The 57,671-nt window shown below is 54.8% G+C and carries 45 protein-coding genes and 1 tRNA gene (2 of these 46 running past the window's edge); 13 read left to right on the top strand and 33 right to left on the bottom strand.

The annotated features are described in order from the left end of the window. From OO730_RS04960 to OO730_RS04940, 5 genes are all read right to left on the bottom strand, one after another. A protein-coding gene (locus OO730_RS04960) for a VCBS domain-containing protein (protein WP_264983476.1) crosses the window boundary here: on the bottom strand, window positions 1–2,532 show its start. The gene continues 4,020 nt to the left of window position 1, outside the view; the window shows 2,532 of its 6,552 coding nt (coding positions 1–2,532); it begins with the start codon at window positions 2,530–2,532; its stop codon lies beyond the left edge, outside the window. A 392-nt stretch (window positions 2,533–2,924) separates the two neighbouring features. Continuing rightward, window positions 2,925–5,027, bottom strand: a complete 2,103-nt coding sequence (locus OO730_RS04955; RefSeq protein ID WP_264983475.1) for a CHASE2 domain-containing protein — start codon at window positions 5,025–5,027, stop codon at window positions 2,925–2,927. Then, entirely contained in the window at window positions 5,028–5,927 is a 900-nt protein-coding gene (locus OO730_RS04950; protein WP_264983474.1) for a M48 family metalloprotease, read from the bottom strand. It abuts the gene before it with no gap. Continuing rightward, a complete protein-coding gene (locus OO730_RS04945) occupies window positions 5,924–6,406 on the bottom strand; it encodes an SH3 domain-containing protein (RefSeq protein WP_264983473.1) in 483 nt (160 codons plus the stop codon). Before OO730_RS04945 ends, OO730_RS04950 begins: the two co-directional genes overlap by 4 nt. 101 nt (window positions 6,407–6,507) lie before the next feature. Further along, the gene (locus tag OO730_RS04940) at window positions 6,508–6,912 is read right to left on the bottom strand and encodes a GNAT family N-acetyltransferase (RefSeq protein ID WP_264983472.1); all 405 of its coding nucleotides are present in this window, start codon (window positions 6,910–6,912) and stop codon (window positions 6,508–6,510) included. A gap of 169 nt (window positions 6,913–7,081) precedes the next feature. On the opposite strand from OO730_RS04940, the gene OO730_RS04935 reads away from it, so the two are divergent. Next, a tRNA-Ala gene (locus tag OO730_RS04935) sits at window positions 7,082–7,157 on the top strand. Between the two features lie 77 nt (window positions 7,158–7,234). Here OO730_RS04935 and OO730_RS04930 read toward each other — a convergent pair. Next, the gene (locus tag OO730_RS04930) at window positions 7,235–8,422 is read right to left on the bottom strand and encodes a site-specific integrase (protein ID WP_264983471.1); all 1,188 of its coding nucleotides are present in this window, start codon (window positions 8,420–8,422) and stop codon (window positions 7,235–7,237) included. 38 nt (window positions 8,423–8,460) lie between these two features. After that, window positions 8,461–8,628, bottom strand: a complete 168-nt coding sequence (locus OO730_RS04925; RefSeq protein ID WP_264983470.1) for a helix-turn-helix domain-containing protein — start codon at window positions 8,626–8,628, stop codon at window positions 8,461–8,463. A 909-nt stretch (window positions 8,629–9,537) separates the two neighbouring features. Between OO730_RS04925 and OO730_RS04920 the strand changes: the two genes are divergently transcribed. Together OO730_RS04920 and OO730_RS04915 are read left to right on the top strand one after the other, a co-directional pair. Beyond that, a complete protein-coding gene (locus OO730_RS04920; protein ID WP_264983469.1) occupies window positions 9,538–9,813 on the top strand; it encodes a hypothetical protein in 276 nt (91 codons plus the stop codon). 132 nt (window positions 9,814–9,945) lie between these two features. Continuing rightward, on the top strand, window positions 9,946–10,287 hold the full coding sequence (locus OO730_RS04915; protein ID WP_264983468.1) for a hypothetical protein: 342 nt from the start codon (window positions 9,946–9,948) through the stop codon (window positions 10,285–10,287). 63 nt (window positions 10,288–10,350) lie between these two features. On the opposite strand, the gene OO730_RS04910 is transcribed toward OO730_RS04915, so the two are convergent. From OO730_RS04910 to OO730_RS04845, 14 genes are all read right to left on the bottom strand, one after another. Further along, window positions 10,351–10,878 carry a hypothetical protein gene (locus OO730_RS04910; protein WP_264983467.1) on the bottom strand — a complete coding sequence of 176 codons (528 nt, stop codon included), beginning with the start codon at window positions 10,876–10,878 and terminating at the stop codon, window positions 10,351–10,353. Between the two features lie 241 nt (window positions 10,879–11,119). Next, entirely contained in the window at window positions 11,120–11,977 is an 858-nt protein-coding gene (locus tag OO730_RS04905; protein WP_264983466.1) for a hypothetical protein, read from the bottom strand. Window positions 11,978–12,011: 34 nt separating this feature from the next. Continuing rightward, window positions 12,012–12,410, bottom strand: a complete 399-nt coding sequence (locus OO730_RS04900; RefSeq protein WP_264983465.1) for a hypothetical protein — start codon at window positions 12,408–12,410, stop codon at window positions 12,012–12,014. Window positions 12,411–12,606: 196 nt separating this feature from the next. Next, window positions 12,607–14,796 carry a DEAD/DEAH box helicase gene (locus OO730_RS04895; protein WP_264984123.1) on the bottom strand — a complete coding sequence of 730 codons (2,190 nt, stop codon included), beginning with the start codon at window positions 14,794–14,796 and terminating at the stop codon, window positions 12,607–12,609. Continuing rightward, entirely contained in the window at window positions 14,771–16,078 is a 1,308-nt protein-coding gene (locus tag OO730_RS04890) for an ATP-binding protein (protein ID WP_264983464.1), read from the bottom strand. The genes OO730_RS04895 and OO730_RS04890 overlap by 26 nt, the downstream gene beginning before the upstream one ends. Continuing rightward, window positions 16,075–18,306 (bottom strand): tellurite resistance TerB family protein, encoded by a 2,232-nt coding sequence (locus tag OO730_RS04885; protein WP_264983463.1) that lies wholly within the window; start codon window positions 18,304–18,306, stop codon window positions 16,075–16,077. Before OO730_RS04885 ends, OO730_RS04890 begins: the two co-directional genes overlap by 4 nt. A gap of 49 nt (window positions 18,307–18,355) precedes the next feature. Further along, window positions 18,356–19,516 (bottom strand): M48 family metallopeptidase, encoded by a 1,161-nt coding sequence (locus tag OO730_RS04880; protein ID WP_264983462.1) that lies wholly within the window; start codon window positions 19,514–19,516, stop codon window positions 18,356–18,358. Continuing rightward, complete coding sequence (locus tag OO730_RS04875; RefSeq protein WP_264983461.1) at window positions 19,513–20,757, bottom strand: TerB family tellurite resistance protein; 1,245 nt, start codon at window positions 20,755–20,757, stop codon at window positions 19,513–19,515. Before OO730_RS04875 ends, OO730_RS04880 begins: the two co-directional genes overlap by 4 nt. A 5-nt stretch (window positions 20,758–20,762) precedes the next feature. Continuing rightward, complete coding sequence (locus tag OO730_RS04870; RefSeq protein WP_264983460.1) at window positions 20,763–22,277, bottom strand: Hsp70 family protein; 1,515 nt, start codon at window positions 22,275–22,277, stop codon at window positions 20,763–20,765. Between the two features lie 2 nt (window positions 22,278–22,279). Next, window positions 22,280–23,170, bottom strand: a complete 891-nt coding sequence (gene grpE / locus OO730_RS04865) for a nucleotide exchange factor GrpE (RefSeq protein WP_264983459.1) — start codon at window positions 23,168–23,170, stop codon at window positions 22,280–22,282. A 153-nt stretch (window positions 23,171–23,323) separates the two neighbouring features. After that, the gene (locus tag OO730_RS04860) at window positions 23,324–24,604 is read right to left on the bottom strand and encodes an MBL fold metallo-hydrolase (protein ID WP_264983458.1); all 1,281 of its coding nucleotides are present in this window, start codon (window positions 24,602–24,604) and stop codon (window positions 23,324–23,326) included. Then, window positions 24,595–25,407 carry a hypothetical protein gene (locus OO730_RS04855; protein ID WP_264983457.1) on the bottom strand — a complete coding sequence of 271 codons (813 nt, stop codon included), beginning with the start codon at window positions 25,405–25,407 and terminating at the stop codon, window positions 24,595–24,597. The genes OO730_RS04860 and OO730_RS04855 overlap by 10 nt, the downstream gene beginning before the upstream one ends. Window positions 25,408–25,461: 54 nt before the next feature. After that, on the bottom strand, window positions 25,462–26,289 hold the full coding sequence (locus OO730_RS04850; RefSeq protein WP_264983456.1) for a hypothetical protein: 828 nt from the start codon (window positions 26,287–26,289) through the stop codon (window positions 25,462–25,464). A 41-nt stretch (window positions 26,290–26,330) separates the two neighbouring features. Next, entirely contained in the window at window positions 26,331–26,732 is a 402-nt protein-coding gene (locus OO730_RS04845) for a hypothetical protein (RefSeq protein WP_264983455.1), read from the bottom strand. On the opposite strand from OO730_RS04845, the gene OO730_RS04840 reads away from it, so the two are divergent. The 3 genes from OO730_RS04840 to OO730_RS04830 all read left to right on the top strand — a co-directional run bounded on the left by OO730_RS04840 (window position 26,731) and on the right by OO730_RS04830 (window position 33,070). Next, a complete protein-coding gene (locus OO730_RS04840; RefSeq protein ID WP_264983454.1) occupies window positions 26,731–29,379 on the top strand; it encodes a RecB family exonuclease in 2,649 nt (882 codons plus the stop codon). The two genes, OO730_RS04845 and OO730_RS04840, sit on opposite strands and share 2 nt — an antisense overlap. After that, window positions 29,372–32,506, top strand: coding sequence for a UvrD-helicase domain-containing protein (locus tag OO730_RS04835; RefSeq protein ID WP_264983453.1), 3,135 nt, complete (start codon window positions 29,372–29,374; stop codon window positions 32,504–32,506). Before OO730_RS04840 ends, OO730_RS04835 begins: the two co-directional genes overlap by 8 nt. Window positions 32,507–32,575: 69 nt before the next feature. After that, a complete protein-coding gene (locus OO730_RS04830) occupies window positions 32,576–33,070 on the top strand; it encodes a hypothetical protein (protein ID WP_264983452.1) in 495 nt (164 codons plus the stop codon). Between the two features lie 76 nt (window positions 33,071–33,146). Here OO730_RS04830 and OO730_RS04825 read toward each other — a convergent pair whose 3' ends face one another. The 7 genes from OO730_RS04825 to OO730_RS04795 form a co-directional block, all read right to left on the bottom strand. After that, window positions 33,147–35,774: a helicase-related protein gene (locus OO730_RS04825; RefSeq protein WP_264983451.1), complete on the bottom strand. Its 2,628-nt coding sequence runs from the start codon at window positions 35,772–35,774 to the stop codon at window positions 33,147–33,149. Beyond that, window positions 35,771–37,777 carry a phospholipase D-like domain-containing protein gene (locus OO730_RS04820; RefSeq protein WP_264983450.1) on the bottom strand — a complete coding sequence of 669 codons (2,007 nt, stop codon included), beginning with the start codon at window positions 37,775–37,777 and terminating at the stop codon, window positions 35,771–35,773. Before OO730_RS04820 ends, OO730_RS04825 begins: the two co-directional genes overlap by 4 nt. Continuing rightward, window positions 37,770–39,104, bottom strand: a complete 1,335-nt coding sequence (locus OO730_RS04815; protein ID WP_264983449.1) for a hypothetical protein — start codon at window positions 39,102–39,104, stop codon at window positions 37,770–37,772. The genes OO730_RS04820 and OO730_RS04815 overlap by 8 nt, the downstream gene beginning before the upstream one ends. A gap of 33 nt (window positions 39,105–39,137) precedes the next feature. Continuing rightward, window positions 39,138–39,401: a hypothetical protein gene (locus tag OO730_RS04810; protein WP_264983448.1), complete on the bottom strand. Its 264-nt coding sequence runs from the start codon at window positions 39,399–39,401 to the stop codon at window positions 39,138–39,140. Continuing rightward, window positions 39,398–40,408 (bottom strand): helix-turn-helix transcriptional regulator, encoded by a 1,011-nt coding sequence (locus OO730_RS04805; protein ID WP_264983447.1) that lies wholly within the window; start codon window positions 40,406–40,408, stop codon window positions 39,398–39,400. Before OO730_RS04805 ends, OO730_RS04810 begins: the two co-directional genes overlap by 4 nt. 134 nt (window positions 40,409–40,542) lie before the next feature. Then, window positions 40,543–42,753, bottom strand: coding sequence for an AAA family ATPase (locus OO730_RS04800; protein WP_264983446.1), 2,211 nt, complete (start codon window positions 42,751–42,753; stop codon window positions 40,543–40,545). Window positions 42,754–42,847: 94 nt separating this feature from the next. Next, entirely contained in the window at window positions 42,848–44,026 is a 1,179-nt protein-coding gene (locus OO730_RS04795; protein WP_264983445.1) for a PcfJ domain-containing protein, read from the bottom strand. Between the two features lie 604 nt (window positions 44,027–44,630). Here OO730_RS04795 and OO730_RS04790 point away from each other — a divergent pair. Further along, entirely contained in the window at window positions 44,631–46,319 is a 1,689-nt protein-coding gene (locus OO730_RS04790) for a potassium channel family protein (protein WP_264983444.1), read from the top strand. Between the two features lie 138 nt (window positions 46,320–46,457). Here OO730_RS04790 and OO730_RS16285 read toward each other — a convergent pair whose 3' ends face one another. Next, entirely contained in the window at window positions 46,458–46,700 is a 243-nt protein-coding gene (locus tag OO730_RS16285; RefSeq protein WP_407681909.1) for a tyrosine-type recombinase/integrase, read from the bottom strand. A gap of 196 nt (window positions 46,701–46,896) precedes the next feature. Between OO730_RS16285 and OO730_RS04780 the strand changes: the two genes are divergently transcribed. The 4 genes from OO730_RS04780 to OO730_RS04765 all read left to right on the top strand — a co-directional run bounded on the left by OO730_RS04780 (window position 46,897) and on the right by OO730_RS04765 (window position 49,825). Further along, window positions 46,897–47,193: a hypothetical protein gene (locus OO730_RS04780; protein WP_264983442.1), complete on the top strand. Its 297-nt coding sequence runs from the start codon at window positions 46,897–46,899 to the stop codon at window positions 47,191–47,193. A 169-nt stretch (window positions 47,194–47,362) separates the two neighbouring features. After that, window positions 47,363–47,836, top strand: coding sequence for an ATP-dependent zinc protease family protein (locus tag OO730_RS04775; RefSeq protein WP_264983441.1), 474 nt, complete (start codon window positions 47,363–47,365; stop codon window positions 47,834–47,836). An 11-nt stretch (window positions 47,837–47,847) separates the two neighbouring features. After that, the gene (gene rimK, locus OO730_RS04770) at window positions 47,848–48,753 is read left to right on the top strand and encodes a 30S ribosomal protein S6--L-glutamate ligase (protein WP_264983440.1); all 906 of its coding nucleotides are present in this window, start codon (window positions 47,848–47,850) and stop codon (window positions 48,751–48,753) included. 40 nt (window positions 48,754–48,793) lie between these two features. After that, window positions 48,794–49,825 (top strand): succinylglutamate desuccinylase/aspartoacylase family protein, encoded by a 1,032-nt coding sequence (locus OO730_RS04765; protein ID WP_264983439.1) that lies wholly within the window; start codon window positions 48,794–48,796, stop codon window positions 49,823–49,825. Window positions 49,826–50,008: 183 nt separating this feature from the next. On the opposite strand, the gene OO730_RS04760 is transcribed toward OO730_RS04765, so the two are convergent. Continuing rightward, on the bottom strand, window positions 50,009–50,845 hold the full coding sequence (locus OO730_RS04760; RefSeq protein WP_264983438.1) for a C-GCAxxG-C-C family protein: 837 nt from the start codon (window positions 50,843–50,845) through the stop codon (window positions 50,009–50,011). A gap of 255 nt (window positions 50,846–51,100) precedes the next feature. Between OO730_RS04760 and OO730_RS04755 the strand changes: the two genes are divergently transcribed. Beyond that, on the top strand, window positions 51,101–51,454 hold the full coding sequence (locus OO730_RS04755) for a DHCW motif cupin fold protein (RefSeq protein ID WP_264983437.1): 354 nt from the start codon (window positions 51,101–51,103) through the stop codon (window positions 51,452–51,454). Window positions 51,455–51,946: 492 nt separating this feature from the next. Continuing rightward, complete coding sequence (locus OO730_RS04750) at window positions 51,947–52,255, top strand: NirD/YgiW/YdeI family stress tolerance protein (protein WP_264983436.1); 309 nt, start codon at window positions 51,947–51,949, stop codon at window positions 52,253–52,255. Window positions 52,256–52,427: 172 nt separating this feature from the next. On the opposite strand, the gene nifJ is transcribed toward OO730_RS04750, so the two are convergent. The 3 genes in view from nifJ to pta are tightly spaced (at most 51 nt apart) and all read right to left on the bottom strand, a layout consistent with a single transcriptional unit that may run on beyond the window. After that, a complete protein-coding gene (nifJ, locus tag OO730_RS04745; RefSeq protein WP_264983434.1) occupies window positions 52,428–56,021 on the bottom strand; it encodes a pyruvate:ferredoxin (flavodoxin) oxidoreductase in 3,594 nt (1,197 codons plus the stop codon). Between the two features lie 51 nt (window positions 56,022–56,072). Beyond that, a complete protein-coding gene (locus OO730_RS04740; RefSeq protein ID WP_264983433.1) occupies window positions 56,073–57,281 on the bottom strand; it encodes an acetate kinase in 1,209 nt (402 codons plus the stop codon). Beyond that, window positions 57,278–57,671: the end of a phosphate acetyltransferase gene (pta, locus tag OO730_RS04735; protein WP_264983432.1), read on the bottom strand. Its footprint extends 1,730 nt past the window's final position; only the last 394 of its 2,124 coding nucleotides appear in the window; the start codon falls outside the window, past its right edge; its stop codon occupies window positions 57,278–57,280. The genes OO730_RS04740 and pta overlap by 4 nt, the downstream gene beginning before the upstream one ends.

Here is a 57,671-nt window from a genome sequence, read left to right as displayed (position 1 = left end):
GACCTTGAGGGAGCCGCTGCTGATGCTGGTGGTGATGGTCACGTCGTCGTTGCCGTCACCGTCCAGGTCCACGGTCATTTGGCGGGTGGAGTTGTTCACCGCGTCGCCCCAGGTGGACAGGTCTGCGTCGGCCGCCTCGCGGGAGCCGAGCAACACCCCGTTGTGCACGTCGGGGTCGGCCACGTAGGTGAACTGGCCGATGGGATCGTCGAGGTCGTAGATCTCGCCGATCTGCACTTCATTGCCGTCGTAGTAAAGGGTGCCGCCCTCGGGCAGGGACTCGATCCGGAAGGAGGAATCCGTGCCGGTATGATCGTCCTCGGGGTCGGTGATGTTTTCGTTGAACCGGGAGAACGGGATGGCGATGCCGCCCTCGGCGCCGAGGTCGCCCGCCACGAAGAAGTCCGCGTCGGTGGGCGCGTCGTTGGTGCCGTTGATGGTGATGTCGAGGGACGCCTCCGCACTCTCCACCCCGTCGCCGTAGGCGTTGCGGGCGGTGTAGTAGAAGGTGTCGGTCAGGGACTGGTCGGTGTTCAGGACGTTGACGTCGGGGTTGTCGTTGTCCACCACGTAAGTGTAGCTGCCGTCCGCGGCTATGGTCAGGGTGCCGTAAAGGCCCTGAAGCACGACCTGTTGGGCCGTGGTGCCGTCGGAGTCCTCGGTGTCGTTGTAGACGTCGAAGGTTTCCTTGACGGAGCCGTCGGTGTTCTTGGTGTATGCGTCGGCCACAAAGACCCCGGGGGTCTCGGTGGGTTCGTTGACCAGGTCGGCGTCGTCCACGTCCTCGTCGTTGGCGAGCACGTTGCCGATAACGGTGCTGACCGCGTCGATTTCCGACTGGTCGGTCAGGGCCGCGCCGCCCAGGGCGGCGAAGTGCTCGGCACCGAATTCCACGACTTCTGCCACGTCGTTGGTCGCCTCGGGCGCGTCGTTGGCCCCGTTCACCTTGAAGGTGATGGAGCTGTAGCTGAACGCGCCGGAGTCGTCCATGATGGCATAGGAGAACTGTTCATAGCCGGGGTTGTCGTAGTTCAGCGCTTCAAGGGCGGAACTTTCGCCGTCGGCATACGGAGTGTAGGTGTACTGGCCGTCGGAACCCATGACCAGGGTGCCGAACCTGCCCGCAAGGGTGAGGGTCGCATCCGGGGATGCGGCCACGTTCCAGACTGCGTTGGGATCGGTGGCCGCCTGACCGAAATCGCCGCCCGCAGGCAGCTGGAATTGAACGGTCTGGTTCGCGTGGGAGTAGATGCCCACCACGAACAGGCCGGTGGTTCCTTCCAGTTCCGGCGTGTTCGGGTCATCGCCCTCGGGGTAGTCGATATCGTCCACGTCCCAGTCGTTGGCCAGGACGTTGCCGGTGGCTGCGAACGGGCCTTCCGAGAAGACGAATTCCCCGCCGCCTTCGGTCTCGAAGGGGATGTCCGAGTCGCCGTCCTCCATGGCCGTGTCGCTGGTGTCGGCTTCGGCCACCGGGGCGTCGTTGAAGCCATGCACCGTCACGGTCAGGGTGGCCGTGTTGGACACCAGGCCGCCGGGATCCACGATGTTGTACTGGAAGACCTCGTCAAAGGTCTCGCCCTCTTCGAGCTCGTCGGCCAGGGACTGGTCCAGGGTGTAGGTGTAGGAGCCGTCGGAGTTTATGACCAGGGTGCCGTACTTGCCGGCCACGGTCTGGGACCCGTTGTCCGGGACATCCGTTGGGCCGGGGTTCTGCCCGTTGAAGTCGACGCCGGTGTAATCGATGGTGTTCATGCGCAGGTCGGCCCGGGAGCCGTCGGGGTCATCGTCGGCCACGCCGCCGTTGGCGTCGCCGAGGATGACGTTGCCGTCGATGATCGTATCGACTTGCGGCGCGTCGGGATAATCGATCACGAAGCCGCCCTCACCGCCGCCCATGGACGCCAGGGGGAAGAACTCGCCCCCGCCGGAGGCGGAGCGTTCGGTTCCCTGTCCGCCGGAGAGCCGGATGTGGGATTCGGGATCGTCGAAGTTGACGTAGAGGTCGGGATCGCCCGCTTCGTCCACCTGATTGGCGTCGTCGCCGGCTACGGGCGCCTGTGCAGACAGGGTCAGGCCGTCGATCTCTTCCGCGACGTCAAAGGCCTGGGGAGCAAAGGCGTCTCCCTGGCCGCCCAGGGCGTCCAGGCCGTCGAACAGGCTGCCGGGGTCGTCGGAATACTCGCCCGCGCCGGAGCCTCCGGCCGCGCCGTCAGCTGCGGTTTCCAGGTCTTCTGCCGTCTCTTCGGTTTCCGTGAAGGCGAAAAGGTAGACGTCGCCCGCCACCTGCTCGCCGTCCAGGGTCTCGAACGGGGGCAGGACGCCGGACTCGGCCAAAGCCTTATAGTTTTCGAGAATTACCGTTCCACCGCCTTCAACGGCGATTTCCAGGTTTCCATTGACGCCGGTAAAGACCGCTTCCGAAAGATCAAAAGCGAACTTTACGGGAGTATCCGCCGTCAGCGTATAGGTGCCGGTCTGACCGGCTCCGGGCAGGGATACTTGAAGTATTTGGGTGATGGGATCGGCCATGATGACCTCCACGTTATATTTTTTAGGTCAGGAATTTACAGTCGTAAGCATTACTTGTTTTATAATATCTCAACAGTCATGTGTCAACGAAGAAATAGTCCTATAACTCAAGAGCTTGCGCTGTTGAAAAGAAAGATGTCCGCGTCCAAGGCCCCAGATTAACGCCGGAATGGCATTCTCTGTTGTCAGCGAATTAACGAGTAGTGGAAAAAGTTTTCAACAGGTTGATGTTGAAAACTTGGAGAGAGGAGAGGAGTTTTCCCTGTCTGTGCTGTCGCTGATGCGCCAGGCAATGCCCTGAAAATATTGATTGTTTAATTCCATATCGGAAAGATCGGAAAAAGATGGCCCGTCCGATGTGGTGAAAGTCCTCCTGGGGGGAGGGCTGAAAATCATTTCCGGGTCATGGTCCAGACTCCGTCCCAATTGGCCGGTTTTATAGCCTGTAATTCCTTGCACTTGGCAACATAGGCGGCTGAGGCGGGGTCCGTGTCGGCGACCACCGCGAAGTAGGCGATGGCCTTGGTGAAATCGCCCGCATAGAAGAGTTCGAGTCCCTTGGCGAAGTGCGGCAGGATGTCCTGCCGGAGCAGGAGGTCGGCCTTGGTCAGGGGCTCGAACACGGTCACGGCTTCGGATTTGCCGACCACGCGGAGGCGGGAGAGTTCCCGGACCGGGACGGCGTTGTCCAGTTGGTCCAGGGTGGTCTGCGAGAGCATGATGTAGGTGCCGAACTGCTTGTTGATGGATTCCAGGCGGGCGGCCAGGTTCACCGAGTCCCCGAGCATGGTGTAGTCGAAGCGGGTGTGGGAGCCGAGATTGCCGACCACGGCCGGGCCGGTGTTCAGGCCGATGCGCATGCGGAACTCCTTGCCGGTCCGTTCCTTCAGGGCAGGGCGCATCTCGGCCAGCTTCTCCTGACAGCGCAGGGCGGCCGTCACGCCGCGCAACCCGTGATCCGGCTGGTCCACCGGCGCGTTCCAGAAGGCGATGATGGCGTCGCCCTCGTATTTGTCCACCGTGCCGCCGGTCTCCTGGATGATGTCCGTCATGGCGGTCAGGTAGTCGTTGAGCACGGAGGTCAGTTCCTCGGGGGACAGCACCTCGGAGATGGAGGTGAACCCTTCCAGGTCGGAGAAGAAGATGGTCAGCTCCCGCCGTTCCCCGCCCAGGGTGAGGCGGTCGGGGTCCTTGAGCAGCTGGTCGATGACCTGGGGGCTGAGATAGTGCCGGAAGGCGGACTTGATGAACTGTTTCCGGCGGCCCTCGGTGGCGTATTTGTATGCCCCGGCCAGGAACAGGGCGGTCAGGGAGCCGGTGAGCTGCACGGCCAGGCCGGACCAGATGTTCATGCGATAGGCGACCATGGCGAACAGGACCGGGCCCACCAGGGCCAGGCCGGACGCGCCGATGGTGAACCACAGGTTGCGGATGACGGTCACGCTCAACCCCGCCAGCACGGCGAAGAGGATGGTCGTGGCCGCGTCGAGCTCGAAGGGCAGGGGGCGCATGAAGTCGCCTGACAGCAGGTTGTCCAGGGCAGTTGCGTTGATCAGCACCCCGGGGGAGACCCCGCCCATGGGCGTGGGCCGCAGGTCGTAGAGCCCTGTGGCCGAAAAACCGAAGAAGACGTGCTTGCCCCGGAAGTCGGACAGGGCCAAGTGGGAGGCCTTGCCGTCGGCCAGCCGCAGTCCGCTTTCCATGACGGCGGCGGCGCTGTAGGTCCTGTACGCACCGGTATTGCGGTAGTTGAGGATGGCCTCTCCCTGGCGCGATACCGGGATGATTACCTTGCCCACGGCCAGGCTGCCGGGTCCGAAGGCGAGGGGTTCGGGGTGGGCCGCGAGCTTGGCCGCCAGGGGCAGGGCCGGGACCAGGGCGTCGTCGAACCGGACCAGGAGCGGGATGCGCCGGTACACGGTGTCCGGGTCGGGGTTGGCGGACACATTGCCCACTCCTGCCGCGCCCGATGCCAGGTCCGGGATGGGAAAGGTGGCCACCTTGGCCGGTTTGGCCGGAGGCTGGTTCCTGGCCGTCAGGCCGGGGGTTTTCACATGGTCGGGCCAGGTGGTGGCCGAGCCGTCGCGGTTGGCGAAATCAGCGGCCAGGATCACTTTGCCGAAGGCCGTGAAGGCGTCGCTCAGGACCTTGTCGTCGGCCACGCCGTAGACGGAGGGTTCGGTGTAGACCACGTCGAAGGCCAGGGAGGCGGCACCGGCCCGGCGGCAGAAGTCCACCACCGGCGCGTAGGCCTGACGGGGCCATGGCCAGCCGAGCCCGAAGGCCTCCTTGGCCCAGTCCAGGGATTTCTGGTCCAGCAGGATGATGCGGATGTCGTCCGTGGCCGGGCCGGGTCGGGCCAGGGCGCGGGCGCGCAGGTCGAAAGTGATGCCCTCAAGGTGTTCGAGCTTGCCGAAGTGGAGGGCTCCCACGGCCAGGAGCGCGGCCACGCAGCCGATCACGACCCCTGCCAACCCGTTGCGGAATGCTCGCATCTACAGACCCTTGGTCATGCTCGCCAGCCGTGCGGCGCGGGCATTGGACTCTGCGGGCTGTTTGTAGCCGCCGAGAATTTTCTGCACCGTCTTGATGCGGTCCCCGGGGCTGGGATGGGTCTTGGCAAACCCCTTGCCGTCGGGCTTGAGACGCACCTGCATCTCCTTGAGCATGTCGATGACGGCGTTGGGGTCGTATCCGATGCGCTGCATGATGGTCACGCTGTCGGCGTCGGCCTCGTTTTCGAAGGAGCGGGAGTAGCCGCTGTCGATCATGGTCGTGGTGATGTCCTTGATGGAGTCGTCGAAGGTCTGGGTCAGCTCGCCCAGCGTGCCGCCGGCCATGGTGGAGGTGCCCACGATGGCCAGGGTGGTCACGCCGTCGGTGATGCGTGACTCCTGGATGGCCTGCAACCCGTGTTGGCGCTGCACATGCCCGATCTCATGGGCCAGGATGGCGGCCATGGCGTCTTCGGTCCTGCAGCAGCGGATAAGCCCCTTGGTCACGAAGATGAATCCGCCGGGTGCGGACAGGGCGTTGATCTCGTCGGAGTCCAGCACCAGGAAATGATACCCGCCGAAGGTCTCGGGACGGTCGGACACCTGGGCCAGGGACTGCCCCAGGAGGTTGACGTATTTCTGTGCGGAGCGGTGCTGGGAATAGGGATACCGGGACAGGATCACGGCGGCCACGGAGCGGCCGAGGTAATGCTCCTGCTCGGGGGTGATGTCGTCGAAGCCGGAGACGATCTTCTTGCCGCTCTTGAAGACCGAGGTCACCTCGTCGGGCACCACGTCGGTCAGGTCGTCCAGGAATGAGGCGAGGGACAGGGTGGCGGTGGAGCCGATCAGGGCCGGCGTCAGGATGGACGCGGCTTTGATGAATTGCCTGCGATTCATTGTCCACCTCCCAGGCCGCCCTTTTGCAGGAAGTCCCGGATGAGGTTGGGCGGGACAACTATCTTCTCCATCTCGTCGACCTTGGAATAGTCCAGGCGGGACTGGGACCGGTACTGGTCCTCGACCTGTTTGTTGAACCCCTTGCCCGCCAGGGCGAGCTCGTCGGAGCTGGCTGCGGCCTCCACGTCCTTGTCCGTCGGATTGAGGATGATCACCTGTTCGGACAGGGCCGAGACGTGCATCCACCCCGGCGCGCCGCCCTTGGCCGGAGCTACCTTGCGCCAGTCGCCCTTTTCGTCGGAAAGGGCGACCCGGTCGCCGTAGGCCAGGCTGCAGACCACCTTGCTCAGGAACGCGGGCTTGTCCCGCAGCTGGCCCGACCGGACCTGGACGCTCATCATTTGCGCGGCCAGGGCTACTGCCGCCGTGGCGGCGAGCAGCAAGGTCAGCCCGGCTGTCGCTGTCGGAAATCTTTTCATGTCCCCTCCTCCCCGCCCAATCTGATGGGGCGAACTGAATCATGCATAGCAGAAAACCCGTGCCATGCACAACGTATTAAAACGTAAGGGGAATCAGCGTTTCAAACTGCAAGCGAGGTCAAAAACATGGGCGTCTTGTCAGGGGCCGGGCGGAAGCCGCACCGTTCGTAGAAACCCACTGCGGTCCCGTTGGAGACCAGGACCTTGGTCAGCACGTCGCCATATGTTCGGTCGACCATGGACAGGAGGCGTTGCCCGATGCCTTGCCCCTGGTATTCGGGCCTGACCAATACATAATGTATATATGCGGCCATGAACCCGTCCGAGAGGACGCTGACCAGCCCGATGAGCCGCTCCCCGTCCCAGGCCGTGAACACCGAAGCCGAGGCCGCCATGGCCCTGGCCAGCCTGTCCGGATGGTTTCCGGAGTCCCATTCAAGAGCCAGGAACAGGTCCTGCAATACATCCCGGTCAATGTCCCTGGTGTCGCGATAAGTGATTCCCATGATTCCTCCCTGGGTTGCAACATGCTACGACACCTTGAAAAAACGACATTGATATGTCCAATATATTGTTCGTATGATTTGATATGCGCGACATCATGGAAGTGATTTAGGCTAAGATTTCCGTTGACAACGGGCGCGAGTTTGAGCAATTTGGCTTTCCCAACAGCGTGGGGCTGTAGCTCAGTTGGGAGAGCGCTTGAATGGCATTCAAGAGGTCGTGGGTTCGATTCCCTCCAGCTCCACCACTAGAAAGTTAAGGGTTTCAAGTAAATACTTGGAACCCTTTTTTCGTGCCTGATGGCGGATTTCAGGAATATGTCCGCTATGTGTCCGCCGCTTCCGACGGACCGTTTTCGGTGCCGGTCATGGCGTAGCGGGTGGCCAGACGGTCCTGCGGGCCGTCTTCCAGCACCCCTTCAAGGTGGCTGTAGCGGTCCGTCATGCGCAAGGTCTTGTGGCCGATCATGACGTTGGTCTCCTTGAGCGTGCAACCCGCTTTCAGCGCGTTGGTACAGTAAGTGTGGCGGTGGTCATGGAAGTGCAGGTCGTCGAAGTCGTGGTCCTTGCACAATCCTTCCCAGGCGGTTCGGATCGACTTGAACGGGGTGCCATCCATGTTGCCGATCACGTAATCCCCCTTGACTTTCACGCCGCGTTTTTCCCGATACCGGGTCACATGCTCCAACCGGGCCGCGAGAGCTTCACGGGTACGGGGCATGATCCGGTGGGTTCGGGTCACCCCGTTTTTTGTCCGGTGGAACGTGATGTGGTTTTCCGCAAGGTCCACATCGGACCTCCGAAGGCTGAGGACTTCCTGGGTGCTGCATCCGTGTTCGACCGCCAGCAGGATCGCCAGGGGCAGGTAATGTTTCGCCCTGCGCTGGCGGGCCACCTCAAGGAGCTTCTCGATCTCAAGCGGCTTCTGGGCGTTCTTCCGTTCACTGTCCTTTTCCGACAGGTAGGGGATGTCCCGCGCAATGTCCTTGTCAACCAAGCCTTGCTTCGCAGCCATGGCGAACACCTGCTTGATGACGAACAAGCGACGGTTGGCCAGCACGTTACAGTTCTTGCCTTCTTCGCCCTTGGCCACCAGCTTCGCCTTGGTCTTTTCGGCGATGTCGATTCGGTAGTCCCGAATAGTGTCTTCGTCGAGGTCATGGAGCAGGGTGTGCTTCCACTTATCCAGAATCGGAGCAAGCAGGTAGCCATACCCTTCATGGCTTGTGGCTCCGATTTTGCCTTCCCCCAGCTTACGGTCCCATTCTGTTTGGCACAGCAGGGCAGCCTGCCCAAAGGTGGGCAGGGCTTGCTGCTTGGGCTGCCGGGTTTCCTTGGTCGGTAATCTGCCGCTATCAATCAGGGTGCGTACCCGATTGACTTCTTCCTGAGCCAGGTCTTTCCGCCTGTACGTCTTGTGGTATTCCTTTTTGCCCGTATTCGGGTCCTTATAGTGGATGACGTACGCTTTTCCTTTTTTCAGCGAACGGGTCGCGATAGTAACGGTAGCCATGGCTATCCCTCCTTCGGACTGTTCGCCGCCAAGCTTCTTCAGTTTTCAATGAACGTCAGCAGGTCCGCTTCCAGGACCAGCCGACGTGATCCTACCGCGATACACGGTAACGCGCCAGCCCCGATCAGGCGGGAAATGGTCGCGCGGTGTACCCGCAAAAGGCAGGCGGTTTCCTGGATGGTCAAAAGCTGCGGTGCATCGGACATGGTGTGGTTTCCATAGGAACGGAACGTAAAGCCTCCTACCGCCGTAGCGTATCCGTTTCCACTTCCCCTTCGGTTGAGGTTGCTCATCAAAACTCGGCCAACAGTCCAGTTTGACACCGTCGGAGAAATGAAAGTCAAATGTCGGAAGGGGGGTCGGATGCTTTTTTTTGAAAAAAAGAAAATGGACTGAAATGGAGGAAAACCTCTGGAGGTTGCCACCGGAATAATCTGGCTGGTTGGGTTGGCCTAAGTCGGAAAAGCGGCCAGCAAGCCATGAGGCATGTCAGGGAGGGATCCGGCAATCCGGAGGCGGCCTCTCGGGCGTAGATGAGGAATATATACCGAAAGATATCCCAGAGTCCTTCCCCAACCATTTCCCAGCCGTTCTCAGTAGCCGCCTTTCCTTGCACCTCATGCCTAGCCTGAATAAATCGGATGCCTTTGGGCCTAGTTTGTATAAAACGGTTCCGATTGATCAAAACGAGCCGGAAATTCAATTCCGTTCATGTCTGGCCAAAAGGATGCGTTTTACGAAAAGTGGTCGTTTTTGATCAAAAACGACCACTTTTTCATTGTCCGATCCGGGGATCTGGAAGTGTTGCCAGCAACCCCAAGAAAAGGATTCAAAGATTGTCATCAACTGTTCGGACGCCCCCGAGCTAATCGGTATCGGCAAAACCGGAAGTCGTTGGCGTACAACGCGAGACAATCTTTCCCCCCGCCGGAGAGGGTGCTCCCAACCATCTCGCCTCACCCTCGGACGATCGGATTTGCCGTGCGCGGCCAAAAAGATGAAAAAGGAGGAAAAAGAGAAGGTTGTGCCAGAAAATCTGCAGAAAACGCTGGGCTCTCTCGCGGAGACGCGCGACAATGCACTTTGGTTCAATGAAAAAGGAAAGGAGCGAACGGATGGAAATTGTTTTGGTGACTTTGGGGGTAGTGTTTTGCGTAGGCCTCATTGCCTTGGCCGCCATCTTCGGCATGGACGGCAACCGGACCATCGCGAATGGCAGGAGGGACGATGACGACGTTGTCGGCGTTTTTGACGACGTCACGGATCCTGCGCGAAGCTATCTCATTTACAACATTCATCACGACGATTCGATCGGCGATGATGACTCGTACGACTGGGATGATTCCTCGTTGGGGGACGACATGTCCTCTTCGTCGATGTGGGACGACTGAGCGCGTCTGGAAAGGATCAGCCGCCCCCTGGCGGGGGCGGCAAAGGATCCGCCCTGTCGGGCGAAGGAAAGGAAAAAGGAAATAAAAGGATTAAATGAAAAAAGCTTGCAGACGCAGGAAATTAGGAAAGATATGACGGATTCTGAAAAGTACGAGATGATCGGGAAATTGATCGATAACCCCACACGGCACGATATGGCGCGGGCATTTTCCGCCTGCTCTATCCAGCGCGGATCGGTATGCCTCATTGATGATAGCATCCAGGTTGAGGATCACGCCAGGTCTTCTTCGGTGGTTAGCGGTGCCGACATGCCGGTCACTGCGGAGCACATCGAGGACATCGATATGACCGTCGCGGGGTTCTACAAGATGCTGACGGAGTTGGTGGATGCAGGAGGAATGGAGAGTTCTTGGCCGGGAAAAGTCAGAATTTGTCTCCATATCCGGGGGTGGGCGGATATTCCCGTGGAATGAGACCGGACCGGGCGAGAGAAACAGCGGCTTCACGCCGCTGTTTTTTTGTGATGCCCCGTGGCGTCACTTCACCTTGGAAATGAGATCACGCAATTTGTCCCGGCCGAACTGATCTTGAAAAAACCGCAGGATCGACACGCCGACCATGTCATGGTTCGGCAGAAGGTGGATGCCAAGCAATTCGATCGTTACCCGGACGCCATACCTGTCAACGGTGATGGACACAGGGGTGGTGGTCGGCCAGACGATCCCCGCAGCCTGGGCGCAGAATCTTTCCCCGTTCGCGAACGTCACCTTTGCACCCGCAGAAATCATGGTGTTCACGGGCAGTTCGGTTTCGATTGTCTTGGGAATGCTGAAAGGCGGTGCGTCATCAAGCGCCAAGTGTTGGTACCGGTCGCCAAACACCATGTCGTGCATTCCCATGTGGAGCACGCCTTTCATTTCCCCGGTCCATCCCCTGGTTTCCATGGCCGGGCCGTGCGAAAGTCCCGGCTGGGGATCGTGTCCCGGTGCGAGCGTAAAGCAAACGGTCACCGGCTGCATCGGGCCACCATTTGGCTGGTCGGAAAGAAATCGTTTCAATGCCATGGATATTCTCCTTTTTCTTCCCAATATACCGCGCCGGTATTTTCCCGCGCAAGAGCCCTTTGAAATTTTTTTGGTCTTCCCATGAATATGGGGAAACGCCTGCGGTGCAGGCGGTTCCTTCCGCCAGATGCCCGGAGCGGTACCGGGCCGCAGCAAGAAGATTGTTTCCGAAAGTGATTATGATCAGAAAAAAGCGGCCCGCAATGGGGCCGCTTCCAGACGGTGGGGGGGGCGCCAGAGGCTAACCGCTGCCGCCCCTGCCGGCCTCGTGCCGTTCGGCAGCCTCGGTCCCGCCCGGGGACTTGAGCTGCTGTTCGTGGATGACGAGCAGTTCGTGATGCTCCCCATCGGACGTCGGTTCCATCCGGAGCCGAAGATGGTCGCAGGTCGGCTGCGTGTCGACCTCGTAATGGGGTTTCCCATTCCGCAACAGCCCTCGGACCTTGATCGGGGTTCCGCAGAACAGGCAGTGAGTCGAGATGCGGCAGAAGCCGTTGTCAGGAACGCCTTTCGACAGGATTGTCTTCTCGGGCAGGTTCTCGGTCCCGTAAAGCTCGATTCCGAGCCTGGCTACCGTCGCGGGCGTTCGTATCGGACCCCGACGCCGTTGGGCGGGAGGCGTCTCTGGAACCAGCCGCAGGTTGTCGATATGCGAGATACTTCCGACCAAGGCCTGTGGAGCCCTGCCGTACTCCTTGGAGTCAAGCAGGCAGAATCCGGCTACGTCGCACGTCAGGACCCCGTGCAGTAGCGGGTCATACCCTGGCAGATTCTGAAGATCGGGCGTGCCGAACAGCATGATTCGGCAGAGCTTGTCGATCAGTTGGGTGATCTTCAGGCCGTCCCACTTAAGATCCCTCTGCCGGATCGGGCCGGGGATCAGGCCGAGCCGTTTGTATTCATTGACCCGGTGCGCCCAGTCAGTGGCCGACATTCCCGGTTCGGATATACGAAGGTGGCCGCCGTCACGATTGATCTGCCGGGCAAGTTCATCAGACGCTTGGAATAACTCGGGCCACGAGCAATATATTTCGGTCTGGTAGGCGTCGCGTGTGTCGATCTCACCGTTCTCGCGGCAGCCAAGGCGTTTCGTTTTCACTTTTCCCTCCTTTGTTTTCTTTTCCGTCCTTGTCTCAGAAAGCGAGTCGTTCGTCCCAGCCGTGAGCGGGGTGCATGAATCCATGTCGTCTCGCCTCCAGTTGATCTTCCTGGAGCCGTTCACCGGTGAAGATGTCGAACACTTGAGCGTCATCTGGTTCCTTGCGGAATCGCGTGAACAGACGCATAGCGTCAGCGGAAGCAGTCACGGCGGGAGACCATTCGTCGAGTTCGAACATGACGAAATGCAACGTCCCGCCATGCGGCAGGAATTCCAAGGTGATCCGCCCGTCGCGCTCAAGATAGATGCGGGTGTCCCAAAAGACGTCAGCGAAGCAGTTGCCATGCGCTACACACGCCGTGGTGAACCCATGCAGCTTTTCAGGATCAAGCCGAACGTCCGCCCGGTGAAGCTGGTTGCATTCCGAAATCATTATCATCCCTCCATGCTCTGGTTGCGCCGGACCAAAATTGGTCAGCGGAACCATCCAGCATAGCGCGAAACGCCGTGGCGTCAACAGGAAAAATCAACGATTAAAAAGAGATAAACTCTTTCCTGTCTATTCAGGGTGTTGCTGGGGAGTATTGGCGGAGAGGTGGACGGAGGAGTTCGAGGATTCGGAGTGGTGCTTAGTCGCGTAAATGGGATAGAGCGTTGATGGCCCCTTCAACATCTAAAATGCCAACGCTACAAGCTGCATCGAGCAGACCATCATCAAGAAGATAGTCGAATTTTTCTTTTTCTTTCCCTTTCAGGGTATGGATCAAGACCATGGGGTCTGGGGGAGGGCTTTTCAGGATAGTGCCGATAGCTTCATTGAAGTCTGCTGGCGATACCTTATGGGCCGTGAATACCGGACCTACATAATCGACCGAAAGCCGCGACTTGAGCAACATAAGGAAGATCGTGAAGCAGATTCGATCTCCTTTCCAGACTACAAAAGTCGTATCGGTACCCTTGGTCAACACGCCTTTGTGCTTCAGGCCAACTTCCGCGTATGTCTTCCTTGCTTGTGCCAGCAGCTCCTGTCCTTGTTTGTCCAAAAAAGGAGGGAGTGCTGTTGTTTCGAGACAATTCCGCATCTCCTCGCGCACCCGGTCATGCACGAACGATCCGCCGCTACCGTCGAATTTAGGGAGTTCGCCTCCTGTCGCGGGGGACACCAGCACCTGTTTTCTCTCTTCATCATACGACTTGATGATCCAGCGCCGCCCGGCAAATATCAAAAATGAATCGGGAACGATCGGGTATACCGTGGTCAAGGTACCCAGCGTCTTTCCTTCGGTAACTATGCTTACCTCCTCCGGGGAGGTGAAGGCGGCGTAAAAAGTGTAATGCTCGACGATGCGTTCACCTTTCTCGCCTAGAAGCAATGTCCCGTCCCCGGCTTGTAGCAGAATGTCCTTCGCTCCGAGTACGGTCAGCAGGTGCTTGAAAACGTCGGTGTCTATATGGGCGAAGGGCCCGGTCCCGCATAGCGCGCTCCATGCGGCTGCGGGGTTCATTCCTCCATGCTGGGATATCGAAGACAGAAGTTGCTGGATGAACGTTGAAAGATGTAGCCGGTTCGGGAGCGGCGGCTCGTTCCAGCCCTGTGCCAGGAGTTGGATCATGGCGACCACCTGGACTGTTCGCAGTCGGAGCTTGTGGAAGAGCGGTAATTCGGCATCCCACTCGGCTTCCCTGACGTAGGCGCGGAGTATCGCCGGATCGCCTTCCTTTCTCCCGGAACGCCCGATGCGTTGGCAAAGGCTTGCGACCGAAGGGGGAGGGCCTATCTGGGCAACGCTTTTCACGCTCCCGATGTCTATTCCAAGCTCCAAGGTGTTCGTGCAAACGACCGATGTGGGGAGGCTATGCTTTTTTAGGCGTTCTTCCGTTTCCTCCCGGATTTCCTTTGAGAGGCTGCCATGGTGCGGGAAAAATTCATTTGGTACCCGTGTCGCTTCACTGGTTCTGCGGAGCATATCAGACAAGAGTTCGACGTTTTGCCGGCTATTGGCGAAAGCAAGGTTGTTGCTGCCCCTGAGCGTTGTGAACAGGTGGCTGCCGATCGCCTGCCATACGCTTTGCTCGTTATGATCCGGACCATTGGATTTGGTCTCAACATATCCTCGGACTTGAACCTTCAGTTCCCTTCCACCTGTTTTCGATTCGATAATGTCGCAAGGCAGGGAGCCGTCATGGCGCAGGAAATCCGAGGCCATGGACATGTCGCCCAAGGTCGCGCTCAGCCCGATGCGGGGAATCTTTCTCCCTGCCGCCATCTCTACCCGATGCATGAGGCTTTGCAACTGCATTCCCCGCTCGGTCCCTATGAACGCGTGCAGTTCGTCCACCACGATTCTTCTCAGTGAGCGAAAGGCCTTCCGCAGTTCCGCATGACGTCTGACGAATAAAGCCTCAAGTGATTCGGGAGTAATGAGCAGGATACTTGACGGAGTGCTCAGGGCCTTGCCTTTTCTGGATGTGGAAATGTCGCCGTGCCAGGCAAAGACCGGCACATCCGTATTGCGGGTGACGCCTTCCATCCGCTGGAACTGATCGTTGATCAGCGCCTTGAGGGGGATGATGCCGAGTATGCCGACTCCCTCGGGCTCTGCTCGCAAGACATCGCTTATTGCAGGAAGAAACGCCGCCTCGGTTTTTCCTCCTGCTGTCGAGGCGGAAATGATGACATCCCGATTGCAATCGAGAATGGAACCTATCGCCTGTTCCTGGATATCCCGAAGGCTGGTCCACCCCTGCTTCCATATCCATCGTTGAATGGACGGGTGAAGGAGTGTGAAGCCCCTAGATTCTGAATGTTGTGAGCTCATCGTCACCGGAGATGTCCTCGATCGACTCCGCGCCGCAGCCATCCTTGTCTATGCAAACGGTATGTAACAGTTCCTGCCAGGAAGCTCCTGGGTTTTGTTCAAGGATTGCCAGCAGGTCGAGAAATGCCTTGATGGTGTTGCGGGGAGTTCGAAAATAATCTTGGCCGATGGTGTTGTTGCAGTGCTCAAGAAATTTCGTCAGGGCGTCATCGGGCAAGGCGTAAGCCTCTTCACTGCCGCTTGCGAAGACATGGCGCAGCCGTTCCAGAAGCACATACATGTCCTCCGGGGTGAGGTTGGCCAGGTTGATGACCGGGCCGCTCATATCGACATAGTTGACCGAGGCGAAGGTGTTCAGAGCGAGCCGTGATTGAAGGGCTTCATAACTGAACAGACCGCGCCTGGTGTCCAAAAGGAAATCGGGTGTACCGCCCATGAGGAAGGCAAGGCCTTCACAATTGGCCTGCAGGCAGTCATTCAGTATCCGCAGCAGTTGCTCGTAGTTGTTCTTGCGGCTGACAGAGTTGCTGATCTTGTAGAGGTTGACCATTTCGTCGATGCAGACGAGCAAACCGCCGTATCCGGCAAGTCGTATGAATTGGGACAGGATTTTCAAGTGGTCGTACATTGACGCGTCATCGACGAATGTCCTGACGCCGAGGGCGGCCCGGGCGTCGGTCTTTGTCGTGAATTCTCCGCGCAACCAACGGATCGCATTCCCCTTGGCCGCTTCGTCGCCCGAGTCATGGCCTTCCCAGTAGGCATTGATGACGTCGGCGAAATCATAGCCGCCGACCAGTTCCGTCAGGCTTTGAAGGCGGGAGTGGATGACCTCGCCGGTCTGGAGCCCATTTGTCTTGGACTCCTGGATGGCCGTTGAAATGAATTTTTCAACGACCGAGGGAAGGGCTCCCCCTTCGGCCTTGGCTCGCGTGGCAAGATTCCTAATGAGTTCGCGGTAGAGGGATTGAGTCTGGCCCGTGGATGAGTAAAGTCGACGTTCCGGGGTCATATCCGCGTGAACCGTGACCAGCTTTTTTTCTAAGGCCACGGTCCGCACCAGGTTCATGAAAAAGGTTTTTCCTGACCCGTATTCTCCGATCACCATCCGGAAGGATGATCCGCCGTCGGCAACAGTATCAATGTCTTGCAATAGGCTTTTTACTTCGAGAGCCCGCCCGACTTGTACGTGCTGGAGACCTATCCGGGGAACAACGCCGGATCGAAGGGATTTTATTATCGCATCTCGCTCTTTGGGGCGCAGTTTCTTCGGTTTGCTCATGCCAGCATCTCCTCAAGGACTTCCCGGTTCACTTCTATGTTTTCTTCGTCAAAAAGCACTTCGTCATCGAAATTATCAAGCGCTGCATCATTCAATGACTCCAGCACGCCGGAAGGCATCAAACCATACTTCTCCGCCAAGGCGTTAAAGCTGTCCTTGTCCCACGTATCCTGTTCGCCGAGCTTGACAAGGATGGCTTTGTATGGTGCGCCAAGCCCATAGAAATCGGGGACTTTTTCTGCTTCTGCTTCCGGTTCCGCGACATCATCAGTGAAAACGTCTTTCAGCAGCTCGGCAACTTCCTTCGTCTGCTCGCGTTTAAGGCGCAGGCGGTTGGCATCAAGTTTGACATCGGCTTCGGGGCTTGCGCCCGGAGCAGGCGGGATGGAATAGCCGGTCTTGCCGGTGTCCGCATCTTTTACGGTAACAGGCTGGCTGTCGCCGTTGGCGAGGAAACGGTGGATGTGGGTCTGGACATCCTTCGGCTCCATTCCCATGGTTTTGTATATCTTCTCAAGAATCGTTATTTCCTTGGGGTGAATGACTCCATCTGCCCCGGCCACACTGATCAGGAAGTCGGCCACCTTTTCGCGCTGTGCAGTACTGAGTCCATCCAATTTTGCCTTCATGCCGGCCATGCTCGGAGGGCGGGCAATGATCCATTCGAAGAATGCCGAAAGGCGCAGTGATTCTGCCTGGCTCAAGCCCAAGGACTGGGCCAAATGGGAATGCAGGGCCGAACGTTCTTCGGGCGAGACGTCTCCATCTGCGGCTGCAACCTGACCCGTCAGGTGAACGAGAGCAATGGCCTGATGATATCCTGTCCCGGGAGCTTCGTCTTTTCCTTCCGGAAAATTGAAAAGGACTATCTCATCCCCGGCTGCAGGTGTGCGGCCGCCGTGCCGGGGGTCGGGCTCCATGCCGATCCCCAATGCGCCAAGAATACTGGACGCTTGGCTGGCTTCCGCTTTTGTGAGTTTGCCCGGAGTGTTTGTGGGCCACATTTCGATCAGCGTGTTAACCTGAGCGGTCCCCATCTCTTTGCCGCCCAGAGTGTTGTTGCAGTACTGCCGGAGGGCGTCCAGTTCTGAGGACTTGCGTTTCATGGCGATGGAACCGGGCAGGAGAGCTATGCCCGCAATTCCTTTTGCCGCTTCGGGATCCTTGCCCATAAGGCGGCTGTAGGAATCCAGGTCAGACATGCTTTGGTCTACAAGCTTCCAAAGGTTGCCAAGGGGGCGCTTGAGGCCACTGGGGTCCGGAATGTCAACTTCCGAGCTGAATCCTCTAAGAGATGAGCTTGCTGGATGATATTCGAGCCTGATTTTTTTCTTGTTGGGGGGGACGACCATCCCCTCGCCGAATTTCTCTTGATAAAGAGTCTTGAAGAGGAAAGCGAATTCGTGCGGACAACGCTTTGCTGGAACCCGCAATCTGGTTTCCGGGTCTCTGAGTACCCACTCCAGGGCCAAATCCCAAGGTATCGGTTTTCCGTCGGCAACGTGCTTGCCGAGCTCGATTTTGAAGCTCGGAGGGTACATCCCCCTGGCAATCTTATTTGGGTTGATTTCCGATTTATGGGTACCGTCCCCGATCAAAACATTGATGAGGCCTAAGAAATTCTCAGAATATTGCCTGAACGAGCGGTTGTCGCCGTAGATAGCCAGGAGATCACTCAGCTCGTCGCGTATATGGAGCAATTCTTCCTGTGCCGGTTTGCCGTGCAACACCCGTCTTTCCAGACCATAATAAAACAGGAAGACATATCCAATATACGCCCCCTCGACTCTACGTCCCTTTGCAAGCCAGTCGATGTAGGCTGCCCTGGCCTCGGGTGATATCCGGCTGTACGAAGGCCAGTAGGACATCGCGTAGTTTTCGGTGCACGATCTGTCGGCGCTTCTGGAGAGATTGGGGTTGATGAGGGCCGGATCGGCGCCGTACCCGCTCAGTGCGCCAAGCCCGTCGCCCACGAAAAGCATCCCGTCCTTGATCGTGTGTCCGTATATTTCGACAGATTGGCCCGGAGGAATCCAGCACTCGCCGTCGGATTGAGTTGCCTTAAAGTCGTAATCGTCGTCCCAATCGTCGCCGGAATAAGTGACCCGGACTTCGATGTTGCTGGCGAATTCTTCGAGTTCTTGTTTGTATTTTTGTTTGGCGGAGGCTTTTTTGATGAAGTGGACTATTAACCAGATGATCAGCCCCAAAACGATTAGTTTGCCCATTGTGACCTCATTGTGATGAGTAGAATCTTAGAAAATCACCGAATAATTATCAACCTGAACTGATGATATTTACTGATATTTCACTAAGTAAATGCGATTTGTCGCGTATGAATTGTCTCAAGTCGGATTGTTGAAAACGACTTGAGACCTCATTTATTAATTCGGGGATGACTTGTCTTGAACGTGTTGGTGCCAGATGCTGGTAGTTTTCACACGCGGAGTTGAGTTTCTCTAAAAGCACAGCGTCAATCTCTTCGGCAGAATGCATGGATAAGAAAGAGATTAGCTTTTGGGTGGCCTCTAAGCCTAAATCCGTATTCAGCTTCTGTTGTTCTGATTTGTCTAAACGTCCGTCTCTACAGACAGCTACCGCAGAGAGCCATAATTGTACTTCTTCTTCAGCTTGATCAAACTGTTGTTGAGTGAAGTCCCCAAGTTGAGATTTCATGTCGTTGAAGACTTTTTGATCCAATGCATTTTTTTCCATCTTTCCTGCTACATCACCATCTGTGTAGCTAGCGAAGGTTTTGCCCATAGAGAACCACAAAAGAGCCTTAACCCGTAGAGGGAGTGGCGGGTGGGTGTTCCAAATCTCCGCATCTAGGGTGCGAATCTCAGAAACACTTCGCAACTCGTTAAGGAATGCAGGAATATCTAGATTGATATGGTCCCCGCCTAAGCCGGACAGCGTCTTTAACATCGCACAGATTGCGGGTTCCAGGTCGCCACATGCAAGTAGGCCCAGTCGGTCCGCAGAAATCTCTGCAGATTTTGACCGCATTGTGTCCTCTAAACTGCTTCCAGAAAATATGTCGCTGTCGGAGTTGTGCCTGAGCAGAAAATGTCCAACCTCATGGCCAATGACAAAGGCAAGCTCTTTGGCATTAAGGAGTTGTACAACCCCCGAGCTGACTCGTATGAAACATTCTTGCGCATCGTTGCCTACGCAATAGGCTTGAATCTCAGCCGACGGATAGACCCAAGCATGGACATTCTCCTTCGGCAGCCGCAGGAAATTACATGTGTTCGTAAGTATTATGGAAAGTTCAGGAGTTAGCTGTGGACTGATTCGCAAGGAACTCGTCGTGAAGTATCTTTTTATTCGATCCTTTTCAGTAGAAGCTGCGCCGCATATAGCTGTCGCGGGAATGTCTTCCGCATACCTGACAGCCTCGGCTAAATCGCAAGCATCACGGAGTGTATAGGTCATGCGTATTTCCTGCGAGCTTCAGCAATGAGATCTAACATTTTTTGGGCTTGTGTCCTCTCTTGCCCTTCAGGCAAACTTTGGATTCTACCATTCCATTTTGTAAACTCGGTACGTAGGTGTTTTTTTATGGCATTTGGCTCCCAGCCTGGATCAATCCCGAGTAATGCTTCAAGGCTTTCTCCCGACTCAGGAACAACATTGACCTTAAGCAAACGTTGGTCTTTCATTTTTTGAATTTCATCGAAATCTAGCTCTAAAGCGTCTGCTATCCGGCGAATATCCTCCAGCTCACTTTCTTCTGCAACGCCATCAGCGGCCATAACGTCCAAACATAGTTCGATGGCCTCGTATTTATAGGCTTTTGAACCAATATCGTTTAGGCGGCGGGTCAAATCGCTAAACGATAGTTCCCTGTTCGAAGCCTCGTCATAGCTGCTTTTTAGTGCCCCGTTTAAAAGCGACTTCAATTTCTCCTGACGGGATTCAGGTTCGCTTTTAAGAACTTTCAGTATCCATTGCTGTATGACCTTTCCTTCTGACGGATCAAGGCTTCCATCAGAGAACGCCACAGCCATAGCCAATCTAACACACATTTCTCTTGCTATATCGGCTTCCTTTGCCGTTTCTTCATATCCCTTTTCTTCAAATCGATAGGTAAATGTCGTCGCGGCCTGAGCAACGATTCCTGTTTTAGACCCGAGGAAGCCTGCATTGATAGGTGGGACAAAATTCATGTCTACAATGCGGGCAATAATAGTCAGAGTTCGCAGGCCCCCAACTGGAGGGGTCAATGTTTCAGGTATAAATAGCCCCATTGGCACCCACATGGCGAATCCTTGATCTGGGCTGATTGTCGTGATTTCCCGCCTGCATTGGTAAACAATTGTTTCCGGCTCTTGAAAGTCTTCCAGGATAGATAGGACTGGCACTAAGTCGCCATCTCGCTTGTCAAAGACAGACACAATGCAGCCGATGGTTGTTCTCTGGGAGACTGGCAGCAAACCCTTACCTTGTATTTCGACAATTTCAAAAGGGTTGTCGTCTTCGCCCACGGTCTTTTGTTTAGCTTGTATTTGGAAGTCGCCCATGCCGCTAAATTGGTATTCAAAATTTTCCTTGAAGCTTCCTCTGCCTCGGGCGGCATTGAATGCGGCTTTTCCAGATGAAGCAAGCCCACGGAAGACCAAGTTTACGACAACTAGAAAAATAACTAAACCAACCAAACTTAATATGGCTTCCATTTTGGCTACTCCACGAGAAAAGCGTTAATATCGACGCCTGACGTAGAATTCTTGGCTGTACTCAGTTCGACATTTTGTTGATGCCCTGTTGCTGCATCTTTGAAAGAGCATTTCATCACCTGGTTGAGGTCATATGAGAAGGTGACTTGCACCTCTTGGCCCGCTGGGCGACCTTCAGGCAAATCAAGGTTTCCCTCCCATATGATTTTAACGAATCTGGGATCCGTCTCGGGTGTGGCACTTTGGGTTACCTGACAATGGACGGATGTCTGTCCGTCGCCAATGGTGTAAAATGGATGCGTCTGTGAGCAGGGTAGCTTTTGGCCCTTTTCGAGAATAATAGTGTTATTTAATCGTTCCTGGTCTCGTTCAGGGTCATATGCTATAGAGATGCAACCAAAATAGTGGTTTGATATCTCTTGCAATTTGATCTGATCTACAGATTGCTTTTGTACAGGATTCAAGTTTGCAATGTCTGCACGGTACCCAGCATAGAGTGCTGCTCCAAGTGCAACGGCCTCGTCAGGGTTGACAATGCTTGTGGGATCCATTCCGAATACTCTCTTGGCACTCTCCTTGATTATCGGGACTCGCGTGCTGCCTCCAACCAGAAAGACTCCTGCCAAATCTGTGGAGGAGAGTCCCGCTTGTTCCAATACAGACTCACACAGCATTTCTGTTTGGGCCACAAGAGAACTGATCGACTTTTGAAATTCATCACGCGAAATTTCAATATTCACAGCCTTTCCAACTGAGTTCCATACTCGCCGTCTGGTTTGTTCTTTTCGTGAAAGAGATTTTTTCATCTCTTCAGCAACAATGGATGTGAAGTTTTCTTCATCTGGACTTTCACCGGTTGTTTCAAGAACTTTACTTCTGACGAGTTCCATAAGTTTTTTGTCAAAGTCGTCCCCGCCTAACCGGTTCACGCCTTCAGAGGCCAACACTTCCGTGTCCTGCCCTTTGACGCGAATAATCGAGACATCAAAGGTGCCGCCGCCCAAGTCGTAAACTGCGTAAGTACCAGCTAGTTCTTCGCCTTGGTGAAAGGCGTAGTACATTGCCGCAGCGGTCGGTTCATTGATAATGTTTTTGACATTGAGCCCGGCTAACCTTGCTGCTTCCAAAGTGGCCTCGCGGGCTTCGTTTGAGAAGTTTGCTGGGATCGTTACCACAGCCTCGTCAATTGGTCCGATCTTAGCCTCCGCTTCGTCTTTGAGGCGTTTGAGAATGAAAGAGCTTAGTGAGGTCGGGGTGATGGTTTGGCCGTTGACTTGATAAGATACATCATTCCCCATTTCTCTTTTGAATCGTCCGAATACATTCGTATTACCAAAGCCAAACATGGACTGTGCTTCAACCCCTGTGACAACCTTATCTTGTCCTTCGAAAAGGACGATCGACGGCATAATATTTGAATTTTCGCTTTCAATACTCATGATTGAGGGACGCCCTGTTTCATCCAAGACACCAATCGCAGAATAGGTTGTGCCAAGATCAATTCCGACTATATTGCCCATTGTTAACCTTCCTTAATCTTGAAGACTTCAACTCGTGAGGGGCGGAGGCATTCCTTCCCACCGGGAGTATTTAATAAATAACCAGGAGCCAATACGTTTGCTATTTGTTGATGTTTTTCTAGATATTCCGTTTCAATTACGACACACCGCTCGCTCACTCCAAACGTTTCAGTGAAATCATTTCCAAGGGGCGGAGAAAAGGGTTCAACACCACATTCTTCCAGTGCGTCTTCAAGGAGTTCAAGCATATCTTGCAGAATGTCCTTGGCCTCACTTTCCTCTTCAAGTTGCTTCAGTTCTACAGCGATGTTTGCGTGTATATCGATGAATCTTAAAATGAATTTGTTAAATACATTGGCCTCATAGCCTTTTTTGAGGGTTGATATCTCGTTGTCTTTTTCGGCCAACGAACCTTGGAATATTTGATAAGACTGCCGTATGTCTGATACTTTCTCATGTGTCGACTCATAGGTTGCATTCACCAATTGAGCATACTGCTCAAGAAGCGAGCGCAGAGCGGCATACTCATTGGTCTGTTTTGCAATCTTTTCAAGCAGCACTTCGGGAACTATTGACTGTTGCCCTCCGTCAACCGATCTTCTCCATCTGAACAGGTAGATCGTCGAGCCAAATAATGCACATGCGAGGCATGAGATGATAATGAGGGGAAGGGTTAAGCCGGGGGAAGGGGCTGGACTGACTAAAACCTGAGCTTCGTCCGGATCGGAATGTGTCTGTGAACTAAAAACAGGGCTTGTTGAAACCTTGCCGGGTGATTGTTCCGCTGGATCCTTTTCATTTGAGCAACCGACAACAAGCATGTTGATCACTAGCAAGAGTGTGAGCATTCCAATCTTCCAGAGGTTGTCGCGTTTTAATCTACCGCAACTCATGGGCGCTCCTTTTTGAATGTTTACGCTTCCCTCGTAGCGTTTTGAAAACAAAAAAGTAGTATCTTATCGGTAGTCCTATTACAAGTGACTGGTGAAACATTGGTTATAAAAGCCTTACCCCGTGCCTTCTTCTCTACGTTAATGGATAAAAAGTTATTTTCGTTTACTGTTTTCCATATTTTTCAAGGTTAAGGACTGGCCGTCATCCAGAAGGCAGACCTGTTGGAAATGTTTGTCGTACGCATTTTTCATCTCCGTATGTATCGGGATGACTTTGGCCGGGGCTATCGTTTTTACCAATGCTTGAAGGCTCTCTAGGTCTGCGTGGCCACTTGCATGAACTTGCTTGAAGGTGAGGCTTGGGGCGTCATTGATCCATTCAAAGATTTCCATGTCTCTGGAGCCCGGCTCGGAGGACATATATCCAGGCCATAAGGAGTAGATGATAGTAGCTTTGCTCGTTCCGGTTTCCTGCAACATTCGTTTGATGGGCCAGAGATTGGCCTTGATCATGTAATCTCCAGGATTACTGCGGATCGTGTCGAGGTTGATGTCCGCATTCAGGGAGTAAATTCGTCTCAGGAATCCCCCGAAGATATCTGGCTGGCTTTTGGCTGTGGCATATTGTCGACTCGCTGGCCAACCGTGTGCCAGCACTTTTATGCCTCCCCAATCCATGGCGGGAGTATTTTGAGTGACGCAGCGCATCTCTTCCAATATCCATGCTGTATAGATGTCGATAACCAATGTTCTTCCGGCTTTTTTGGCAGCGCGGAATATACTGACTATGCGATCGATGTTTTGCCCGGAGCACACGATGAATACAGGTCCGGATTCATTTTGTGCGATGGAAAGGAGTTCCTGCTCAACGTCCGCCTCTGAAAGCTGATGCTGATCCTTGCGGCCAAGGGTGGTGCCTTCCACCAGCATTGCGTCGATTTTTTTTGGAGGATTTGAGAGCAGGTTTTTCAGCAATTTCCCTTTTCGTCCATGTCCCCTGAAATCCCCGGAGTAGAACAGACGTTTCCCATCGGCTTCGACCAGGAAAGCAAAAGCTTCCGGCGAAGAGTGGTCCATCAGGTAGGGGGTGACCTTTATCTCACCAATGTCGATTGTTTCCCATGGATGCATGAACCGGGTGGTGAAGTTCGGTAAATCTTCATTCATGAACACGTGGCGTGCCCGGATGAACCGCCAGGTCAACTCGCCCAAATAGACGGGTAGGTCTTCAGGCAATTGACTCGCAAGGCCGTAATGGTCGGGGTGGCAGTGACTGACAAAGAGCGCATCAATGCCCTCAACTCGGAGCGGAAGCGTTGTGGCAGAGCCGTCCAGGGGCAGGCCTGCATCAAGAAGAATTCGACGTTTTCCTGATCGCATTTCGACGCAGGAGCCGCCTATCTCATTGGTTCCTCGATGAATGGTTATTTCCATGAGTTCGCCAAAAGTTGCCATTTGTCGAAACGGAGTGAATCTACCTTTGGTGTGTTTTCGACGTCTGCTTTCTGACCGTTGCGATTCGGCAGGAGGGTGATCATGTATTCGTCGAATTCCTGGGGGGAATAATCGAGAGCATACATGGCCATGGGCATGTTGAACGTTGTGTGTAGCTCCTTGAGGAGTTCAGACGTTTTATCCAGAGATGCCTTGTCGTCATTTATTCCATACGATTTGTAATATTCGTACGGAGCCAGCAGGATGAGGCTTTTCAAGTCATATCCCCACTCAACTGAATAATTCCGTAAGATTTCTCGATATACTTCGAGATTTTTGACGAGTTCGATCAGCGCATATAACGGTGAGTTGTTTGTTGCCCACGGTTTGAGCTCAATGAACACGGCTTCCTCTCCTGTCAGTCGCATCAGGTCTAAGGATTCCTTGCCTCCACGCAGTGGCATCTGATTGTACATGTCGCTGGAATTCGCAGCGACTATCATCCGCTCCAGAGCTTCCTCAACCCTGTATGCCTGAGCTCTGCCTTCTTTTTCATAAAGGGTGAACTCGTATCTCTGTCGCTTTTCCAGCCGACGTTTGCATTCGGGAAATTTTATCGCGACAAGATTTTTCACAGTGGTCCTGAGGCCTTCAGGCACGAAAGGCAGGCATCCTGACTCGGAGGTCAGGAATTTGTTCCATGTCTTTTTATGGTAGAGCTTCTCGCAGCCCTTCATAATGGGAGGCACTTGATCGAATATTCTTTTGAGAACACTTGTTTTTTCTTCATCTTTATCGGTCATTTTTTCCCCTTTGGGTTGGAGCACAGGTTGAATTTTGTGCTGTCATGCAGCATCCTATACCTGCGGTGGAGACTGGTCAAAAGTGGAGGTGTATAAGAGGGTTATTTCCACTTCATCCGGTTTCATGAATGGCGAGTATGAGTCCGCAAAAAATACAAAGGCATCATCTTTTGCCGCAGGATAAATATTGTCAGCCAGTTCACTGATCAGACTGAATGTTCTATGCGATGCAAGATAGGAATCAGGCATCCTAACGCAGCAGACAAGCGAGTCGTCTATTTGGGCGTTCGGTATGATTTCTCTGACTTCTTTGGCGAAGTGCTTGTCATATACTACTTTTGTTAAGCTTACTCGTATTGTTTTACCAGCTACTGAAGATTTCAAATCTGCAAGGTCAAATCCGATCACTCCCCGTAGATAAGCCAGTTCTGATACATTCATTATTATTTTGCTTGCCATATGGCTCGACATGCCTTTGTCGCAAATGATGCATTCATTTTGTCTGGGTTTTGCCTGCTGGCTGTATAGGTTGTCACCCATGCACAAGCTCACGGTCAGCAGTGACTCAGAGAGCCTGTGTGCCGTGTAAATCATATCTCGGGTTGCAGGGGCACCAGCGATAAATGAAATGTCCGGCACGGGGCTTTGGCTCTTATGGATTGTTGGCGATATGACATCACCTGGCCGCGGTATATTCTTGATTAGGTCATTGACCACGATTTGAGGTGCTGTCACCCGGATCGTTATGTCATTCTTAAGATGATCCGCGAATATCTTTGGGGCGTTGTTGCGAAGTTGAATTTGAGCGTCTTGTATCCAGGGAGGATTCAAGCAATCGGGGAAGAGTAGAGATGCACTTCCAATCCCTAACGTCTTGAGCATTTGTCGTCTTGAAATTATCATTTTTTATCCAATCCCTGACTCTATTCCCAAGGGCCACGGTATGGCAGGTGAGTATATTTCTCCCAAACTTCTTGTGTGACTTTCAACTGCTCCAGGATCTGGTCGATTCGCAAGTATTGGCTATCCGTGGACTGCCTCCAGTATTCCTTTTCGCCTTTTGCAGCCGATTTGTTTTTCCACCAGTTGTATTTTTCTGGGCAATCCGAAGGAATGATCAGTTCTCCATGCTCATCAATGTATGGCTCGCGGTTTTTCACAAAGACTCCTTCGCGGTTTTTATCGTGAAATGAATATGTTGTAATGTGCCGATGAGTTGTGGCACTCTCCCCGCAAAGTACTTCGAATATTGTTCCATAATCTGGAATGTGAATGTGCTTATTTGGCTTGGAAGATCGCAGGACGCGGAAGGAAACGTGTTTCATGAAAATACATGTTGGATATCTTTTTGACGGAGGAAGTTTCCCGGGCGAGTTGGGGAACTCGGAGGCGGCAGAAGGGGTGATGACGACCGGTCCGCTTGGTTTGGTCAGCATTCTCGAAACGCGCCTGGGCATCCCCGCTTGTCACCATGGACAGCCTGTCCGCATTGCCCGGTACCTGGCTGCGATGGATGATTGTTGCAAGACCGACGAGCCTTTTTACAAAAAGTCCTTTGAGGCGGACGGCTGGTCCGCCGCAAGGAGTCTACTTGTATTGAGGGATCAGCTTCGATTGTCCGGCTGGGATGGTCATGATCCGGGAGCTTCGGCCCGCTTGATGGATATGGCCACGCTGGAGAAGTCGGCCCGCGTCCTTCCAGGCCTCGCCGAGCGCATTGAGGATATTCTCGGTTCACTCGCCATATATGGAATTTCTGGGATATCCGAAATCGTCCTTCATGTGCATGACGTGACAGAGTGGCCGTCCTGTTGGCGCAGGCTTTTTGTGGCGCTGGAGGAAAAGGGAATTCCGCTTGGCGTGTGGCAGCCTGATGTTGCCCCAAGGACGTCCACTGATCTGGATATCCTGCATGAAAGGTTGTGTACTTCTGGCAACGTTGCAGCAACATTTCAGGCGGATGGGTCGATAGTCCGTTTGTCCTCGGCCACGGCTCTGGAAGCTGCAGACGCCTTGGGAGCGTGGCTTGCCGTAAAGGATGACTCGGATGGTGACCTTGCGCTTATCGTCGAGTCCGGGGCGGAAGTCCTGGACGCTGCCATGTGCCGACACGGTCTGCCGCGTCCCGGTGGTGGCAGTCGGTCACAATGGCGTGCCGCGCTGCAATTGCTGCCTTTGGGGCTAGGAATTCACTGGGCCCCGTTCGATCCGCAAAGCTATCTGGAATTTTTGACCGCACCGATTTGTCCGCTGCATCCGGCCATGGCAGGTCATCTTGTTCGTGTCTTGGAACAGGCTCCAGGTATGGGCGGGAAAAAATGGATTGAGGCTGTTGGCAAGTGTGAAGAATGGGCGCGAAAACAGGACGACGGTGAAACACTCTTGGAGGACTTGCGTTTTTGGACCGGAGTGAAACGGGTGTCGCCGCATGTTGGGTTGGATGTGGAGACGATCTGCACCATTTGCCAGCGCTTGAGCGACTGGGCCGCAAAGGGAGCGCAGTCCCTGGAAGGACGATTGATGGGGGCGGTGTCGGGCATGGCCTTGGAGCTTGCCGAGGCCGTGCGGGAAACGGGCCGGAAGGCCATCCCCAAGCCACAATTGGACCGGATGCTTGATTCGGTCATCGGAGGCGGTGCCAGCATTGCGGACAAGGCCGAGGCTTCGCCCTGGGCGGTTCTAACGCATCCGGGACAGCTAGGAGACAGGGTGGACACGGTCATCTGGTGGGATTTTACCATGGAAGGGATGCCGTCCTGCCGTCTGCCATGGACCAATGCCGAGTTGACGGCCTTGAATAATGCCGGGGTCCATATGGATGATATGGATCTGCATCGAAATCTGGAACTCTCATCCTGGCAACAGGCCGTGTGCAATACCCATAAGCGGCTGGTCCTCGTGATGCCGGAGCAGGATGGTGGAGAGCCGTTGCCGCCTCATCCCTTCTGGGAAAATATTGTTGCCGTCATGAATCTTTCCGGGGACACGGACATCCCGGCCATGACGGTTTCGGCCTCGCAACTGCGTAAAGGCGATGATCGCCTGATGGGTCGGATTATCCCGCTGGAGCTCGTGGTGGAGAATGCCGCCCTGGAATTTCAGCAGCACTGGGAAGCTCCGGCGGGGACTGTCGCCAGACGGGAAAAGGAATCGCCTTCAGGTATGTCGCAGCTTATCAAATGCCCCTTGGCGTGGGTGCTTACTTACGTCCTGGATGTCGGCGCGCTCGGCAGTCCGGCGCTTTCCGAGGGAAATCAGCTCATCGGTTCGTTCTGCCATTCCATTGTCGAGGATTTGATCAATGAGTCGCGGACATGGAAATCGGAAGATGCAGTTGCGCGGGCTGTTGCGTTGTTCGATTCACGGCTCCGGGAGATGGCGGCGGTCTACCTGCTGCCCGGTATGGAAACCGCACGGGAGCAGTTGCGTTCCCGGCTGAAACGGGCCGTGTCGGATCTGTTTGAGCGTATTGGAAACGCGAAGCTGTCCGTTCTTGAGAGCGAGCGGCGCGTTGAACGGATCGATGAATCGGGACAGACTTATCGTGGATTTGTCGACATCAGTCTTGAAGACGACAAGGGCAACCCCGTGGTTTGGGACATGAAGTGGACCAACAAAAGCAAGTACCGCCGTGAGGAAATGGAAAAGGGAATCGCCTTACAATTGGCAGCCTATTGCTGGATGCTTGATAAGGACGACCTCCCGGCGTTCGGTGCCTACTACATGCTGGCCCAAACAGAACTGATATCCTCCCAGGCTCCGTGGCTTCCACCTGAAAGTGTCGTGAACTGTGATTTGAAAGCCACCTGGAAGATGGTGCGTGAACGCTATGACGCCATTATTGACCGCCTGATGGCCGGAGAAGTGGAAGCCATTGCACCAAGCGATGACGAGGAAGAAAAGGAATTCGATTTCGGTACGGGATGTTTCTTCTGTGATTACGCGATGGTTTGCGGAGTTGGATATGAGTAGGAAAATCAGATTGATCAGTGCCAGTGCCGGGTCCGGAAAGACTTTTTCCCTGACGAAAACATTCGTGGAGAGTCTCGAAAAAGGGGTTCGTCCTGAGGGAGTGGTTGCCACCACGTTTACCAAGAAGGCGGCCCAGGAAATAGGTGGCCGATTTCGGTCGAAGTTGTTGGAGCATGGGCGCACCGAAGAAGCCCGGCGCGTGTTTGACGGCTATATCGGTACGGTCAATTCCGTGTGCGGTTCGCTTCTCACGGACTATGCGTTCGAGGTCGGCCAATCTCCGACGTTGGAGGTGGTGCCGGACGGTGAGGATGCGGCGCTCTTTCGTGTTGCTGCTGCCGATGCCGTCGGTCGAAGGACCAAGCAGACCGTCCCGCTCGTGCGCTCTCTTGAGATCGAAGGGTGGGAAGACATAGTCAAGGATATCATCGACAAGGCCCGGGCGAATGGCATCGACCGTAAGGTGATGCTGGAAAGCGGCAAGCGGTCCTGGAAGTTGTTCAAGAAACTGTTGCCCGCTCCCCTTTCCAAGGCTGAAGGGGAAAAGCTGGATGTGGAAATAGTGCGGGAACTGGAACGGACCATCGCCGCGCTTCCGGCTGACGGGGATACGACCAAAGGCACGAAGGACGCCAAGAATGCGCTTCAGGTCATTCATCGTTCATTCTACCGGGGAGCCATTCCCAACTGGGCAACGTGGTCTAAGTTGTCCAAGGTCAACACTACGGCAAAGAGCGCGCATGAGATTGAGGCTCTCAATGAATTGGCCTGCCAATTCCTTAAGCATCCACGGTTTCAGGACGAGGTTCGTCAGTTCATCACGCTGTTGTTCGACTGCGCTGCTGAAGCGGCCGGGTTGTACCAGCAGCACAAGAAGGATTTGGGACTCATCGATTTCACGGACCAGGAGGCGCTGGCCTTGAAAATGATTGAGGACAATGTCGTGGCCGACCAGTTGAAAGAGCGGTTGGACATGGTCATGGTTGATGAATTCCAGGACACCAGCCCGATACAACTGGCACTGTTTCTCAAGTTGTCCAAGTTGGTGGATCAGTCCGTCTGGGTCGGCGACCAGAAGCAATCCATTTACGGCTTCCGGGGATCGGATCCGGCGTTGATGGATGCCGTCATCGATTCGCTTGGTGAACCGGAGACGCTGCCGAACAGTTGGCGGTCGCAGCCCGCCCTGGTGGATTTCGCCAGCGAGTTCTTCGCGGCGGCATTCGGGCAGTTCGGCCTTCCTGAAAAACGGGTGCGTCTGACTTCCAAGGTGAGGGCGACCACGCCGAAGAGTCCGCACCTCAAATGCTGGCGATTCGAATCGAAGAACAAGACAGACGACACCTTGTGTCTCGTTGGCGGCTTGCGTGACATGCTCGACAACGCGTCAGAGTACGTGATTCTCGACAAGACGACAAAAAAAGAACGTACGCTCAAGGCCGGGGATATTTCGGTCCTTTGTAGGACTAATGCGGACTGCCGCGGGGTTGCGGCCGTGTTGGAGGAGAACGGCATCAGGGCCGCCATCCCGCGTACAGGACTGATGAAGCGGCCCGAGGTGGTACTTGTCATGGCCGCGTATCGATATCTGTTGAGCCAGGAGGACACCTTGGCGGTGGCGGAGCTGGCCAAGATATTCGGTTTGGAAAAATGGTTTGCGTTGGCTCTGGAAAAAGGGATGGACGCAGTGAAAACGCTGCATCCCATGTTCGGGCGTTTGGACAATGCACGTCAGGGGCTTGCTTCGTTGACACCGTCCGAAGTGCTTGATTTGGCAATCGACCTTTCCGATGCTGGGCGCATGGCTCTGGGGTGGGACAACCCGGCGCTCAGGCAGGCTAATCTGGATGCCCTCCGGGGACACGCCCAAGGATACGAGTCCACTTGCAAGGCACGACGATGCGCCTGCACCCCGGCCGGACTCATCAATCATTTTCACCGACTGGCAGCGGATGACGCGGATGACCAGGCTGTCGGCGTGGGAGACGATGCGGTTCAAGTCCTGACCTACCACAGGTCCAAGGGGCTTGAGTGGCCCGTGGTCATTTTGACGGGACTTGGCTCCACTGAACGCGGCAATCCGTTTGGACTGAGTGTGCAGTCGTCCGATGCCAAATTTGATCTCGATGATCCTCTGGCTGGGCGGTGGCTTCGCTATTGGCCCTGGCCTTTTGGAGCACAGAAAAAAATTGAAGAGTTTTCCGATGCGGTTGATGAGAGCGATGTTGCCAAGGCCGCGTTTGAGCAGGAACGCAGGGAGCGACTGCGCTTATTATATGTAGGCATGACAAGGGCCAGGGACTATCTGATTCTTTCAGCCAGAAAGGTGACGAATAAATCGGCGACGGCCTGGCTCGATAGTTATGAGGATGCTGCCGGTAACCAGATCCTGACTTTGCCCGATGAAGCGGGGACAACCGAGATCGAGATGGGAGGGAAGAAATTCCCCATTGAGACAGTTTGCCTGACGCCCATCGAGGAGGAGGCAACAGGCGGCTTTGTCCAAAGCCATGCGCCGACGTTGCCGGAGAAAATGGTGGAATATCACCCGGCCCGTTTCGTGCCGAGCGGGGAGAGCGTCGATGAGGACAAGGTCTCTGTGGAGTTTTTTGAATTGGGCCCGCCCTTGCTGACCAGGACGACCGATTCCCGTGTGGATTTGGGCAACGCGGTGCACGCTTTCCTGGCGGTGGTTTCGCCGGACCAGGATGAGGCGACTCTCAGGGCGAGGGCGAAACGAATCGTGACCGGCTTGGGTTTGAAAGACCTCACTGCCGACATGCTGCTCGAAATGCACCAACGTTTGCGGTCTTTCACCGCAACGACAATCGATCCGGTAGGCACGGGCGACGTCCTCACTGAGTGGCCGATCCACCTCAAACGCGGACTGCAAAAAGGCAGCGGCTGGATCGACATGCTGTGCCGCCAACCGGACGGCGACGTCATCATCGACCACAAGACATCATTGGGCAACAAAGCCGCCTTGGGAAAAAAGGCGATGAGCTATGCCGGGCAGTTGGATACGTATGGGAAAGCGCTTGAAAAGGCGACCGGGAAAGCAAATCAGGGATTGTGGTTGCATTTTGCGTTGGCTGGAGTGATGGTAAAACTTATAATTAAAGAATAAAAGCGAGAATGTCTTATTTGATCGATGTATACTTACGCTAACATAGTCTATTCAATGGAGACTGACGACATGACTGTTGTTACCAGTAGTGATGTTACTTATGAAAGTGTAGACAGGCTTAACGATGTGTTTTTAGCGGTTGACATGAAAGCAAGCAGAGTCAAGGGCGATCTCGCAAACGATCGAGTCGATGTTTTATTCCCATCTACAGAAAAAAATTCCAACTTGGATGTCGTTGTAATGATTTGGGTCCAAGGGGGGATACAAGAAGACGGACATGAGCTTTTAAAATTTAGAGTGCAATTGTTTGACAAAAAGGAAATGGCGACTTTTCAAAAAGGCGATGATTTGTGGGACGATATTGAGAGAGAAATAGATATGATGAATCAAGATGCATATGGATTTGTCGCAACATCGAACTTCTTAGGCATTACGTTGGACTATACTCTTACAATGGCTGGTGGAGTGTTAGACTCAACTGTCATTAATTCTGCTAAAAATATGGCGCTCAAGGCCCAAAGCGTGAAATCGATTATTCTGGATGAAGTTGCGTTTGCCGATTAGCAATCCCTCATGGATTCCAAATAAAGAAGAGTGAATGCGGAAAAGGCTGTCTGTCATTTGCTAGATGGTTTTCGATTTATACATTCTTGTATTTTCTGACAGGAGAAAAATCAGGAGCTGACCTGGCAAGTTCTTCCGCAACGGATTCATCCCCCTCCCGCAGGAGGCGCGGCGGCAAGATGTCTCCGTGCAATTGTGCTCGCAGATCATCCCATCTCTCCTGTAGCACTTTCCAATTGTACTGGTCGTACGTGCCTTTGAATATGACGGGATATATGTTGATTTTTGGAAGAGCTTCCGTAGGGGCTGCGCTGTTTGCCCCATAATCTTCAAGAAGCTTTGCCCACATGCTTCCATACCGGTCCACCCTGCCTACTTGTTGCTCGACAACTCCGGGGTTCCACTCAGGGTGAAACAGAACCACGTTTCTGCATGCCTTGTGCAGATTGAGCCCTTCTCTTCCTACCTTTGATTGTGCAACAAGTACCATTGGGTAGCTGCGATGTCTGTTGAAAGCGAGTTGCATCATCCGTCGTGAAGATTGACTAGTCTCTCCATACATGAGCCGTGCAAAGTCTCCGGTCCGTTTGGAATGCTCCTCTCTCAAACGATCTTCCAAGACAGGCCATAGGGAACAGGCTTCATGCACATCTAATTCCCCGTCGTTGTTATTATCTCCTTCGTTCCTGTCACTTAGGGCATTGAGTATCTTGACGAATGCGTTGGCTAAATCATGATCGTTAGGCTGGCTACGGTTTTGAAAGTATTCAAACAGGGCCTTTCCGACAAGGTTTCTGGGAGTATCTTCGGCATCATTGTCCCATTCGACTTCAGTTCGCCCCTTGAAAGCGAGAAACAGGTTGTTTATGCGCTGATCAGTAATGTGTTGCAGGCCGTTGCTGAGCCTCGGAATGAGGTTTTTACGAAAGGTTTCTCTTTGTTGCTGAAGTTTCGAGTATTGCAATTTTAACATGGCATCTATTTCGTCGAGGCTCCATGCAATTTTCTTTTGTTTGCATGCGGCGATTACTGCTTCGGTTTCGGATTCCGAGACCTTGGAGCGGGACCAGAATTGGTCCTCCTTGAGACAACGGATCATCTGGCGTGCGTTTAGCAACGAAACCAACGCGCGCATGGGAGCCGTGAAGCGCCCGAATACAAGAACCTTTTCGTTGTTGGCTGTCTTTTTTTCGATGTGTTCGACCGTGGCTGTTATAGCTGGATGCGCATACAGTGCGCTGTCTCCCGACTTGTGCGGAGTCGCGAGTATTTTACACCAGAAATCGACGCGCCCAAGACGTTTGGCCTCATGTCCGGATTTCGGTCCTGAAAGATGCTGTTCAGTGGTAGGCATCTCCGAAGACTCAGGCTGCGCTAGCCCTGAATCATTTTTGACCTGATCCATTATCGCACTTAACCCATGTCCGCTTCCCATGGTGAGGCGAAAACGTTTTGCCACGGAGTTGTCTTTTTGTCGGGCTGTAAACGACAGAGCTTCGGCGGCGCACAATGCTTCACGCCAAGGTCGCTCAAGTTTGTCAGCCTCGATGGCAATTTCTTTGTGAGCGCGATAGCTGTTTCTTTGACCTTGGGCTATTTCTCCATAAAGTAATACCGTGGGATCCTCTTTCTTGTTTCGCCTGATAATATAAGGCGACAGGAGTTTGTGGAACTGTTTTGCAACTATTTTGAAATGCTCTCTGTTTTCGGCGATGTCCGGCCTTTCCCGAACGCGATGGACAGCACTCCTGTACTCCTCAATAGGGTCGTCCAGGCGTTCGAGATCCTTGCCGCCTATTCGTCTCAGACTCTGTTTCCACTGACTCACATCCAATTCCACGGGGGTCGCTGTCATTCCTACCCGCCTTGCATCTGCTGATTCGCAAAGCATGTTGAGGAGTCGTGATAATCCAGACCGCTCTCCTTTCGCCTTATGAGATTCATCGATGATGACGAGATCAAAGATGCCAAGCCCGAGGCCGATGACGTCATGAAGAGGCTTTCTGTAGGGACCAGAATTCATGTATCCTGTGTTGGACTCGGCGATTGTGGGCCAATCTAAGTGGTCTACGATCGCTTCCCAACGCCGTCCCTTTTGCAGGCGGGGATCTTGCAAAATTTGTTCGTGAATGTGTTTTGCGGCAGCATGAACCTGAATTTCCCGTTGCTCATCGCCATATTTCATTATTTCCCAGTAGTATCGTGGCTTGCGTCCTCGGAACAGGGCAAAGAGTTCCGGCAAGATTCCTCTTCTCCAAAGCGGAGAGTTGCCCTGAATACGCCAGTTGGCGAAATTGTGTGAAAGAACCACGGTCTGCTTTAACGGCCAGGATTCTTTTTCTGCCCATGCAGCATAGTATTGCTCGAGGCTTCTCAGCATCAGGGGAGCCTCTACTTCGCCTTCCCACAATTCGTCCTGCCACTGGAAGGCGAGGCCGGGCGGAGCAATTATTGCGACACGGCCGCCATTATTGATGACGCATTTGGCCAGGGCCACGGCAGTACGGGTTTTCCCCATTCCGACTTCATCAGCGATAATGATGCCGTTGTCGGCGATCCTGTCGGCAATTGCCAACAGGCTGGCCCGCTGTCCGGCATTCAGCCTTGATTGGCCGACGTTGGAGTCGACAATTTGTTTTTCTCGTTTCGCTCGATCCCGGAGGCTGCTGGCAACCCTTTCCCAGTTGATGGTTGATAGCGTCATCGAATTTCTCCAATTCCGGTTACCCGCTCCATGCCCCACCTTTTTGTTATTTTGCGAAGGATGGTTTCATAGCGTTTACCTTCGGGGGTGTTGGCTGTCTCCGCGTATTCAGGTCGGAAGGAAGGGTGTGCCAGGGGGCTAAGGGGATCGATTTCCAGTTTTTTGAACAAGCTCACAGTCGTTGTCTCGCCCACCTGCGTGAGGCATTGTTCCAGCCGAGTGCACCATGCTGACCAGTCTGGTTGGTCTATTGCCGTCTGCTTTCCAGCGATACTTTCAACTAGTTGCATCATTTTTCTGACAGGGTAATCCGATCCGTAGTCCTGGCCTTGCGGTAATGCTGTGCAAGAATTGGCGGTTACCTCTTCCGATTGAGGCTGATCCTGCAAATCCTCTGGCTCTAATCCATCCGGCGGCATGGGGAAGTTTGCCAATATGCTCCATGCTTCCGACAAGCCCAATTGAGGAAGGGGCGTGGCCGCCAGCCGTCCGAACTCATCCACAAGGGGGATGTCCGACTGGCAGGATTTGTCTTCTTCTGGCCATGAAAGAGTTACCATTCGGGGGCGCTCATGCAGCCAGTGAAAGGTGTGGGCATCAACTTTCGGACATGGTTCGCCGTCGCGATCAAGGACCTTCATGTCGCGCAAAAGAGATTGCTCCAATTGCTTCCTGAACCCTCTAGGGATAGTTATTTGATTTCCGTCGCGCGTCTCTTCCCAGATTAACCAGCTTACGGGAGACGCGGTGTAAATGTCCTCTCTTCCGGGAAAGCCTTCTCCGGGCAGCAGGGGACATTCCTCTGTCAACCGCAACTGGTCATCCCAGCCAATCGGGAGTAGATTTTTGATATTCCTTTGGGGGAGGCTCTCGTCTGACTCTCCCCAGTACACATTTCCGGGAGAGAAGACGACACCCGCTTCCAGGTTGCCGCGTCCGAGTGAGGCCTTGGATGCAAAACCAGATTTTGTCAGGTTGCCGGAGCCCAAGTATACCCAAGGGCTTCCGCAATAGTCTGAATCGCTTCTATCATTGGCACTGAAAATGAATTTTGCATGCAGGAATTTGTCCTGCTCCCGCATATACGGTGGTATTGCGGCGCGATATATGGAGTAACCGTTTCGGAGCATAGCCTCTCTTGAATTCGCTATGGCTTGGCATTCCTCTGGATTAACGAACACATTTTTATCGGCAGAGGCGGTAAGCAGTTCGTCCACGACAAGGGCTTCCGTTATGTTTTGAAGCACCGAAGGAACCGCATCGTTGGTCGCCTTTTCGTAGAATCCAGACCCCATGGCTATGTAGTTGCGCCGCACTGGCGATGTTTTTTTGATCAGTCTTGGCAATTGCGCGAGCAGACTTTCATTTCTGTTATCGAAAAAGCGGGAGCGTTTATTGTCTCTTTTGCCTGCCAGGCTTATTATGCGTTCAAAAAAACGGTCGGGATTTTCCTCTAGATCGTCTCTGGAAACTGAGAGTAGAGACTTGTCGAAATGGCTTGATGTCCAGTTCAGGAAGTCCCAAGCAGCCCATATGTCTCCGCTGTTTTCAGAACTACCGGCTACAATGTCTTCACTGGTCAGATCTACCCGCCAGGCTAAGTCGAGGCTGTCTTCCACTGATTGGCGTGTCCAATTGCCGGTGGAGACGATCAGGCGGACACACCAGCGGGTTCTGTCCGTCCCATGCCGAAAAGCGAGAATCGCGACTTTTGCGTGGAGCAGATTGCACGGGAGTGGCTTATTGCTCATAACAGGCAGATGGGCCAAACCGGGGACAGCGACCATGGTCAACTGGGGGGCTCCTGGATCAAGTATCATGGCTATGCATATGCGCCCCTCGTAAGCTCTTTGTGCATGGGTCTTTCCTGAGAACAGTTCGAGGGCTTCATCCAGGAACCATGCGTCTGCGGAATAACCACAGAGCCAGCCGAAAACCCCTGTGTATTCATCAGGAGATTCAAAGTGCCTGAGCAGGGAAGGGGGATGATAGGCATTAGACATTGAAATCTCCCGTTTGAGATTCCATGTCTCCCAGCCAATCACCGATTTCCCCATGCAGGTCGGCGTTTAGTAGAAAGAGATTCCTGACACGATAGGAAATGTTGTCTGGCCAGTGTATCTTGTTTCCTTCTTCGGACCTGTCAGAGGGCTGATCTTGAATAGGCTCATCGCCTGTCTGTCTGTCGTCTTTTTTGAAGGCGGGGCCGGGCAATATGGCTCCTCCTCGGAATTTAAGAACAAGCTCGTCTCGACGAACCAGGTTGGTTAGTCTTTGTAGAGTGCTGCCTTGAGCCATTTCCCTGCAGAATGTAGCTCCGGCCTCATCCTTCGGCGCTTGGTCGAGGAATGCTTGTGATGTCTCCTTCAGGTGCTGCAGGGATTCGCGTATTGCAAAGGGGACATCCTGTTTCAGTTCCATTCTTCGCTTTTGAAGTGAGAAAATATGATCCTCAACTATATCAAGTGTTTCGATTGCCATGTCCCGCGCGGCAAAGAGAAGAGAGCCAGTTCTCAAATCTTGCCAATGGTCATCAGAAATGACCGGCGGCTTGTTGTCCCAACTGATGACCTGTTCCGATTTTGCTCGAAGTAACTCCATCCATGCGAGGGCGTTCTTTCGTCTGGTGACATCTTCCCTGTCCTCGCAACGCCCGCCTCGTTCAAGAAGCAGGCGCAGGTAACTCGAGGCTCCTTGGCGTAACGGCTCAAGTGGCGACAATCCTTCTTGGACAGTTGATCTCTTGGGGTAAAAAGATTTTTCGACCACCCATTTGATTAAGCAATCGCGAAGGTCGCTTGTGTAGTAGCATTGCCCATACTCGCGACTGAATTCGTAGACAAATTGATTTCCCTCATCAGAACATTTGAATGAATTAAAACGGCTGCCAGAATCTTCTCGCACCAACCCCAGCGCGAACAGGGGCTGTACGGTAGACATGCGCATGGGTTGGGTTACGTAAAAATCGGGGCGGCTGATGGTGGCGAAGTTGTAGTCCCCAGTATGTCGGGATTTCATTTTAGTGCTTCCCCTCAGACGAGGGTCGGATTTCCACTCGGTGCTTTCCAAAGTTAAGAGGCATGCTAATGCTTCAATGGCGTTTGCCGTCCTGATGTTGTTGAAGGACTTTCCATGGCGCTCCCGCGCTTCCTGCGCGACGGAAACACCCAGCATGGCCAGAAAGAGTTGTTTCCCGAACCAGATTCCCCCGAGTCCAGGCACTGCAAGGTTGTTGTAAAACCTTATTGACGAGCCGATGTCCAACGTTCTGGTTCTTCTTTGGCTCGGAATGGCATCAGATCCCAGCAGGCCCCATATAGGATCACTCACAAATCACTCGCTTTGGTCGTTGATATAAGTCGTCTACACCATGAAATCGGCACAACTGGCCAACTTAGCAGCGCAATCCTTTGCTTCCCGCTCCGTATCAAAGCAGAACGAACACACCTGTTCGTGCTGCTCTGGGGGCAATCTGTCTACATCGAAAATTTCAACCCAGTAGCATTGATTTTCAGTCTGCTCGTCCAGAACTTGGACGGCTATGGCTAGTACTCTGCTCGGCAAATCCAGTTGCATCACAGAGATGACCCTGCTGTTGTTTTCAGTTTTTACGGTGATGGTTTTCATGGTTCATCGTTTTCTGAGTAATGTACTAAAGTCTTTTTAAGTTCGGACTTAACAGTTGCCCGCAGGCTTTCAGGTTCCAGCATTTGGATATTAGCTCCGAATCCCAATACCCAGGATAGTACTTCGGTTTCACTCTGCGCCGTGAATTCAAGTTCGCATCGTCCATCATCCAAATCCGTTACGACTTGGTCCGAACTCCAGCGGCGTTCTTTTACATAACGCCCGGCTTCTGGAGTGAGCCGTACTTTGATTCGGAACGGTTCGCATTCCGGAAACCCGAAATGGTGCGGTTTTTCCTGCTGCTGAATGAAATATTTTTTTCTGACAGGTTCGGCGGCCGTGAAGCGGTGGATGGGCAGATGCATTTCGTAAATCGGCTCGGCTTCTTTGGCCCGAATATCCACCTTCCAACCGGTGACGTACAGGGCTTCCCTGTACGACTTGATCCTGAGGGGAGCGAAGTAGTGCAGCTTCTCCTCTTTTTGCCCCAATGCCTTGTATTTGATCTCGCACACGTCCTTTCCCGCGATGGCATTGAGGATCGTCGTGATGATCGCTTCCTGGGGGGTGTAGTCGATACTTCCCTTCAGGATTGCCCCGGCCAAGGATTCGAAGGCTTGTGCTCTGTTGTCGAGGGCCGGGAGTAGGGCGACCGTTTTGTGGATGGTCTCGTCGACCTCTTTCGACAGACCCTGCGGCAGCAGATGGCGGACCATTTCCTTGCAGAGCAGCAGATGGCTGATTTCGTCTTCAGACAACGCCACTTTGGGTCTGTTTCTCGGCGCCTGGATTTGATACCAAGCCCGCTTGCCGTCCTTGCCTTTTTCAACTCGCACCGAGTAGCTGCGATCAATATCCTCCATCATCCGTATGATGGTCTGTTTCGAGCAATCCAATTCTCTGGCAAGGTCGATAAGATAATGCCGCTTGCCAGTGTACATGAGCTGGCAGAATAGCGTGACGGCCTTCTGAGTCGGCTTGGCGTGTTGGTTTTTCTTGGGCGGCACACAGGTCTCCTTGTAGCGAAATTGGTCGGTCAAAGGCAGCACTGCCTCTGGATGCAATCTTTGATACCAAATAAACCAATATGAAGGAAACCCATAATATTATCGGGATGATCGTATCTGGTCGAGTGAGTTGATTAAAACCCGATGGCGCGCTGTCTGCTCGTTTCGTTTTTAATTGTGGATTCCCTTGCCAGGGCTTGGACGAGATCGGCGTGGCGGATCTTGCTCTTCGGGTAGAACGCGAATCTGTCCCGTATGATCTTGAAGTCGCCCGGTGTCAGATTCTTCAGGTGGCAGATGGCCCGGAGGTCATTGTCGGTCACCTGCCGGCTCACGAGAGGGGCAAGCATCTTCTCGTAGAAGGACGCCACGCCCTCCTTGGCCAGGAAGTCGAAGAAGATTTTGTGATTGAATCTTCTCAGTGACGCCGAGTCCAGTTCGTCCATACGGTTTGTGGTGCAGATAAGTAGCCCCCGGAAATGTTCCATTTGGGTCAGGAATTCGTTGACCATGGACGTTTCCCATGACCGAACCGCTTTGTCCCGGCTGAAGAGCAGGCTGTCCGCTTCATCGATAACCAGTACGGCCCGTTGTTTTTCGGCTTGCCGGAATGCCCTGGCTATTTGCTGCTCGCTTTGTCCTACCCACGCGCTCAGGAGGTCGCTCGTGCGCTTCACTATCAACTCCCGTTTGAGATGCCGGGACAGATAACGGGACAGTTCCGTTTTTCCGGTCCCCGGAGGGCCGTAGAAAAGCAGGTTCATGTTGACGCGCAACTCGTCTGAATCTCTTTTGAGGTAGGTGTTGAATGCGTCCAGTTGCTCCAGGAGTACCGGCATGTCTGCATCCAGATTAAGACCATCCAGCGAATAATCGTTTTCGATGATGTCGTCCCGTTTGATGGAACTGTCACCGGATATTAACTGCTGGCTCGCCGTCAGTGATCTTTCCACCGCTTGGAAGAATGGCCGTTTTTTGCGGCCTGCTATTTCTTTGGCCTTCTTGATGGCCATGTCGATGGAGCCGGCGGACAGCGGATAGCGGACGGCAAACTGTTTCATCTGGTCCTTGGTGAGGAGCCCCAAAACTTTGTTCTTGGCAGCAACCCGCTGCCAGATGTTGATGCGCTCGTCGCGACCGAGTTTCTGGAACTTTACGCTGTAGGCAAAACGCCGCATGACCGAATCCGGAATGCCGAAGGTGTCGTTCGTTATCCATATGGTCCTGGTGCCGGGACGCTCTAGGAATTCGTTGAGCCATCCTTTATCCTGCTTGTCTCCCGAAAAGATGTAAGCGAATTCGGTGTTGAGCAGGTTGTCCGCTTCATCGACGATCACCAACCCCTCCTGTCCATTTTCCGTCATATTGAGACAAGCTTCGAGAGCTTTTTTGCGTGCTGAAGAATCGCTGTTGTCAGGTGTCCTGACATTGTAGGCATTTTGTCCGATTTCATTAGCTGCTGTTGCGGCGAAGCTGCTTTTCCCCGCGCCGGGTTCGCCGTATAAAAGGATATGCGTCGGAGCCGTGTTGTCGGCTTTCAAAAGGGCGAGGATGTGTTCGGCTACGCCTTCCTCAAGGGGAAAGTATTCCAGAGGGAGGAGTTCTTTCTTTGCCTTCTTGTAGAAAAGGTCCTCCATGTTCTCGATCGGAGTGGTGAAAATTGATTCAACTACCCGGTCAACCGTCAGCGATCCGTATTTATCTACCAACTCAAGTCTGGAGATTTTTCCGGAAATGGCTTTGTTGAAATCCTGTTGCGAGATATCCAGCATGGTGGAAAAAATCCCTGTTTTTCCCTGCTCACGACAACTCAAATGGGAATCAAAGTATTCATTGAGTACATCCCAATTTTCAAGCAGATGGACAGCAAGGATTATGGCTACCTCCGTTTCATCGAGTCGAAAGAATGTTTGCAGGATCTTGCATCCTTTATCGAGGTTGGATTCGTTCGTTCCTGGGAAGTCGTGGAGGCGATTGCTCAGTTGCTCATACAGAATTGCTGCAAGTGGACGAGACAGGGCTACTCCGCATTTCTTTATCAGAATTTCAATATTGTCTGCGAGGATACTGTGATCTTCCAGGTCGTCGAAGTGTTGAAGGCGTTCCTCCAATTCTCCGGGGGTGAGCTTTTGAGGGCCGGTAACAGTGATTAGTTCCTTGCATTCGGTCAAAAATTTAGGAGCCCTGTCATTCAGGGCTTTGAGCGAAAACCTGATTGCGTTTTCGTCAAGCGGGATTCCCTTGCTGAGCAATCGCAAAAACCAGGTGATGCTGGCTTCAAAAACATATATATCGTCGTCGCTCAAAAATTGGTCAGGAATACGTTCGATGGAGCCAAAGCCCATAATCCCTCCTTGGATCAAGATTTAGTTGCTGGTCTGAGAGGATAAACGTCGATCGTTCCAAAAAAAGGAACGACAGATTGGGGAAGTTGTGCTGTCAGTCGGGCGTGGAGTTTATCTCTTTGAGCCACGCTGAAATCGTGTCCCATGAGAGTTCTCCTGGCTCTTTGTTTTGGTGTAGCTTGAACTCTTGAACCACGAAATTGTCATAACCCCTACTAAGGGCGATTGTACCTCGCTCGGGCCACAATACTTTGTAAAAACTGAGTGCCCCTGAAGAGGCTTCGTTGAGATAGCTGAAAACGCAGTGGCTTAGCTCTTCTCCCTCTTCAAATAGTTCATGGACAGTCGTGATGGGGACAATTGTGTCAGTTCCAGGCGCTTTAGGCGGAGCAAGGTCAGGGGTTTTCTTGCGTTTCATGAATTCAGCCAGTTTTTGCTCGTCTGTGACCTCGTTTGCCCATTTGACATGAAGTCTCAGTAATTGTTTGTAATCGGAGCATCGTTTCAAAGCCTGCCATGGATTTCGTTTTTCCATGAATTCGGCAATCCGAAGGCATTCATAGAATTCTTCGCGTATTCTTTTGTAGAGCGGATTGAATGTCTCCTGTTCCCGGATGAGCTTTTTGAAAAATGCGCAACTGAGTAGTTCCTCATTCATTTCAGAACAGGCCAAAGATTTTAGATTAATTGTCCCACAATGCAGCAGATGAAGTGTGATCGCCGTGTTTCCTGTGACTTTTTTAAGGGCAAGGAATTCGTTGAAATCATAGTCTACCATTTGGAACCGTTTGATGAATTTTACTGAAAGCGAAGGGTTGTATGGATATAGCCGCTTGACGATTTGTTTCTGCTTGAGCTGGATCAATTCGCGGCATTCTTTGAACGTCATATTGCCCGTGCTCACCAGTTCAGCGATGAGCCAAAGCAGGATGGGATTGGAGTGGGCGAGATCAATGGCGTAGGGTGTGAAGCGCATTAAGCGGAGGATGCTTAGTTGGTGCCACCTGAAAGGTCTGGCCAATTCGCGTATCTCTTCGGGGATTCTGTCGAGAAACCGTTGGCGAAGCGAACATGGCTTTCGGAATCTCGGTGGAGTGAAAATTAGGCGTAGCCCCGGAAATCGGTCCACCGGCATCCATTTCTGGTCGATCCAACAGTGGCATCTAAAATCGGCATTCCATGGCGACAGACACAAGGCTGCACCATCTGCTTTGAAGTAGAGGCAATCCTGGTCTTTTCGGTGATGTATAAGGTCTCGGTCTCGTATTTTCATGAATCATTTCTCCATTCGTGAAGGAATGATGACCGAAGATTGTTCCATAAGATGGAATGTTGCGGAGTGCTTTTTGATTTTGACGAAGACTCTTCGGATTCGGCCACAAGAGTCGTCCGCCCTAGGCCGTCGAAGGTTTAGTCCTGCTTGTAGTTGCTTCTATAATAACCAAATCCGTGTCCGCTATGTGTCCGCTTTTTCCCCGACGCCATGCGAGATCAACGACATTCCGCGCCTTCCGCACAGCATGCGACGGGGAGTTCCGAATAGGCTTGGCGGCGAATAAGTCCAGTTTTATTAACGTGTTAAGTTGATCATTCTGTTGACGACCCTCAAGAATGGCATTCAAGAGGTCGTGGGTTCGATTCCCTCCAGCTCCACCAATGATTATAAAGGCTTAGAAGGTTTTCCTTCTAAGCCTTTTCTTGTGGAATATACAAATTAATTTGCAAATGATATTGGGTGGGTAATGGCTGGTTTTGGGGGATTGGGAGCCTGGTATGGTGCCCTTCCCTTGTTTCCCGCTGCTGCGGCAAGTAATCGGCACAATCTGCGAGTGTGCTCGGTTTGGCAGGTCACACATCGCCAAGCAGAGCGAGAGTAGATGAAATTCATTCCGTCCCAATTGGTGTACTTCTTTCAGGATCGACGCGCCCAGCGCAACCTGCATTCCCTGATCCGATTCATTCTGCTGCTGTGCTTCTTCATAGCGGTCTATAGTGTGCTGTTCCATATCCTTATGGAAATGGAAGGGCAGTACCACTCTTGGATTACCGGCTTTTACTGGACGCTGACGGTCATGTCGACGCTTGGGTTCGGCGACATCACCTTCACGTCTGATATCGGAAAATTGTTTTCCCTCTGCGTCCTCATGTCCGGCATCGTTTTCCTGCTGGTGATGCTGCCCTTCACCTTCATTCAATTCTTTTATGCGCCGTTTCTTGAAGCCCAGACCAAGTCCAGAGCTGCCCGCGAACTCCCCGAGGAGACATCCGGACACTTGATCATTATCGGCTCCGACATAGTGGCCCTCAGTCTGGCGACGCTCGTTCAGCAATACAACTACCCGTATTGCATCCTGGTCAATGAAGTGAATCACGCATTGGATCTGGTGGATCAGGGTTACAAGGCTGTGGTGGGCGACTCCGATAATGCAGAGACGTATAGGCGGCTGCGGACCGATCAGGCGGTCATGGTCGTGGCCCTGAGCGACGACATGAAGAACACCAACGCCGCCTATACCATTCGCGAGGTGTCGGCGGACGTGCAGGTGGTGACCAATGCCGATTCCGAGGAATCGGTCGACATCCTTCAATTGGCAGGATCAAGCCACGTCTTCCAGTTCATGCGCATGCTTGGCGAAATCCTGGCCCGGCGAACCCTGGGGACAGGCACCCGACACAATGTTATCGGCAGCATAAAAAATCTGAATATTGCCGAGGCTCCGGCTGCGGATACGCCGTTCGTTGGTCGAAGCGTCAAAGAGAGCGGTCTGCGTTCCGCAACCAACATGAACCTCGTCGGCCTGTGGGAACGCGGCCGTTTGGTGCCTGCCCGTCCGGAGACCGTTATCACCTCCAGATCGATCATGATTTTGGCCGGGACCGATGAGCAGCTCGAGGCCTACGATGCCTATGTCGGCGAGGCTCCTCCCATGGAAGCTCCCGTGCTCATCCTCGGTGGTGGTCGGGTGGGGCAGGCCGCCGCGCAAGTGCTCAGTCAACGGAATGTCGACTACAAGATAGTGGAGAAGAACCCCGAGCTGATTCAAAATGATACCCATTACGTTCTTGGAAGCGCCTCGGATATCGGCGTGCTGAAAGCCGCAGGCATTGATAACGCTCCGTCGGTATTCGTCACTACCCACAACGACGACCTGAATATTTACCTGACGATTTATTGTCGCAGACTCAGGCCGGACATTCATATCATCAGTCGGGCCACGCTGGACCGAAACGTTTCGGTAATGCACAAGGCCGGTGCCGATCTGGTCATGTCCTACGCCACCATGGCGGCCAATACGATCATCAACCTGCTGAGTCCGGGCAAGGTTCTGACCCTGACTGAAGGGCTGAATATCTTTCAGGTTGAAGTGGGGCCTTCGCTTGCCGGAAAAACGCTTGCGGAAAGCAACGTTCGCGCTGAAACCGGCTGCAACATCATAGCCGTGTCCCGGGGGGAGGAGATGGAAGTCAATCCTGACCCGAAACGTCCGTTGGACAAGGGGGCCGCGCTGCTGGTCATCGGTGCGGCAGAAAATGAGCAGCGCTTCCTGGATAGGTACGGTGTGTGATTGACGGTCCTTTTGCATGGCACTCAAGAGGCCGTGGGTTCGATTCCCTCCAGCTCCGCCACGAGAGAAATAAGGATTTCAAGTTGATGCTTGAGATCCTTTTTTCGTGTCTGCCGGGCGTCTTTGGGAATATGTCCGCTATGTGTTCCTTTTTTGCGAAACCATAGTCTGGGTGTCTTCATGGCGGGCGGCCAGATTGTCCTGTATGACATTTTCTCTTGCCGCTTCAAGGTGGGAATATCGGTCCGCCATGCGGAGCGTCTGGTGGTCGATCATCTCCTTGGCATGCTTGAGCGTACCGCCTGCCATGATGATGTTTGAGCAGTAAGTGTGCCTGTTGTCGTGGAAGTGGAAATCATCAATATCGAGAGATTTACACACTCTTCCAGGCCGATTTGAACTCGCTCCACCTTGGTTTTGGTCCTGTAAAACCGGATGATGCCCGTTTCACCATAGTCCAAGTTTATGTCCGACCATCGTAAATCCAAGACTTCCTGCTTGCTCAATCCATGCTGCCGAATTGTCCGAACAACCGGTACTACCTCTGATTTTGCCGAATAAAATTTCCAGCGGTTGAATGGCGATAAAATGGTTTTCAGAATTGCTTTTTTTCAGGGGGATTATCGTCGATGATTTGATTCTGACCAAATCCATCAATAATTATAGAGGCTTGATAATTTTTGCTCTCATCTGTTTTTTAGTGGGATATACAAACGAATATACAAATGATATTGAATGGTTCTGTGGCTTTTGGAGTGTACTATCCGGAGCGGAAAAGGGCGGTTTTCCCTGTCGGCTCCAGGCCCGGTTGCCGGGTGGCCTGGAGTCATTCGCCATGCTGTCGTTATGGATGGCAGAAATGGTCTTCTTGTGACACGTGCCAAGCAGGCACTTTCGTGATTCTCCCAAAGTCGGAAGTCCCTTTGGCTCAATAATGCGGGCGGTGCTCTCTTTTCTGTTGTCTATTTAATTCCCATCAATTATGGCCACTCACGCAACGCTGAAATCGCCATAACAATCGTATCATACGGGTAGATATCGCTGTGAAGATAAAAGAACCGAAAATGATCATTGGCTGGCGCGAATGGCTGGCGCTGCCGGATCTCAATGTGCCGGCCATAAAGGCCAAAATCGACACCGGGGCAAAGACTTCGGCCCTCCATGCCTTTGACGTCATCCCCTTTGAAAGGGATGGGGCGCGGCTCGTTTCATTCAACGTGCATCCCCTGCAGGGAAACGACGACATCAAGATACCCTGCGAAGCTCCTCTGGTGGATCGCCGCACAGTGACCAATTCCGGTGGAGATAGCCAGAAGCGGTATGTCATATCCACCACGCTCCGGATAGCTGGCCGGTCCTGGCCGATAGAATTGACCTTGACTAATCGTGACCAAATGAAATTCAGAATGCTTTTGGGGCGCAATGCCATGACCCGGCGGCTGATCGTCGATCCTCAGTTGTCTTTGCAGGCAGGAAGTCGCCACGGGGCCACGGTGTACGCCAAGAGTCAAAAATAAGGAAAAAGTTAATGAAAATAATCATTTTGTCGCGCAAGAGCAGCCTGTACTCCACCAACGCACTTGTCGAAGCTGGCAAGGAAGCGGGCCACGAATTAGAAGTGATCAACCCCCTTCGTTGCTACATGAATATCACGTCGCACAAGCCGAGCATCCACTACAAGGGGAACGTGGTTGAAAACGTCGATGCCGTGATTCCCCGCATCGGCGCTTCCATCACCTTTTTCGGCACCGCTGTTGTCCGGCAATTCGAAATGATGGGCGTATACAGTGTCAACGAGTCCATCGCGATCACCCGCTCCCGTGACAAGCTCCGCAGCCTGCAGCTCCTGTCACGCAAAGGCATCGGTCTCCCTGTGACCGGCTTTGCCAGTTCCACCAAGTTCACGGGCGATCTTATCGACATGGTCGGTGGCGCTCCGCTGGTCGTCAAACTCATCGAAGGGACCCAGGGTATCGGGGTTGTCCTTGCCGAGAACCGGCAGGCGGCCGAGAGTGTCATACAGGCCTTCCAGGGGCTCAAGGCCAACATCCTCGTTCAAGAGTATATCAATGAATCAAGAGGTTCCGATATCCGCTGTTTCGTTGTCGGCGGGAAAGTCATTGCGTCCATGAAACGAACTGCGGCTGGCGATGAATTCCGCTCCAATATTCATCGTGGCGGCTCGGCTGTTCCGGTCAAAATAACACCGGAAGAACGCTCCACGGCAGTCAGGGCAGCCAAGATCATGGGACTCAATATCTGTGGCGTCGACCTTTTGCGCTCCAATCATGGCCCGGTGGTCATGGAGGTCAATTCTTCGCCGGGACTCGAAGGCATCGAAAAGGCCACGGGCATCAACATCGCGGCCAGGATAATTCAATTCATAGAAAAAAACGCCAAACCTGGAAAAACCAAAACACGCGGCAAAGGTTAGTCCTGCACTTCCCTTTGCGGCGAACAAAAGGCCTGCAACCATGGCACGATCACCTATCGAAATTTCCGGGCATTCCATTGCGCGGGGCAAGCATCAGACGGTTATTCTTCCCGTGCCCGACACCTATCTGCGGCAGGGGTCGGGCATGCCTGTCCACGTCTTTCATGGGCGCAGGGAGGGACCGAGCCTGTTCGTCTGTGCCGCCATTCATGGCGATGAACTTAACGGCATCGAGATCATCCGCCAATTGACCACCCTGAAGAGGTTGTCCAAACTTGCGGGCACATTGTATGCCATTCCAATCGTGAACCTGTACGGTTTTTTGGCCAATACCCGTTATCTCCCGGACAGGCGGGACCTGAATCGATTCTTCCCCGGCAAAGCGGGCGGTTCACTGGCCTCGGAGCTCGCACAGGTCGTATTCGATACCGTTGTGACCCGGTGTGAGTACGGCATTGATCTCCACACAGGTTCCAACCATAGAAACAATCTCCCCCACCTGCGCGGGAACATGAAGGACGAGGTCGTGCTTGGCATGGCGGAGGCATACGGCGCGCCGCTCGCCCTGAACGTGGAGGGCACGGAGGGCACATTGCGGCACTCAGCTGAAACCCATGGGGTCAAAATGCTGCTCTATGAGGCTGGTACGGCACTCTGTTTCGATGAATTTTCCATCCGCGCCGGTGTTCGTGGCATCGTGTCTGTAATGGAACACCTCGGCATGCTGACGAAAAGAAAAACGACCAGGCCGAAAAAGAAGGTCTCTCTTCAGGTTGCACACGACCGCACGTGGATCAGGGCCTCTGCCAGCGGGTTGTTCCGCGCCAAGGCCAAGATGGGACAACGGGTGAGAAAAGGAGAGGTCCTGGGCTCGATTCATGATCCGTTCAGCCATGAATCCGTCGATATCCTCTCACCCAAGAATGGCATGGTCATTGGAACGCAGTCGCTCCCGTCAGTGCACAAAGGCGATGCGATTATGCATATCGCCTGCTTTGAGACCCTTTCCCAGGCCGAGGCCCAGGTGGACACGTTTTCCGAGATCGTGATGGGGGACGGCTCATTCAGTTGATTTGCTGAATACCAGTAAGGGGAGTGGGCGCGCTTGAAAGCGGCTGTTTTGGCCGGTGATGTTGTCCCGTGATTCAGAAATTAAAACCCCCGGAGTTGCCGGGGGTGTCATGCTTGCGAAGGGGAAAGGCGCAAGAGGGATAATCTCGAAGAATCCCCTCTTGTTTGTTTCCGAACTCTGTTGTTACGGATGGTCCGGACCCACCAGCTTGACGGTGGCCTCGTCGTGGCAGTCACCGCATTCCATCTTGCCGCGTGTCCAGTTACCGGCCTCGAAGTCCTTGCCCTTCCTGTGGCAGACCCGGCAGCCTTCGACTTCGGCCGAGGGTTTGTGCATGGCCGTGAATTTGCCGTCCATGTCCATGTTCAGCAATTCCACTGCATAGGCGGCCACATCCCCGCTGATTCTGGCGCACCGTTCGCTGCGTTCGGAGGAGCCCGAGGCATAGCCGTGTTCCTTGCACCAGCGGCTCACGTTGATGTGGCACAGGGGCGAGCCGGGCACGCTTGAGGGCAGGGCCTTGTCGGATTTGTATTTGTCCACCAGGTATTGGTGGTTCACCGCCAGGGCGTTGGCCTTCTCGCTGGGGAAGGGGGCCTGGACATACCATTGCAGCAACTCGTTGGCGATGGCCTTGTAGTTCTCGCTGACCAGGGAGATGGCCGCGCAGGCCCCGTTGAGGGCGCCGCACAGGGTGCACCATCCGGCAACTCCGGCGGTACCGTAGGCCATGATGTTGATGGGGATGCCGGTGAAGGGAGCGCCCACCTTCCTTTGCAGGCTGCCGACGATGGCCGAAAAGGCCCCGCGGCAACATTCGCCTTCATAGTAGCCCCGGTGGCCCAGCTTGCGAACTTCCTCGGGGTCGAGTTTGACGTAGGGCATGGGCCAGATTGCGTCCTGCCCTGCCGAGGCCATGGCGGAAGGGACACCGAGGCCTCCGATTGCGAGTCCTGCGGCAAGTCCTCCGACACCGGTCAGGACCTGCCTGCGCGTCAAACCTTCATGCTGCTCGTTCATCGTATCCTCCTTGTTGAGAGTTTTAATGTGCTTGCAATAAACCCGACTAAAAAGGTATCATATTAAAATTAATGGATATTTATATAAAGCACGTTGTGCTGGAACCGTCAATGGGGGCTTGGGAGAAACAGGAGGGCTTTGTGTGGGCGGAGGGAAAATCGCGCGCCGAAGCGACCGTACATATTTGTTGAGGATTGTGCCGAATTGGGTATGCTCCCATTAATTGCAACAACCTTGGAGAGTTAAGGAGAGATGATGAGTGACCTGAATATACCTTTCCAGACGATTGACTGGTCGAAGATTCCCAGAACCGAACATCAGGGCGAAACTGGGGCAGCCTACTGGCAAACGGTCCAGTTCCCGGGGTTGCGCCTCAGGATAGTGGAATATTCCGAAGGGTATGCTGCGGATCATTGGTGCCAAAAGGGCCACATAGTCTATTGCCTGGAGGGAGAGGTGGTCAACGAACAGGAAAACGGTCCCGATTCGGTGTTGACCCCGGGGATGTCCTACGTGGTTTCGGATGATCTGAGTTCACACCGATCGGTCACGAAAAAGGGCGTCAAGCTGCTGATCATCGATGGCGACTTCTTGCAGCTGAAGAGCTGAGCATGTTTTCGAGCCCGGTGGGGACGTGATTCAGCCTGCCCGACGCCCTCCAGGCAGGCAGGAGGTTCCCTCCGGCTTTTCCGGGTTTTATCATGGCTTGGAAGGATTTTCTTCCAAGCCTTTTTCGTGGGGTTTGGAAGCACCGGACGATGGCCGGGACACCTTTCCACGGAGCAGTTCCACGGGTTTTTATCGATGCCGCCTCACCCGTTGTCCGAGGGAGGGAAGACGTCCCGGAATCAGGCGGAGGTCGCCGGGATTTTTTTCACCCGTTTCCCGGCTTGCATCCAGCGAATCACGGTAAAATTTGATTGACTAATCAGTCAAAAAATGAATTTTATAATTTAATCCATTTAAAACAGATATTTATCGACAGTATTTTTTCTGGACATTTACTTTTTCTGTGGTAGTTGTTGAGCCGTAGCGAGTATGGTGTTCGCTTTTTGAGGAAAAAAATAAAAAAAAGATAGGTATGTCATGAAACGTTTTTGCATGGTTTTTCTGCTTCTCACCTGCGTATTCGTAACCACTGCAATGGCCGGTCATCCTGTTGCCAAGACCGTGGCCGAGGCCAAGGTTTCCGCAGTGGACACCGACGTGGCCCTGACCGGTCGCTTCGTGAAGAAGATCAACGACGGCAGCTTCCTGTTCTCCGACGGAACCGGCGAGCTGCTGGTCCATGTCATGGGTGCCGAGCTTGATCCGTCCCTGATGACCGCCGACGTGGACCTGACGGGCATGGTCGTCCAGGATTTCATGTACACCGAAGTGCGTGCCGAGTCCGTCTCCGTGCACAACTAAAACCGGTCGCAGCATCAAAATGGAAGGGGAGCCCCGGTCGGGGCTCCCCTTTTTTTGTCCGAAAGATTATGGGCCTCCCGCATCCGGCGGGAGGCCCGTAACGTGGATTCGGTCCTCTAGGAACTGATATCTTTATGTTGCGGTCACAAAGCGGTCTCCACGTTACTGTCGGTTATCTGCCGTCGTCGCAGGGTTCGCCTGAACCCGGACTTTCGGCGGAGACGCCGGTATCGCACGCGGCCAGGTCCTCCCCGCCGGCGGCCCGGCTGAAATCAGCCTCGGCCAGATGGGTGTAGGTGGCGTAGCGGTCGGCGTAATCCTTCTCGATTTTTACACGGAACGCCTTGGACAGCTCCGGGTGGAACCGTTCCAGCATGGCGTAGCGATTCTCGCCGGACAGGAACTCCTGCAGTGTCCCGTCGGGAGCCTTGGACTCCAGTTGGAACGGGTTCTTGCCCTCGGCGACGAGCTCGGGGTTGTAGCGGTAGAGCGGCCAGTAGCCGGAGTCCACGGCCAGTTTCTGTTCGAGCTGGGTCTTGCCCATGCCCTTCCTGATGCCCTGGTTGATGCACGGGGCGTAGCAGATGATGAGCGAGGGCCCGTTGTAGGCCTCGGCCTCCTTGAAGGCCTTGAGCATCTGCTGCTTGTCCGCGCCCATGGCCACCTGGGCCACGTACACGTAGCCGTAGGTCATGGCCATGCGGCCCAGGTCCTTCTTGCCCGTGGCCTTGCCCGCTGCGGCGAACTTGGCGATGGAGCCGAGCGGCGTGGCCTTGGAGGATTGGCCGCCCGTGTTGGAGTAGACCTCGGTGTCGAGGACCAGGATGTTGATGTCCCGGCCGGACGCCAGGACGTGGTCCACGCCGCCGTAGCCGATGTCGTAGGCCCAGCCGTCGCCGCCGAAGATCCAGACGGATTTCTTGGTGAACAGGTCGCTGTCTGCGGCGATGGCCTTGAGGCTCTCGTCGGTCGCGTCGGCCAGGGCGGCTTTCAGGGCCGCGCCGGTTTCGGCGGAATCCTGGGCGTCGCCCCGTGCGGCCAGCCAGTTCTCGATGGCGGCCTTGACGTCGCCGGAGGCGGTCTCAAGGGCGGCCTCGCACTTGGCGACCAGGGTGTTGCGGCGCTTGTTCACGCCCATCTCGATGCCGAAGCCGAACTCTGCCGCGTCCTCGAACAGGGAGTTGCCCCAGGCCGGGCCGTGCCCGTCGGCGTTGGTGCAGTACGGGGTGGACGGCGCGGACGCGCCCCAGATGGAGGAGCAGCCCGTGGCGTTGGCGATGACCATGCGCTCGCCGAAGAGCTGGGTCAGCACCTTGACGTACGGGGTCTCGCCGCAGCCCGCGCAGGCTCCGGAGAATTCCATGAGCGACTGCTTGAACTGGGAGCCCTTGACCGTGTCGCGCTTGAAGGCGTCCTTGTAGGAGACGGTCTCGGAGAAGTCGAAGTTGGGCACCTGATCCCCGGTCTGGGTGGCGATGGGCTTCATGACCAGCGCCTTTTCCTTGGCCGGGCAGATGTCGGCGCAGTTGCCGCAGCCCAGGCAGTCCAGGGTGTTGACCTGCATGCGGTACTTGAGCCCCTTGACGTCCTTGCCCTTGGCGTCCTGGGCGATGAAGGTCGCGGGTGCGCTCTGCATCTCCGCGTCGTCGGCCAGGACCGGGCGCAGGGCGGAGTGGGGGCAGACGAACGCGCACTGGTTGCACTGGATGCAGTTGTCCGCGATCCACTCGGGCACCAGGATGGCCACGCCGCGTTTTTCGTACTTGGACGTTCCCGAAGGCACGGTGCCGTCCTTGGAAAAGACGCTCACCGGCAGGTCGTCGCCCTTCTGGGCCAGGACCGGGCGCATGATGTCCCTGACGTAATCGGGCTCGTCGCTCTCGGCCTTGGGGTCGTCGGCCAGGTCGGCCCAGGATGCCGGGACCGGCACCTCGACGATGGCGTCGATGGCGTTGTCCACGGCAGCGTTGTTCATGTTGACGATCTTGTCGCCCTTCTTGCCGTATGCGGCCTTGATGCCCGCCTTGAGGAGCGTGACGGCTTCCTCGAAGTCGATGACGTCGGCCAGCTTGAAGAAGGCGGTCTGCATGATCATGTTGATGCGGCCGCCCAGGCCCACCTGGCCCGCGATCTTGACCGCGTCCACGGTGTAGAACTTCAGCTTTTTCTGTGCGATGGCCCGGCGCATGGACGCGGGCAGCTCCCTGTCCATGTCGTCGGCGGACCAGGCGCAGTTCAGGACGAAGGTGCCGCCTTCCTTGATGCCGTCGAGCACGTCGTAGAGGTGCACGTAGCTGGGGTTGTGGCAGGCCACGTAGTCGGCTGCGGTGACCAGGTAGGTGGACTGGATGGGTTTCTCGCCGAAGCGGAGGTGGGAGATGGTGATGCCGCCGGACTTCTTGGAGTCGTAGGCGAAATACCCCTGCGCGTACATGTCGGTGTTGTCGCCGATGATTTTGATGGCCTGCTTGTTCGCCCCGACCGTCCCGTCGGAGCCGAGACCCCAGAACTTGCACTGAACAGTGCCAAGAGGTGTGGTATCCAGGGTCTCGGCCGTGACAAGGGAGGCATTGCTGACGTCGTCCGTGATGCCCACGGTGAAGCGGGCCTGGGGGCTGGACGACGCCATGTTGTCGAAAACCGCTTTGGCCATGGCCGGGGTGAACTCCTTGGAGCCCAGCCCGTAGCGGCCCGCGATGACGGCGGGACCTTCGCCTTTCTCCAGGAACATGGTGCAGATGTCCTGGTACAGGGGATCGCCGAGCGCGCCGGGCTCCTTGGTCCGGTCGAGCACGGTGACGGTCTTGGCGGAGGCGGGCAGCACGGCCAGGAAATGCTTTGCGGAGAAGGGACGGTACAGCCGGACCTTGATCAGGCCGACCTTTTCGCCCTGGGCGACCAGGTGGTTGACCACCTCTTCGATGGTCTCGCAGGAGGAGCCCATGGAGATGATGACGCGCTCGGCGTCCGGTGCGCCCACGTAGTCGAAGGGCCTGTATTCACGGCCGGTCAGGGCGGAGACCTTCTGCATGTATTCTTCCACGATCCCGGGGATGGCGTCGTAACAGGCGTTGGACGCCTCGCGGCCCTGGAAGTAGATGTCCGGGTTCTGGGCGGTGCCGCGCACGTTGGGGTGCTCGGGGTTCATGGCCCGGGCGCGGAACTCGGCCACCTTGTCCATGTTCAGCAGCGGCTTCATGTCGTCGTAGTCGATGACCTCGACCTTCTGGATTTCATGGGAGGTGCGGAAGCCGTCGAAGAAGGAGACGAACGGCACGGACGCCTCGACCGTGGACAGGTGGGACACCAGGGAGAGGTCCATGACCTCCTGGACCGAGGCGGCGGCCAGCATGGCGAAGCCGGTCTGGCGGCAGGCCATGACGTCCTGGTGGTCGCCGAAGATGGACAGGGCGTGGGCCGCGATGGCCCGGGCCGAAACATGGAAGACGCAGGGCAGCAGTTCGCCCGCGATCTTGTACATGTTGGGGATCATGAGCAGGAGGCCCTGGGAGGCGGTGAAGGTGGTGGTCAGCGCGCCGCCGGTCAGTCCGCCGTGCACGGCCCCGGCCGCCCCGGCCTCGGACTGGAGCTGCCGGATTTCCACGGTCTGCCCGAAAATGTTCTTGCGATTCTGTGCGGCCCACTCATCGGCGATCTCGCCCATGGTGGACGACGGGGTGATGGGATAGATGGCGGCGGTCTCGCTCATCGCATAGGCGACCCATGCGGCGGCGGTGTTGCCGTCCATTGTTTTCATCTTTGCCATGTCGTACTCCGTTTTATTTTTAATTACCTTCAATTATTGAGAATATGCCAATCAACCATTGACGATGGCCTGTGTGGCCTGTGCGATTTCCAACTCCTCGTCCGTGGGAACGATGAGCACGGCCACCCGGCTGTCCCGGCCGCTGATGGTGCGGACGCCCGGTTCCCTGGCCCCGTTCTTTTCCGGATCGAGGACGATGCCCAGCCCTTCCAGGTCTTGGCAGGCCAGGGCGCGGACATCCTCGTCGTTCTCTCCGATACCTGCGGTGAAGACCACGGCGTCGGCCCCGCCGAGCACTGCCAGGTAGGCGCCGATGGTGGATTTCACGCGGTAGGCGAACATCTCGAAGGCGAGTTGGGCCGCATCGTCGCCCTTGGCCCGGGCAGCGTGGATGTCGCGCATGTCGTTCATGCCGCAGACGCCGAACAGGCCGGACTGCTTGTTGAGCATGGCGTCCACGTCGGCCAGGCTCATCTGCCGGTGCTTGGCCACAAAGGCGTGGATGGCCGGGTCCACGTCGCCGCACCGGGTGCCCATCATCAACCCCGCCAGGGGAGTCAGGCCCATGGTGGTGTCCACGCATTTCCCCTGTTCGACGGCGGCCATGGAGCAGCCGTTACCCAGGTGCACGGTGATCAGGTTCACCGTGTCCACGGGCTTGCCCAGGTGGGCGGCGGCGGTGCGGGTCACGTACTTGTGCGAGGTGCCGTGGAAGCCGTACTTGCGCACCTTGAACTCGGTGTAGAGCTCCATGGGCACCGGGTACATGAACGCCTTCTGCGGGATGGTCTGGTGGAATTCGGTGTCGAACACGGCCACGTTGGGCGTGTTGTGGAAGAGCTCCAGGGCGATCTCGATGCCGGTCAGGTTGGCCGGGTTGTGCAGCGGGGCCAGGGGGATGTTGGCCTGGATCGACCGGATCACGCCCTTGTCCACCAGGGCCGGGGCCGAGAAATCCTCGCCGCCCTGAACCACGCGGTGGCCGACGGCGTCGATGTCGCGCAGGGAGTCGATGACGCCCCAATCCTCGCCCACCAGCTTGTCCACCATGAGCCGCATGGCCGCTTCATGGTTGGGGATGGGGAGCTGCTCCACGGACTTGGCGTCCGGGTATTTGTCCGGGTTGGACTTCTGGGTGATGGAGCCCAGCTCTTCGCCGATGCGCTCGATGACGCCGGTGGCGACGACCGATTCGCCTGTCATGTCGAGCAGTTGGTACTTGAGCGAGGAGCTGCCGCAGTTGATGACGAGTATGTTCATTTCGCGCTCTTTTCAGCTTGTGCCTGTATGGCGGTGATGGCCACGGTGTTGACGATGTCGCGGACCCGGCACCCCCGGCTCAGGTCGTTCACGGGCTTGTTCAGCCCCTGGAGGACCGGTCCGATGGCCGTGGACCCCGGCACGGCCCGCTGCACGGCCTTGTAGGTGTTGTTGCCGGTGTTGAGGTCCGGGAAGATGAAGACCGTGGCCCGTCCGGCCACCTCGGAGTCCGGCATCTTGGTCCGGGCCACCTCCGGGTCCACTGCGGCGTCGTACTGCAGCGGTCCCTCGATGGGCAGGGACAGGCCGCGTTCCACGGCCAGGGCGCGGGCCATCTCCGTGGCCTCCATGACCTTTTCCACTTCCTCGCCGGTGCCGGAGCCGCCGGTG

Source organism: Pseudodesulfovibrio portus, from assembly GCF_026000375.1.
Lineage (GTDB): Bacteria > Desulfobacterota > Desulfovibrionia > Desulfovibrionales > Desulfovibrionaceae > Pseudodesulfovibrio > Pseudodesulfovibrio portus.
Note: the sequence above shows the minus strand (reverse complement) of the source record. Positions and strands in the feature narration are given on the sequence as shown.

What these genes read in the sequence shown, in the direction of transcription:
- OO730_RS04795 (WP_264983445.1), bottom strand. Translation starts at nt 44,026, where the DNA reads ATGAAAATACGAGACCGAGACCTTATACATCACCGAAAAGACCAGGAT.
- OO730_RS04895 (WP_264984123.1), bottom strand. Translation starts at nt 14,796, where the DNA reads ATGAGCTCACAACATTCAGAATCTAGGGGCTTCACACTCCTTCACCCG.
- OO730_RS04860 (WP_264983458.1), bottom strand. Translation starts at nt 24,604, where the DNA reads ATGGAAATAACCATTCATCGAGGAACCAATGAGATAGGCGGCTCCTGC.
- OO730_RS04825 (WP_264983451.1), bottom strand. Translation starts at nt 35,774, where the DNA reads ATGACGCTATCAACCATCAACTGGGAAAGGGTTGCCAGCAGCCTCCGG.
- OO730_RS04740 (WP_264983433.1), bottom strand. Translation starts at nt 57,281, where the DNA reads ATGAACATACTCGTCATCAACTGCGGCAGCTCCTCGCTCAAGTACCAA.
- OO730_RS04925 (WP_264983470.1), bottom strand. Translation starts at nt 8,628, where the DNA reads ATGTCCGATGCACCGCAGCTTTTGACCATCCAGGAAACCGCCTGCCTT.
- OO730_RS04920 (WP_264983469.1), top strand. Translation starts at nt 9,538, where the DNA reads ATGGAAATTGTTTTGGTGACTTTGGGGGTAGTGTTTTGCGTAGGCCTC.
- OO730_RS04820 (WP_264983450.1), bottom strand. Translation starts at nt 37,777, where the DNA reads ATGTCTAATGCCTATCATCCCCCTTCCCTGCTCAGGCACTTTGAATCT.
- OO730_RS04915 (WP_264983468.1), top strand. Translation starts at nt 9,946, where the DNA reads ATGACGGATTCTGAAAAGTACGAGATGATCGGGAAATTGATCGATAAC.
- OO730_RS04930 (WP_264983471.1), bottom strand. Translation starts at nt 8,422, where the DNA reads ATGGCTACCGTTACTATCGCGACCCGTTCGCTGAAAAAAGGAAAAGCG.
- OO730_RS04900 (WP_264983465.1), bottom strand. Translation starts at nt 12,410, where the DNA reads ATGATTTCGGAATGCAACCAGCTTCACCGGGCGGACGTTCGGCTTGAT.
- OO730_RS04850 (WP_264983456.1), bottom strand. Translation starts at nt 26,289, where the DNA reads ATGCTCAAGACGTTAGGGATTGGAAGTGCATCTCTACTCTTCCCCGAT.
- OO730_RS04765 (WP_264983439.1), top strand. Translation starts at nt 48,794, where the DNA reads ATGGCACGATCACCTATCGAAATTTCCGGGCATTCCATTGCGCGGGGC.
- OO730_RS04885 (WP_264983463.1), bottom strand. Translation starts at nt 18,306, where the DNA reads ATGGGCAAACTAATCGTTTTGGGGCTGATCATCTGGTTAATAGTCCAC.
- OO730_RS04800 (WP_264983446.1), bottom strand. Translation starts at nt 42,753, where the DNA reads ATGGGCTTTGGCTCCATCGAACGTATTCCTGACCAATTTTTGAGCGAC.
- OO730_RS04810 (WP_264983448.1), bottom strand. Translation starts at nt 39,401, where the DNA reads ATGAAAACCATCACCGTAAAAACTGAAAACAACAGCAGGGTCATCTCT.
- OO730_RS04835 (WP_264983453.1), top strand. Translation starts at nt 29,372, where the DNA reads ATGAGTAGGAAAATCAGATTGATCAGTGCCAGTGCCGGGTCCGGAAAG.
- OO730_RS04830 (WP_264983452.1), top strand. Translation starts at nt 32,576, where the DNA reads ATGACTGTTGTTACCAGTAGTGATGTTACTTATGAAAGTGTAGACAGG.
- OO730_RS04870 (WP_264983460.1), bottom strand. Translation starts at nt 22,277, where the DNA reads ATGGGCAATATAGTCGGAATTGATCTTGGCACAACCTATTCTGCGATT.
- OO730_RS04750 (WP_264983436.1), top strand. Translation starts at nt 51,947, where the DNA reads ATGGTTTTTCTGCTTCTCACCTGCGTATTCGTAACCACTGCAATGGCC.
- OO730_RS04880 (WP_264983462.1), bottom strand. Translation starts at nt 19,516, where the DNA reads ATGACCTATACACTCCGTGATGCTTGCGATTTAGCCGAGGCTGTCAGG.
- OO730_RS04780 (WP_264983442.1), top strand. Translation starts at nt 46,897, where the DNA reads ATGGCGATAAAATGGTTTTCAGAATTGCTTTTTTTCAGGGGGATTATC.
- OO730_RS04955 (WP_264983475.1), bottom strand. Translation starts at nt 5,027, where the DNA reads ATGCGAGCATTCCGCAACGGGTTGGCAGGGGTCGTGATCGGCTGCGTG.
- OO730_RS04910 (WP_264983467.1), bottom strand. Translation starts at nt 10,878, where the DNA reads ATGGCATTGAAACGATTTCTTTCCGACCAGCCAAATGGTGGCCCGATG.
- OO730_RS04845 (WP_264983455.1), bottom strand. Translation starts at nt 26,732, where the DNA reads ATGAAACACGTTTCCTTCCGCGTCCTGCGATCTTCCAAGCCAAATAAG.
- OO730_RS04890 (WP_264983464.1), bottom strand. Translation starts at nt 16,078, where the DNA reads ATGAGCAAACCGAAGAAACTGCGCCCCAAAGAGCGAGATGCGATAATA.
- OO730_RS04755 (WP_264983437.1), top strand. Translation starts at nt 51,101, where the DNA reads ATGAGTGACCTGAATATACCTTTCCAGACGATTGACTGGTCGAAGATT.
- rimK (WP_264983440.1), top strand. Translation starts at nt 47,848, where the DNA reads ATGAAAATAATCATTTTGTCGCGCAAGAGCAGCCTGTACTCCACCAAC.
- OO730_RS04875 (WP_264983461.1), bottom strand. Translation starts at nt 20,757, where the DNA reads ATGGAAGCCATATTAAGTTTGGTTGGTTTAGTTATTTTTCTAGTTGTC.
- OO730_RS04940 (WP_264983472.1), bottom strand. Translation starts at nt 6,912, where the DNA reads ATGGGAATCACTTATCGCGACACCAGGGACATTGACCGGGATGTATTG.
- OO730_RS04840 (WP_264983454.1), top strand. Translation starts at nt 26,731, where the DNA reads ATGAAAATACATGTTGGATATCTTTTTGACGGAGGAAGTTTCCCGGGC.
- OO730_RS04950 (WP_264983474.1), bottom strand. Translation starts at nt 5,927, where the DNA reads ATGAATCGCAGGCAATTCATCAAAGCCGCGTCCATCCTGACGCCGGCC.
- OO730_RS04790 (WP_264983444.1), top strand. Translation starts at nt 44,631, where the DNA reads ATGAAATTCATTCCGTCCCAATTGGTGTACTTCTTTCAGGATCGACGC.
- grpE (WP_264983459.1), bottom strand. Translation starts at nt 23,170, where the DNA reads ATGAGTTGCGGTAGATTAAAACGCGACAACCTCTGGAAGATTGGAATG.
- nifJ (WP_264983434.1), bottom strand. Translation starts at nt 56,021, where the DNA reads ATGGCAAAGATGAAAACAATGGACGGCAACACCGCCGCCGCATGGGTC.
- OO730_RS04945 (WP_264983473.1), bottom strand. Translation starts at nt 6,406, where the DNA reads ATGAAAAGATTTCCGACAGCGACAGCCGGGCTGACCTTGCTGCTCGCC.
- OO730_RS04855 (WP_264983457.1), bottom strand. Translation starts at nt 25,407, where the DNA reads ATGACCGATAAAGATGAAGAAAAAACAAGTGTTCTCAAAAGAATATTC.
- OO730_RS04760 (WP_264983438.1), bottom strand. Translation starts at nt 50,845, where the DNA reads ATGAACGAGCAGCATGAAGGTTTGACGCGCAGGCAGGTCCTGACCGGT.